Annotated in this window: 57 protein-coding genes and 2 tRNA genes (1 of these 59 cut by a window edge); 22 read left to right on the forward strand and 37 right to left on the reverse strand. The window is 63.4% G+C overall.

Annotation, left to right across the window (positions count from 1 at the left end):
• From AB7F49_RS13690 to AB7F49_RS13710, 5 genes are all read right to left on the reverse strand, one after another.
• Window positions 1-76: NADH dehydrogenase ubiquinone Fe-S protein 4 (locus AB7F49_RS13690; RefSeq protein ID WP_428523316.1), on the reverse strand; the 76-nt coding region annotated here is incomplete at its 3' end.
• 36 nt (window positions 77-112) lie between these two features.
• Window positions 113-189 (reverse strand) — tRNA-Pro (locus AB7F49_RS13695).
• A gap of 119 nt (window positions 190-308) precedes the next feature.
• Window positions 309-776 (reverse strand): DUF192 domain-containing protein, encoded by a 468-nt coding sequence (locus AB7F49_RS13700; protein WP_428523181.1) that lies wholly within the window; start codon window positions 774-776, stop codon window positions 309-311.
• Window positions 777-915: 139 nt separating this feature from the next.
• Window positions 916-1524, reverse strand: coding sequence for a cold-shock protein (locus AB7F49_RS13705; RefSeq protein ID WP_428523183.1), 609 nt, complete (start codon window positions 1522-1524; stop codon window positions 916-918).
• A 154-nt stretch (window positions 1525-1678) separates the two neighbouring features.
• The gene (locus AB7F49_RS13710) at window positions 1679-2440 is read right to left on the reverse strand and encodes an SIR2 family NAD-dependent protein deacylase (protein WP_428523185.1); all 762 of its coding nucleotides are present in this window, start codon (window positions 2438-2440) and stop codon (window positions 1679-1681) included.
• 145 nt (window positions 2441-2585) lie between these two features.
• Between AB7F49_RS13710 and AB7F49_RS13715 the strand changes: the two genes are divergently transcribed.
• The 3 genes from AB7F49_RS13715 to AB7F49_RS13725 all read left to right on the forward strand — a co-directional run bounded on the left by AB7F49_RS13715 (window position 2586) and on the right by AB7F49_RS13725 (window position 4244).
• The gene (locus AB7F49_RS13715) at window positions 2586-3041 is read left to right on the forward strand and encodes a VOC family protein (protein WP_428523187.1); all 456 of its coding nucleotides are present in this window, start codon (window positions 2586-2588) and stop codon (window positions 3039-3041) included.
• An 89-nt stretch (window positions 3042-3130) separates the two neighbouring features.
• Window positions 3131-3206 (forward strand) — tRNA-Glu (locus AB7F49_RS13720).
• A gap of 18 nt (window positions 3207-3224) precedes the next feature.
• Window positions 3225-4244, forward strand: coding sequence for an adenosine deaminase (locus AB7F49_RS13725; protein WP_428523188.1), 1020 nt, complete (start codon window positions 3225-3227; stop codon window positions 4242-4244).
• Window positions 4245-4259: 15 nt separating this feature from the next.
• On the opposite strand, the gene AB7F49_RS13730 is transcribed toward AB7F49_RS13725, so the two are convergent.
• The 8 genes from AB7F49_RS13730 to AB7F49_RS13765 all read right to left on the reverse strand — a co-directional run bounded on the left by AB7F49_RS13730 (window position 4260) and on the right by AB7F49_RS13765 (window position 9843).
• The gene (locus AB7F49_RS13730) at window positions 4260-4445 is read right to left on the reverse strand and encodes a hypothetical protein (RefSeq protein WP_428523189.1); all 186 of its coding nucleotides are present in this window, start codon (window positions 4443-4445) and stop codon (window positions 4260-4262) included.
• 75 nt (window positions 4446-4520) lie between these two features.
• Entirely contained in the window at window positions 4521-5249 is a 729-nt protein-coding gene (locus AB7F49_RS13735; RefSeq protein WP_428523190.1) for a phosphoadenylyl-sulfate reductase, read from the reverse strand.
• Window positions 5249-5776: a DUF934 domain-containing protein gene (locus tag AB7F49_RS13740; RefSeq protein WP_428523191.1), complete on the reverse strand. Its 528-nt coding sequence runs from the start codon at window positions 5774-5776 to the stop codon at window positions 5249-5251. The genes AB7F49_RS13735 and AB7F49_RS13740 overlap by 1 nt, the downstream gene beginning before the upstream one ends.
• The gene (locus AB7F49_RS13745) at window positions 5763-7421 is read right to left on the reverse strand and encodes a nitrite/sulfite reductase (RefSeq protein WP_428523193.1); all 1659 of its coding nucleotides are present in this window, start codon (window positions 7419-7421) and stop codon (window positions 5763-5765) included. Before AB7F49_RS13745 ends, AB7F49_RS13740 begins: the two co-directional genes overlap by 14 nt.
• A gap of 3 nt (window positions 7422-7424) precedes the next feature.
• Window positions 7425-7742, reverse strand: a complete 318-nt coding sequence (locus AB7F49_RS13750; protein ID WP_428523195.1) for a DUF2849 domain-containing protein — start codon at window positions 7740-7742, stop codon at window positions 7425-7427.
• Entirely contained in the window at window positions 7739-9130 is a 1392-nt protein-coding gene (gene cysG, locus AB7F49_RS13755) for a siroheme synthase CysG (protein ID WP_428523197.1), read from the reverse strand. The genes AB7F49_RS13750 and cysG overlap by 4 nt, the downstream gene beginning before the upstream one ends.
• Window positions 9131-9356: 226 nt before the next feature.
• Window positions 9357-9689, reverse strand: coding sequence for a hypothetical protein (locus AB7F49_RS13760; RefSeq protein WP_428523199.1), 333 nt, complete (start codon window positions 9687-9689; stop codon window positions 9357-9359).
• Between the two features lie 28 nt (window positions 9690-9717).
• Complete coding sequence (locus AB7F49_RS13765; protein ID WP_428523201.1) at window positions 9718-9843, reverse strand: hypothetical protein; 126 nt, start codon at window positions 9841-9843, stop codon at window positions 9718-9720.
• A gap of 167 nt (window positions 9844-10010) precedes the next feature.
• On the opposite strand from AB7F49_RS13765, the gene AB7F49_RS13770 reads away from it, so the two are divergent.
• Window positions 10011-10307, forward strand: a complete 297-nt coding sequence (locus AB7F49_RS13770) for a hypothetical protein (RefSeq protein ID WP_428523203.1) — start codon at window positions 10011-10013, stop codon at window positions 10305-10307.
• Window positions 10308-10367: 60 nt separating this feature from the next.
• On the opposite strand, the gene AB7F49_RS13775 is transcribed toward AB7F49_RS13770, so the two are convergent.
• Window positions 10368-11915: a caspase family protein gene (locus AB7F49_RS13775; protein ID WP_428523205.1), complete on the reverse strand. Its 1548-nt coding sequence runs from the start codon at window positions 11913-11915 to the stop codon at window positions 10368-10370.
• A 207-nt stretch (window positions 11916-12122) separates the two neighbouring features.
• On the opposite strand from AB7F49_RS13775, the gene AB7F49_RS13780 reads away from it, so the two are divergent.
• Both AB7F49_RS13780 and AB7F49_RS13785 read left to right on the forward strand, forming a co-directional pair.
• Window positions 12123-12875, forward strand: a complete 753-nt coding sequence (locus AB7F49_RS13780; RefSeq protein ID WP_428523318.1) for a peptidoglycan recognition protein family protein — start codon at window positions 12123-12125, stop codon at window positions 12873-12875.
• Between the two features lie 97 nt (window positions 12876-12972).
• A complete protein-coding gene (locus AB7F49_RS13785) occupies window positions 12973-14205 on the forward strand; it encodes a lytic murein transglycosylase (protein WP_428523207.1) in 1233 nt (410 codons plus the stop codon).
• Here the strand turns inward: AB7F49_RS13785 and AB7F49_RS13790 are convergent.
• Window positions 14171-15139, reverse strand: coding sequence for a LysR family transcriptional regulator (locus tag AB7F49_RS13790; RefSeq protein ID WP_428523208.1), 969 nt, complete (start codon window positions 15137-15139; stop codon window positions 14171-14173). The genes AB7F49_RS13785 and AB7F49_RS13790 overlap by 35 nt on opposite strands.
• A gap of 158 nt (window positions 15140-15297) precedes the next feature.
• Here AB7F49_RS13790 and AB7F49_RS13795 point away from each other — a divergent pair, with 158 nt between their 5' ends.
• Genes AB7F49_RS13795 through AB7F49_RS13810 form a run of 4 tightly spaced genes read left to right on the forward strand, consistent with a single transcriptional unit; the run spans window position 15298 to window position 19527 of the window.
• Window positions 15298-17088, forward strand: coding sequence for a thiamine pyrophosphate-binding protein (locus tag AB7F49_RS13795; protein ID WP_428523210.1), 1791 nt, complete (start codon window positions 15298-15300; stop codon window positions 17086-17088).
• A gap of 26 nt (window positions 17089-17114) precedes the next feature.
• Window positions 17115-17984 (forward strand): ABC transporter ATP-binding protein, encoded by an 870-nt coding sequence (locus AB7F49_RS13800; protein ID WP_428523212.1) that lies wholly within the window; start codon window positions 17115-17117, stop codon window positions 17982-17984.
• On the forward strand, window positions 17981-18751 hold the full coding sequence (locus tag AB7F49_RS13805) for an ABC transporter permease (RefSeq protein WP_428523214.1): 771 nt from the start codon (window positions 17981-17983) through the stop codon (window positions 18749-18751). The genes AB7F49_RS13800 and AB7F49_RS13805 overlap by 4 nt, the downstream gene beginning before the upstream one ends.
• Window positions 18730-19527, forward strand: coding sequence for an ABC transporter permease (locus AB7F49_RS13810; protein WP_428523216.1), 798 nt, complete (start codon window positions 18730-18732; stop codon window positions 19525-19527). The genes AB7F49_RS13805 and AB7F49_RS13810 overlap by 22 nt, the downstream gene beginning before the upstream one ends.
• Before the next feature lie 21 nt (window positions 19528-19548).
• Here the strand turns inward: AB7F49_RS13810 and AB7F49_RS13815 are convergent, their stop codons facing one another.
• From AB7F49_RS13815 to AB7F49_RS13850, 8 genes are all read right to left on the reverse strand, one after another.
• Window positions 19549-20535, reverse strand: a complete 987-nt coding sequence (locus AB7F49_RS13815; RefSeq protein WP_428523218.1) for an ABC transporter substrate-binding protein — start codon at window positions 20533-20535, stop codon at window positions 19549-19551.
• A 171-nt stretch (window positions 20536-20706) separates the two neighbouring features.
• On the reverse strand, window positions 20707-22536 hold the full coding sequence (gene recJ, locus AB7F49_RS13820; protein WP_428523220.1) for a single-stranded-DNA-specific exonuclease RecJ: 1830 nt from the start codon (window positions 22534-22536) through the stop codon (window positions 20707-20709).
• An 18-nt stretch (window positions 22537-22554) separates the two neighbouring features.
• Window positions 22555-23013 carry an N-acetyltransferase family protein gene (locus tag AB7F49_RS13825; RefSeq protein WP_428523222.1) on the reverse strand — a complete coding sequence of 153 codons (459 nt, stop codon included), beginning with the start codon at window positions 23011-23013 and terminating at the stop codon, window positions 22555-22557.
• On the reverse strand, window positions 22994-24028 hold the full coding sequence (locus AB7F49_RS13830) for a hypothetical protein (protein WP_428523224.1): 1035 nt from the start codon (window positions 24026-24028) through the stop codon (window positions 22994-22996). Before AB7F49_RS13830 ends, AB7F49_RS13825 begins: the two co-directional genes overlap by 20 nt.
• Window positions 24029-24038: 10 nt before the next feature.
• On the reverse strand, window positions 24039-25034 hold the full coding sequence (gene glpX, locus AB7F49_RS13835) for a class II fructose-bisphosphatase (RefSeq protein WP_428523226.1): 996 nt from the start codon (window positions 25032-25034) through the stop codon (window positions 24039-24041).
• Window positions 25035-25083: 49 nt separating this feature from the next.
• Window positions 25084-26415, reverse strand: a complete 1332-nt coding sequence (locus AB7F49_RS13840) for a homoserine dehydrogenase (protein ID WP_428523228.1) — start codon at window positions 26413-26415, stop codon at window positions 25084-25086.
• Between the two features lie 31 nt (window positions 26416-26446).
• A complete protein-coding gene (locus AB7F49_RS13845; protein WP_428523230.1) occupies window positions 26447-27664 on the reverse strand; it encodes an LL-diaminopimelate aminotransferase in 1218 nt (405 codons plus the stop codon).
• Between the two features lie 108 nt (window positions 27665-27772).
• Entirely contained in the window at window positions 27773-28264 is a 492-nt protein-coding gene (locus tag AB7F49_RS13850; protein ID WP_428523232.1) for a hypothetical protein, read from the reverse strand.
• 200 nt (window positions 28265-28464) lie between these two features.
• Here AB7F49_RS13850 and AB7F49_RS13855 point away from each other — a divergent pair, with 200 nt between their 5' ends.
• Window positions 28465-30273 (forward strand): PHA/PHB synthase family protein, encoded by a 1809-nt coding sequence (locus tag AB7F49_RS13855; RefSeq protein WP_428523234.1) that lies wholly within the window; start codon window positions 28465-28467, stop codon window positions 30271-30273.
• A 170-nt stretch (window positions 30274-30443) separates the two neighbouring features.
• Complete coding sequence (locus tag AB7F49_RS13860; RefSeq protein WP_428523319.1) at window positions 30444-30854, forward strand: MAPEG family protein; 411 nt, start codon at window positions 30444-30446, stop codon at window positions 30852-30854.
• Window positions 30855-30900: 46 nt separating this feature from the next.
• On the opposite strand, the gene AB7F49_RS13865 is transcribed toward AB7F49_RS13860, so the two are convergent.
• On the reverse strand, window positions 30901-31770 hold the full coding sequence (locus AB7F49_RS13865; protein WP_428523236.1) for an MBL fold metallo-hydrolase: 870 nt from the start codon (window positions 31768-31770) through the stop codon (window positions 30901-30903).
• Window positions 31771-31863: 93 nt separating this feature from the next.
• Here AB7F49_RS13865 and AB7F49_RS13870 point away from each other — a divergent pair, with 93 nt between their 5' ends.
• From AB7F49_RS13870 to AB7F49_RS13880, 3 genes are read left to right on the forward strand one after another with little or no spacing between them, the layout of a single operon-like run.
• Window positions 31864-32181: an ArsR/SmtB family transcription factor gene (locus AB7F49_RS13870; RefSeq protein ID WP_428523237.1), complete on the forward strand. Its 318-nt coding sequence runs from the start codon at window positions 31864-31866 to the stop codon at window positions 32179-32181.
• Between the two features lie 42 nt (window positions 32182-32223).
• Window positions 32224-32766 (forward strand): rhodanese family protein, encoded by a 543-nt coding sequence (locus AB7F49_RS13875; protein WP_428523239.1) that lies wholly within the window; start codon window positions 32224-32226, stop codon window positions 32764-32766.
• A 23-nt stretch (window positions 32767-32789) separates the two neighbouring features.
• Entirely contained in the window at window positions 32790-33566 is a 777-nt protein-coding gene (locus AB7F49_RS13880; protein ID WP_428523241.1) for a TSUP family transporter, read from the forward strand.
• Between the two features lie 7 nt (window positions 33567-33573).
• On the opposite strand, the gene argC is transcribed toward AB7F49_RS13880, so the two are convergent.
• Window positions 33574-34632, reverse strand: a complete 1059-nt coding sequence (gene argC, locus AB7F49_RS13885; protein ID WP_428523243.1) for an N-acetyl-gamma-glutamyl-phosphate reductase — start codon at window positions 34630-34632, stop codon at window positions 33574-33576.
• A gap of 297 nt (window positions 34633-34929) precedes the next feature.
• On the opposite strand from argC, the gene AB7F49_RS13890 reads away from it, so the two are divergent.
• Complete coding sequence (locus AB7F49_RS13890) at window positions 34930-35295, forward strand: hypothetical protein (RefSeq protein WP_428523245.1); 366 nt, start codon at window positions 34930-34932, stop codon at window positions 35293-35295.
• A 65-nt stretch (window positions 35296-35360) separates the two neighbouring features.
• Window positions 35361-35777, forward strand: a complete 417-nt coding sequence (gene copM / locus AB7F49_RS13895; protein WP_428523246.1) for a CopM family metallochaperone — start codon at window positions 35361-35363, stop codon at window positions 35775-35777.
• 54 nt (window positions 35778-35831) lie between these two features.
• Here the strand turns inward: copM and AB7F49_RS13900 are convergent, their stop codons facing one another.
• The 4 genes from AB7F49_RS13900 to AB7F49_RS13915 form a co-directional block, all read right to left on the reverse strand.
• Entirely contained in the window at window positions 35832-36794 is a 963-nt protein-coding gene (locus AB7F49_RS13900; protein ID WP_428523248.1) for an MBL fold metallo-hydrolase, read from the reverse strand.
• A gap of 67 nt (window positions 36795-36861) precedes the next feature.
• On the reverse strand, window positions 36862-37857 hold the full coding sequence (locus AB7F49_RS13905; RefSeq protein ID WP_428523250.1) for an MBL fold metallo-hydrolase: 996 nt from the start codon (window positions 37855-37857) through the stop codon (window positions 36862-36864).
• Between the two features lie 200 nt (window positions 37858-38057).
• Window positions 38058-38831, reverse strand: a complete 774-nt coding sequence (locus AB7F49_RS13910) for an FkbM family methyltransferase (protein WP_428523252.1) — start codon at window positions 38829-38831, stop codon at window positions 38058-38060.
• Window positions 38832-38847: 16 nt separating this feature from the next.
• Window positions 38848-39369 carry a DedA family protein gene (locus AB7F49_RS13915; protein WP_428523254.1) on the reverse strand — a complete coding sequence of 174 codons (522 nt, stop codon included), beginning with the start codon at window positions 39367-39369 and terminating at the stop codon, window positions 38848-38850.
• Window positions 39370-39549: 180 nt separating this feature from the next.
• Here AB7F49_RS13915 and parE point away from each other — a divergent pair, with 180 nt between their 5' ends.
• The gene (gene parE, locus AB7F49_RS13920) at window positions 39550-41637 is read left to right on the forward strand and encodes a DNA topoisomerase IV subunit B (RefSeq protein ID WP_428523256.1); all 2088 of its coding nucleotides are present in this window, start codon (window positions 39550-39552) and stop codon (window positions 41635-41637) included.
• A gap of 15 nt (window positions 41638-41652) precedes the next feature.
• On the opposite strand, the gene AB7F49_RS13925 is transcribed toward parE, so the two are convergent.
• The 5 genes from AB7F49_RS13925 to AB7F49_RS13945 form a co-directional block, all read right to left on the reverse strand.
• Window positions 41653-43194 carry a DUF3825 domain-containing protein gene (locus AB7F49_RS13925; RefSeq protein ID WP_428523258.1) on the reverse strand — a complete coding sequence of 514 codons (1542 nt, stop codon included), beginning with the start codon at window positions 43192-43194 and terminating at the stop codon, window positions 41653-41655.
• A 132-nt stretch (window positions 43195-43326) separates the two neighbouring features.
• Window positions 43327-44619 (reverse strand): TRAP transporter large permease, encoded by a 1293-nt coding sequence (locus tag AB7F49_RS13930; protein ID WP_428523260.1) that lies wholly within the window; start codon window positions 44617-44619, stop codon window positions 43327-43329.
• A gap of 36 nt (window positions 44620-44655) precedes the next feature.
• On the reverse strand, window positions 44656-45183 hold the full coding sequence (locus tag AB7F49_RS13935) for a TRAP transporter small permease (protein ID WP_428523262.1): 528 nt from the start codon (window positions 45181-45183) through the stop codon (window positions 44656-44658).
• 9 nt (window positions 45184-45192) lie between these two features.
• Window positions 45193-46182, reverse strand: coding sequence for a TRAP transporter substrate-binding protein DctP (gene dctP / locus AB7F49_RS13940; RefSeq protein ID WP_428523264.1), 990 nt, complete (start codon window positions 46180-46182; stop codon window positions 45193-45195).
• Between the two features lie 26 nt (window positions 46183-46208).
• Window positions 46209-47114, reverse strand: coding sequence for a fumarylacetoacetate hydrolase family protein (locus AB7F49_RS13945; protein ID WP_428523266.1), 906 nt, complete (start codon window positions 47112-47114; stop codon window positions 46209-46211).
• 99 nt (window positions 47115-47213) lie between these two features.
• On the opposite strand from AB7F49_RS13945, the gene AB7F49_RS13950 reads away from it, so the two are divergent.
• Complete coding sequence (locus AB7F49_RS13950; protein ID WP_428523268.1) at window positions 47214-47948, forward strand: GntR family transcriptional regulator; 735 nt, start codon at window positions 47214-47216, stop codon at window positions 47946-47948.
• A 97-nt stretch (window positions 47949-48045) separates the two neighbouring features.
• Here AB7F49_RS13950 and AB7F49_RS13955 read toward each other — a convergent pair whose 3' ends face one another.
• From AB7F49_RS13955 to AB7F49_RS13965, 3 genes are all read right to left on the reverse strand, one after another.
• Window positions 48046-49029 carry a Bug family tripartite tricarboxylate transporter substrate binding protein gene (locus tag AB7F49_RS13955; protein WP_428523270.1) on the reverse strand — a complete coding sequence of 328 codons (984 nt, stop codon included), beginning with the start codon at window positions 49027-49029 and terminating at the stop codon, window positions 48046-48048.
• 122 nt (window positions 49030-49151) lie between these two features.
• Window positions 49152-50318, reverse strand: coding sequence for a 4-hydroxybenzoate 3-monooxygenase (locus tag AB7F49_RS13960; RefSeq protein ID WP_428523272.1), 1167 nt, complete (start codon window positions 50316-50318; stop codon window positions 49152-49154).
• Between the two features lie 111 nt (window positions 50319-50429).
• Window positions 50430-51944, reverse strand: coding sequence for a caspase family protein (locus AB7F49_RS13965; RefSeq protein ID WP_428523274.1), 1515 nt, complete (start codon window positions 51942-51944; stop codon window positions 50430-50432).
• 351 nt (window positions 51945-52295) lie between these two features.
• Here AB7F49_RS13965 and AB7F49_RS13970 point away from each other — a divergent pair, with 351 nt between their 5' ends.
• The 3 genes in view from AB7F49_RS13970 to AB7F49_RS13980 are tightly spaced (at most 8 nt apart) and all read left to right on the forward strand, a layout consistent with a single transcriptional unit that may run on beyond the window.
• Window positions 52296-53303 carry a Bug family tripartite tricarboxylate transporter substrate binding protein gene (locus tag AB7F49_RS13970; RefSeq protein WP_428523276.1) on the forward strand — a complete coding sequence of 336 codons (1008 nt, stop codon included), beginning with the start codon at window positions 52296-52298 and terminating at the stop codon, window positions 53301-53303.
• A gap of 8 nt (window positions 53304-53311) precedes the next feature.
• The gene (locus AB7F49_RS13975) at window positions 53312-54337 is read left to right on the forward strand and encodes a putative zinc-binding metallopeptidase (protein ID WP_428523278.1); all 1026 of its coding nucleotides are present in this window, start codon (window positions 53312-53314) and stop codon (window positions 54335-54337) included.
• Window positions 54334-55270, forward strand: the 5' portion of a protein-coding gene (locus AB7F49_RS13980) for a D-alanine--D-alanine ligase family protein (RefSeq protein ID WP_428523280.1). 80 nt of this gene lie beyond the right edge of the window; only the first 937 of its 1017 coding nucleotides appear in the window; the start codon lies at window positions 54334-54336; the stop codon falls past the right edge of the window. The genes AB7F49_RS13975 and AB7F49_RS13980 overlap by 4 nt, the downstream gene beginning before the upstream one ends.

The raw sequence follows: 55270 nt of genomic DNA on the forward strand, positions 1-55270 counted from the left end.
CCAGCACCCAGTCCCTGGTCTTCGCGGTTCCGGATTGCATCGCGGTGCGGGCCGGCTTGTAGATGCGTGCGGTCATGCGGCTCGCGGTCCCTCATTTGCCCGGCGGAGCGGATGGTCGGGGCAGCAGGATTCGAACCTGCGACCCTCTGCTCCCAAAGCAGATGCGCTACCAGGCTGCGCTATGCCCCGAACCGGCCGTCATCGCGGCATGAATAGGGATTTTGTGGCACCGCCGCAAGCGGGGTCCGGCGCGCCTGGCGCGATCGCGGTCGGTGGGGACCGGAAGCCGCCGCACCGCCGCCCTGTCGCTATGGGCTGGAGAATAACGGATGGGCGACCTTGTCCCCGGCCCTGATGCCGAGCTTTTTCGTCGTGCCGCCGATCACCTCGAGCACGCCACGGACCGGTCCTCCCGAAGCGATGGTCTTCTCGGACAGCGGCACGGTATTCTCCGCGATGCGCCGGATCGTGCCATCGCCATTGATGAACAGCATGTCCAGCGGAATATAGGTATTGCGCATCCACATCGAGACATCCTGATCGGGCTTGAAGTCGAACAGCATGCCCTTGCCTTCCGGCAGTTCCTTCCGGAACATCAGGCCCTTCTGGCGCTCCTCGTCGGTCCTTGCCATTTCGACGCTGAATACATGGACGCCGTCCTTGGTGACGATCTCAAGCGTGGTCTCTTCGGCCGCCCGGAGCGAGCCACTGGCCAGTACCAGACCGAGCAGCGCCGCCAGCCACCACGCTCCCCAGCCGCGAAAATACGGCCACATCACAGAGCGCAGCGATCTCTGCAGATGAGAAGACCGTCGGGGATGCGGAGATGGTTGAAAAACCGAAGATGTCACACGAACCGCCTTGCTGAGCACCCGATTGCACAAGCCGAGCGCGAACCATGCGCCGCAGCCTGCGTCAATGCGAGGCGGGTCCGTGCGGTCCGCCATCGGGCTGCACTTCGGCAGCCATCAATCCCTTGGGTCCCGGACCGAAACGGACCAGCACGGTCTGGCCGGGGCGCAGCTCGGTCATGCCATAGCGGCGCAGGGTCTCCATATGGACGAAAATGTCCGGAGTTCCGTCGCCGCGTGTTAGAAAGCCGAACCCGCGCAACCGATTGAACCACTTGACCATCGCGCGCTCAAGACCCGAGGTCGCGGTCACGGTGACGTGAGTGCGCGGCGGCGGCATCTGTGCCGGGTGGATGGCGGTGCTCTCGTCCATCGAGAGAATGCGGAAGGCCTGCATGCCCTTCGGACGGCTCAGCGCCTCGCAGACCACGCGCGCACCTTCATAGGCGGTCTGGAAACCGTCCCGGCGCAGGCACGTCACATGCAAGAGGATGTCCGCGGAACCATCATCGGGAATGATGAAGCCGAAGCCCTTCGACACATCGAACCATTTGATCGTACCAGAGATTTCGATCAGGTCCGCAGCGGATTCATCCGCCACACCCGCACTACGATCTGGCACCAGATCGTAACTTGCACCGGACAACTTTGGCCCCATATCGCCGGACGCCATGACCGCCGCGCCGCCGCTTGCTTTAGCGTCTCTTCCGAACGCTTGAAACGAATCTCTTGCAAGCAAGACTAACACTGACGCGGGTCTGGAAAAGCGGAAAATGCAAGCCGCGCACCGTTACTCTCGGGCCTGTGCAAAAGTTTCTTGACACGAATCAGTGAGCAATCAGAAACGCCAGCGCGTCGCCGATATCATTCCGAACCACAAGATCGGCGATTGAATCGAACTCGGTCGGCTCTCTGTTGATGATCACAAGTCGCGCGCCGCTCTTTTTCGCCTGAAGCGGAAAGCCTGCGGCCGGCCATACCACGAGCGAGGAACCGATCGCGATGAACAGGTCACAATCCCGCGACCACGCTTGCGCGCGCTGCATCGCTTCGGCCGGCATCGCCTGGCCGAACGAAATGGTCGCGGTCTTGATATAGCCTCCGCAATCGCAATCGGGCGCGCGACCGCCGGCCGACTCGAACTTCCGCCGCACATCGGACAATTCGTAGGTCCTCGCGCAATCGAGGCAGGTTGCGAATGTTGTATTGCCGTGCAGTTCGACCACATCCTCCTGCCGTATGCCCGCGGCCTGATGTAGATTGTCGATATTCTGCGTGATCACGCCGCGCGCCTTGCCGGCGCGATAGAGCGACGCAAGCGCAAGATGTCCGCGTGTCGGCCTGGCCTTGCCGAAATATTCCTCCATCGCAAAGCGTCGGCGCCAGGCTTCATCGCGCATGTCGCGGCTCGCCAGAAACTGATCGAACGGGATCGGCTGCGTCGTGGTCCACAATCCGCCCGGCGACCGGAAATCGGGGATGCCGCTTTCCGTCGAAATGCCGGCTCCCGTGAATGGCACGACACGGTCGGACGCATCCACCAACGCGCGCAATGCCGCGCTCGCCGTCTGAAGGTCTGGAGCGATCACGCCGGCGGAACTCCCTGTTAGCCTGACGATAACTTCGTCCAGGATTATCGCAGGCGCGCGGCGTGCGGCGCAACGGCCCGATCTCGCCTCGCGCGCGCCGACCTGCTACACCGCTGCCACCAGACTTCGACACGGAACCGGACCCATGCGCTATCTCCACACCATGTTGCGCGTGCGCGACCTCGACGCCGCGCTCGACTTCTACTGCAACAAGCTGGGCTTGAAGGAATCCTTCCGCCGCGAGGACCCGAACGGACGCTATACCTTGGTGTTCCTGATGGCGCCGGGCGATCAGACGGTGATCGAGCAGTCCCGCCGCATGGGGCGTCCCGGTCCGCTGATCGAATTGACCCACAACTGGGACACCGAGGATTACGGCGAGGCCCGCCATTTCGGCCATCTCGCATTTGAGGTCGACAATATCTACGACACCTGCGAGCGGCTGATGAAGGCTGGCGTCACCATCAACCGGCCCCCGCGTGACGGGCAGATGGCGTTCGTGCGTGCCCCCGATCGCCAGTCGGTCGAATTGCTGCAGAAGGGCAATGCCCTGGCCCCGAAGGAACCCTGGGCCTCGATGCCCAATTCCGGGCATTGGTAGCGGGCAGATTTTGCGCATCGGCGCGAAACCGCGCCTTGCCTCGCAGCGCAAGCCTCACTATACAACGCCCGGCCCTTGCCGGCCGGTCAGCGCCCATCGTCTAGCGGTCCAGGACGTCGCCCTTTCACGGCGAAAACAGGGGTTCGATTCCCCTTGGGCGCGCCATTCCCCTCGAGCAGGCTGATGGCTGTGGGAAACGATGCACTCATCAAGAGCCTGCCGAAATGCGAGCTCCACATTCATATCGAAGGCAGCCTCGAGCCGGATATGATGTTCGCGCTGGCGCGCCGCAACGGCGTCGCCTTGCCCTATGCCTCGGTCGAGGAAATCCGCCAGGCCTACCAGTTCCGCAACCTGCAGGATTTCCTCGATGTCTATTACCAGGGCATGTCGGTCCTCATCACCGAGCAGGACTTCCATGATCTCGCCTTCGCCTATCTGCAGCGCGCGCATGCCGACAATGTCCGCCATGTCGAGATGTTCTTCGATCCGCAGGGCCACACCGGCCGCGGCATCGCCTTCGCGACCGTGATCGACGGGCTGTCAAGGGCGATCGCCGAGGCCAAACAGACGCTTGGCGTGTCGGCCAGCCTCATCATGTGCTTCCTGCGCCATCTCGATGAGGACAGCGCCCAGAAGACGCTGGATGCCGCCCTGCCGTTCCGGGAGCGGATCGCCGGCATAGGCCTCGATTCCTCGGAGGCCGGCAATCCGCCCGAAAAATTCGCCCGAGTGTTCGCCCGCGCCCGCGATGCCGGCTTCTTTCTCACCGCGCATGCCGGCGAGGAAGGGCCCGCAAGCTATGTCTGGCAGGCGCTCGACATTCTCGGCGTCAGCCGGATCGATCACGGCAACCACGCGATGGATGACGCGGCGCTGGTGGGGCGGCTGGCACGCGAGAAGATGGCGCTGACCGTCTGCCCGCTCTCCAACCTGCGGCTGCGGGTCATCGACGAAATGCGGCATCACCCGTTACGGCAGATGATGGACAGGGGACTGATGGTCACCGTCAATTCCGACGATCCGGCCTATTTCGGCGGCTATGTGAACCAGAATTATCGTGCCGTGTCGGAGGCGCTTGCGCTCTCGCGCGACGAGATCGCTGCCATCGTACGCAACGGCTTCCACGCCTCGCTCATGAGCGAAGCCGAAAAGGCGAAGGCGCTTGCGGACATCGATCGCGTGCTTGCCGCGACGGAATGAACGCAGTCGCGGGCGTCATCCGGCGCCGAGATACATCGCAATTCCGAAATACAGGGCGCCCAGTCCCAGAACGATTGCCGTCGAAAGCACGGAGGCGCTGATCACATCGATCGTCAGCCAGCGCATCAGAACCATGGCGCCGCCGGCCACGAGCGCGGCCAAGAGCGCATACCCCAGAACGGCCGCAAGGACGGCTTCCATCGCTCTATCTACAGCCTCAGGACAGCGCGCTTCAAGTCGGGCCGCTTGCGGCGGTCCACTCCGCCGGTCAATCGATCAGCACCCGCATCCCGCACCGGCCGGCAAGCCGATCCGATGAATTCCGCATTCGGTGCGGCCGGACTCGCGCCACCGTCCGGCGCGCGGCGCCTCGCCCTCGCGGGTGCGGCTGGTGCAGGGCATGCAGCCGACCGAGGAGAAGCCCAGCTTCTCCAGCGGATGGCGCGGCAGGCCCTCCGCTTCGAACACCTTCTCGATGTCCTTGCGGGTCAGCGACGCCAGCGGATTGAATTTCAGCAGCCGCCCATCGCTCTCGACATGGGCAATACGTGCGCGGGCTTCGCCCTGGAAGCGCTTGCGTCCGTTGATCCAGCCGTCGAAGCCGCCGAGCGCATCCGACAGCGGGCGCACCTTCCGAATGTGGCAGCAACTCTCCGAGTCGCGCAGCCACAGATCGCGCGCAGGGTCGCGCCGCTCCAGCAGTTCGAACTGGGGCGTCAGCGAGCGCACATCGGTGAGCCCGAAGACATCGACCAGCCGGTCGCGATAGTCGAGCGTCTCCTCGAACAGCATGCCGGTATCGAGGAACAGCACCGGCAGTGCCGGATCGACATCGGCGACATATTTCAGCAGCACCGCCGATTCGGTCCCGAACGACGAAACGATGGCGAGCCGGTCCGCCGGCAGTGCCTCGACCGCCTTTTCGATCACCGCAGCCGGCGACGCGGAGGCGAGCGCCGCGTTCAGGCGGGCGACGCGGACGCTCAGCGGATCGAGGGCATTCATCAGGCAAGCTCCGTCACGGCATGACGCAGCCTTGGACCGGCGTTCCGGCGATGGCGCAATGCGCCACGCTCCCCGTCCGCGGCAGGCTGATAGAACACGTCGTATCGCTGCAATGCGTCGCAGAAAGCCTGGGCGTCCTCGGGCTTGCGAACCTCGAAGGCATTGAAGCCCGCGCGGCGCAGAAACAGAAACTGGTCGCGCAGCACATCCCCGGTCGCCCGCAATTCGCCGCCGAAACGATAGCGCTCCCGAAGCGCGCGGGCCTGGCTGTAGGCACGGCCGTCCCGGAAAGTCGGAAAGACCAGCGCGACCAGCGCAAGCCGGCCAAGGTACGGCGCGAGTTCGGCGACATCGCGATCGTTCGGCCAGATCACCCCGGTCGCGCCCGGACGCCCCGCAATACGTTCGGCGCCTGCAAGAAATTGCGCGGCAGGCAACAGCACCGCGCCCTCTTCCGGCACGGACGCGTCGTCGGCGATCCGCCGGTAGCGATCCTCGACCTGCTCGGCATTTCTAATGAGCGGCATAGACGCGTTCCTTGAAGGGCTCGACCCCGATCCGCTTGACCGTCTCGATGAACAATTCGTCGGGCCGCGCCCGCAATTCGACATAGGCCGCCACGATGTCCTCGACCGCGTCGGCGACCTGTTCATAGGGGACCGCGGGACCAAGCAGCATGCCAAGTTCGGCCTTCTCGTCGGCGCGGCCGCCGAGCGTAAGCTGGAAGAATTCCTCGCCGTTCTTCTCCACGCCGAGAATGCCGATATGCCCGACATGGTGATGGCCGCAGGCATTGATGCAGCCGGAAATATTGATGTGGAGACGTCCGATGTTGCGCGCGGACGCGCTGTTGCGGAACCGCTTGCTCAGTTCCTGCGCGACCGGGATCGACCGGGTGTTGGCGAGGCTGCAATAGTCGAGGCCGGGGCAGGCAATGATATCGGACACGAGCCCGACATTGGGAGTAGCAACGCCGAGCGCGTCGAGCGCGATCCAGAGCGTGTGCAGGTCACGCTGGCGCACATGCGGCAACACCAGATTCTGCTCATGCCCGACCCGGATTTCTCCGGATGAATAAAGCTCTGCAAGATCGGCGATCGCATCCATCTGGTCGGCGGTGGCATCGCCGGGCGGCCCGCCGGCCGGCTTGAGCGACAGCGTCACGATCGCATGTCCCGGCACCCTGTGCGGCGCGACCGCGGTCCGGTACCAGGCATCGAAATCGGCGTTGGCGGCGCGCGCCGCCTGCAACGACGCGGTCTCTTCCGGCAACTTCTCGTAGTCGGGATAGACGAAGCGCGAGGCGATATCGGCAATCGCTGCATCCTCGAGCGAAAGCGCGCCGTCCCGCATCGCGCGCCATTCGTCCTCGACCTCGGCCGCGAACTTTTCGGCACCCTGCTCGTGGACCAGGATCTTGATTCGCGCCTTGTAGATGTTGTCGCGCCGTCCGTAGAGATTGTAGACCCGCAGGACCGCCTCGATATAGCTCAGCAGGTCGCGCTTGTGCAGAAACGGCTTGATGGTCTTGCCGATGAACGGCGTGCGCCCGAGGCCGCCACCGACCACGACCTCGAAGCCGACTTCGCCCGCTTCGTTACGGTGCAGCCGCAGGCCGATATCGTGCACACGGATGGCGGCGCGGTCGTTATCGGCCGCCGTGACCGCGATCTTGAACTTGCGCGGCAGGAACGAGAATTCCGGATGCATGGTCGAATGCTGCCGCAGAATCTCGGCATAGACCCGCGGGTCCTCGACCTCGTCGCGCGCAACGCCGGCCCATTGATCGCTGGTGACATTGCGGATGCAATTGCCGCTGGTCTGCATCGCATGCAGATGGGACTCCGCAAGCTCCGCCAGCACGTCCGGCATGTCTTCCAGCTTGATCCAGTTGAACTGGATATTCTGGCGGGTGGTGAAATGTCCGTAGCCGCGGTCGTAGCGGCGCGCGACCCGCGCGAGCGTTCGCATCTGGCCGGACGACAGCGAGCCATAGGGGATCGCGACCCGCAGCATGTAGGCGTGGAGTTGCAGATAGACGCCGTTCATCAGGCGCAGCAGCTTGAACTCGTCCTCGGAAAGCGCACCCGACAGGCGCCGGGCGACCTGATCGCGAAACTCCGCGACACGCTCCGCCACCACTGCGCGATCGAACTCGTCATAGACATACATGGCTCAGGCTGCCTCGCTGCCCGGCAAAGCGAAGGTTGGTCCGGCAACGCGAATCCGTTCGCGCAAATTGCCCGGCCTGATCTCGCCGGCCTCGATGACGACGGGGGCCACGTAGGCGCCGACCGCCTCGATGTCGCTCGCGTTCGCTTCCCTCAGCAGCGCGGTCGCGGTGTCCGCCTGCGTCGTGACAGCGGCATCACGCAGCAAGGTCGACCAGCCGCGTGCAGCGGTGCGGTACACCACGGCGCCGTCGGTCAGCCGGTTGCCGGTGATCACCACCGGACCCTTCACCTTGAGCCTCTGCTGCTGCGGCGCGGTCATGCGGCCATCTCCAGAAGTTCGACCGCTTCCTTCCATGCGCGGGAATGGGCGACCACATCACCAACCACAATCAGCGCCGGTCCCTCGCCCGCTGCGGCCGCGAGCGCCGGCAATCGCGACAGCGTGCCGGTGACGCTGCGCGAATCCGGCCGTGTGCCGCGCGCCAGCACGGCGACGGGTGTCTGCGGATCGCGGCCGGCCGCGACCAGTCCGTCGCGCACGGAGGCAGCCGCCGTGAGGCCCATATAAATGGCGACCGTGGTGCTGCGATCGGCAAGTCCGGACCAGTCGATGTTCTCTGCGCCCGCGGCGGTATTGGCGGTGATGATCGACAGCCGCGTCGATTCCTTGCGGAAGGTCAGCGGCAACCCCGCTTCCGCCGCGCAGCCGAGCGCCGCGGTGATGCCGGGGACGATCGTCACTGTGACACCCGCAGCTTCCAGCGCCTGGCATTCCTCGCCGCCGCGTCCGAAAATGAAGGGATCGCCACCCTTCAGCCGAACGACATTGCGGCCGGCCTTCGCCTCCGCGATCAGGCGGCTGTTGATGGCGTCCTGACCGATGCCGGGCTGGCCCTTGCGCTTTCCGACATGAACGATCTCGGCATCCCGTCTGACACGGGCGAGGATTGCCGACGACACCAGATCGTCTGTCAGAACGATGTCCGCCGATTGCAGGGCATGAAAGGCTTTCAGCGTCAGAAGGTCCGGATCGCCGGGACCCGCGCCGACGATCTGCACGTGGCCCTGCTGCGGAGAACCCAGTCCGGCCCGGTCGACTTCGATGATGAGGGCCGCCTCCGCCTTGGCGCTGCGACCCGACAGAAACAGCGCGCCGATCGGCCCGTCGATCACCCGCTCCCAGAATTGCCGGGTCGAAAAGCCGCGATGGCGCAAGGCGTTGAGCCGTTCGCGATAGCGGCCCATGAGGCCCGCGAATTCGCCGATGCGCTCCGGCAGAACTTCCTCGATCTTTTCACGCAGCCGCCGCGCCAGCACCGGCGAGGTGCCGCCGGTGCCGATCGCGACCACAACATCACCGCGATCCACGATCGAGGGGAATATGAAAGTCGAAAGGTCAGGCCGGTCGACGATGTTGACGGGCAGATTCATCGCTCTCGCCTGCCCGGCCAGGCGTTGGTCGGTCGCGGCGCCCGCCGATGCCACGAGCGCCACCGCACCAAGGAAATCCTCGCTTGTCGGCAACCCGATCCGCAGGTCGACACCCTCTGTTTCGTCAACTTCAACGTCATCGTGCGAAAGCACATGCCAGCGGACCAGCGCACCTGCTGCTTTCAGTATCCGAAGTTTCGCCAGCGCCTGCGGCCCCATCCCGACCAGCATCACAGGCCCGTGCGTGAGGTCGAAGAACAGCGGCAGAAAACGCATCGCGGGCTCCGTTTGCGCTGGCGCGCCAAGGACATGTGACCGCACCCTATATGGCACCGCCCGCACGGAATGTTCTGTCGAAGTTCAACGCGAAGATGGAATAGGTCTCCTTGCAATACGCGCGGCGCAGAAGAGCCGTTCTGTTGTTTCCAGCCGCCGGATGCAAAACCGGAAAAGCGAAAGCCCCGGCCGGAGCCGGGGCTTGCTGACACATTCGATAACGGCGTTATTGCTTCGGATTTGCCGGGCCAGACGGCGCGGTCCGATCGGCCGGTACTGCATTCGGTGTCGAAGGGGCTGGGGCGGTCGAAGACGCCGGCGGAGTCGATGGCGCTGGCGCAGTCGAAGGCGTGGATTGCCCGGTGGTGGCGGCCGGTGGCTGTGCGGTATCCGCCGTCCGGTCATCGCCGCCCATGAAGCTCAAGGCGATGATGAGCACGACAACCACCGCAACGCCGCCAATTACCCAGCTCCAGTTGAACCCGCGATTGGCCGCATAACCGGCTTCGTTCACGGCAGGGCGTTTCGGGTCCATCCGGTTGGGATCGTAGTCGGACATTGATGATCTCCTTCCTGAAAGGTGCCGATCACAGGCACGCCGCGTCAACCGTCGAACCCTTGCGTTGTTCCAGCCAGGGTTTCGCGCTCGGCGCGTCCTGCGCATCACTCGCGATGATCCGATTGCGCAGATGTAGCTGGTCGATTGCGAGCAATGACCCTCGCCGAGGGCGCCAGACGTCCTGGTGAATACCCGGTCGGCAGCTTGTGGAACCTGTTTCGCAGTCGGGAGTTGCCTTGCGGAACACCACCCATGTCCCAGCGGAGATGCCGGCCGGCTGATCGCGGTCGCTGCTATTTTTCGTGAGCCCAGGAGAGACTGATGAATCGGATCGCCCTCACCGCAGCCGCTCTGCTCGTCACTGCAGGCGCGGCTTCCGCGCAGCTTCAGGAACCGGGTAATGCCAACAAGGATCTGACGACGTGCCCCGCGGCTGGCACCGGACAGACCACGGGAGCAGCCTCGGACGACGCCAAGGCGGTTGAGAAGAGCGCGATCCTTCCCTCAGCCGGGGGACATGAACAATCGGCCGCGCCGACGGTACAGCGCAACGGACAGGCGGTCGAAGCACGCACCGACTGCCCACAGGACGCTCAGCAGCCGAAACCGAACGGCTAGGGGATTGCGGTGTTCCCGGCAGCGCGCAACGGCATTGCGCGTGCGTCGGGCCGCACGCGTTCAGTTTACGCGGATATAGTCGAACTGCAGACTGGTGTTGCTGTGGCCGCTGACCTTGCAGGTTGATTCGTTCACATTGGGCCTGCGGCCCGAAATCGTGACCCTGCGATCCCCATTGGAGACCTGACCGGTCACGCCATACGGAAACGAACCGCAGCGGCTGGTATGCACATAAGCCGTGCCCTGGTAGCGGCTTCCGGAGCGGCTTCCGGAAAACACCAGGCTGCCCGGCCTGGCGCGGACCGACCCACCGGACTGACACAGATAGAACTTCCGCGCCGGACTATTCGGCAGACCTTCCAAAAACGCTACGCCCCCCTGGACGCTCCACAGGCTGCCGCGACCCTTGCACACGCTCGGCTCCGCAACATTGTCCTGCCGTCGCTCCTCGCGCCTGGCATCGTCCTGTTCCCGCTGCCGGCGTTGCTCCTCTTCGATTGCCGCTCTGCGGCGACGATCCTCGTTCTCGATCTCCCGTTGCCGCCGCTGCTCGTCTTCAAGCGCCTTGCGCCGGCGCTCGTCGTCCTCGCTCCGTCTCCGTCGCTGTTCTTCCTCACGGTCAAGGGCTGCAATCCTCGCATCGGCAAGCCCGGCGAAATTGCATCGCGAAAACCGGTTACGATGGTCAACGAACGCGCCTCGCGTACCAATTGACTCGGTGCTGCGCCAATGTTCCGACGCGCCGCCACAGGGATCTTGCGGCTGATCCCGCTGCGGTTCGGATATCTGCGGAGCGGACTGTGGCCTTGCCCCCCTCTCGACAAGGTAGAAGTCACCGATGATCTCGTCGTAATAGGCAGGCGTCTGCAGATGCCCGACCTTCTGGGCCAGATCCTTCACTGTCGGCTGCACCTGCTTGGCCAGCGTAACGAGGCTGAGGTCGGGACGCTGGAGCAGCGGAACCAGCGTTCGCGTGAACACCGAATTCGGATTGGGATCGTCGGTCGACAGGCTGTCGAGCGAAAGCTGCTTCGCGCCGGCCGAAAACATGATGAACGTTCCGTGGGCCTTCATCTCGGCAAGGCCGGCTTTCAGGTTCAAGGAGCGCTTGCCTTCGTCGTCGAAAGGTTCGCGGCATGCATCGAATACGGCGATGACGGCACGGGCGCCACGATTCTGAATCGATGACAGAACCTCGGAGGCATTGAACGAGGCATCTTTCAGCGGCCGTTCCGGAAGGCGCCGGCCCTGCTTGTCGACGGGAGTGGGAAAGTCCTTCGGCAGCAGATAATTGGTTCCGCCGAAATCGACGCCGTGGCCCGCGAAGAACAGGAATACCACGTCGCCGGGCGATACCTGCTGCTCAAGCGTGCCGAGCGCGTGGCTCATCTGGAACTTGGTCGCGTTCTCAAGATAGGTAACCGAGAAGTTGATGTTTTCGAGAGCCTTGCCGACAGCCCTCGCATCATTGACAGCGTTCTTGAGTTGCTTCGATTTCGGAAACTCGGAATATTGGTCAATTCCGATCACGAGTGCGATGCGTTTCGAGGCCATTGCCTCCGACGCCTGCAGCAACCAGACAGCCATGGCGCAGGTGACAAGAGCCACGATCCTCCGCAAACAGATCGGCAATCCCATACCCACGCGCTTCCCGCTCAGATCCCAAGATAGCCCAGTTTCTTGACCCACGCCGGAACCCGCCCTTGCCGGCGGCATTGTTCCTTAACACTAAATTTTAATGAATCGGCGCGCAATACTGTTCCGTGCAACCATCGCGTCGCCCACCCCGTATGGCCTGGAGTGAGTCCCGTGAAAATGCTGTCGCTTTCACTGCTGGCGGTTGGCGCGATCACCTGGGCCGGGCTGGCGCAGGCGATTGAAGCCGAACCATCCGACGACACCGCACCGGCCGTCGTTGGCGCGGCTGCCCCGACCTCCCCGCCGATTCTCTCGCGGGAGAAATGGCGTGCCAAGCCGGCGCTGCCGGGGCTCAAGCCGCAGAAGATCGGCGGAATTATCCTGCATCATACCGCGGTGCGCAAAAATCCAAGGGTCTCGATCGAAAACAAGATGCGCAACCTGCAGTCCTTCTCGCAGCAGCCCGGGAAGGTCTCGGCGACCCACTCCAAGCCGGCCTGGCCCGACGTCCCCTATCACTTCTACGTGGATTTCGCCGGCCGCATCGCCGAGGGACGCGACGTCAATTTCGCCGGCGACACCAACACCAACTACAAGCCGGCCGGCTTCGTCCAGGTCGTCGTCGAAGGCGATTTCGAGAAAGAGACGCCGGACCCGGCCCAGCTCGCAGCCCTGCGCGAGCTTCTGGTCTGGCTGTCGCTGAGATTCGACGTTCCGCCGCAGAAAATCACGATGCATCAGAATCACGCGGCGACATCGTGCCCCGGCCGCAATTTCAAGGCAGCCCTGCCTGCGCTGCTGGCGCAGGTGGAAATGCGAAGGCGCAAGGCCGTGAACGAATTCTGCGCGGAATCGCTTGAAAACCGGCGTACCCCGATCTGCGAGGAAACGGCGTCGCTGCCGCGCGATCGCGCCGGTATTGCACGTTAGGCCGGCTTGCGCTTGGTTGCGGCGATCAGCCGGATTGCGTCCGCATGGATTCGCAGGCGTGCATACCGCTGGCCATTGACCGATATGGAATCGACCGATGCAGCAGGAGGGGCGGGAGCCGGATATCGATCCAACGCTGTCACGCCGCGCGCTGATTGCGTTGGCGGCTGCCGCCCTGGTGTGGCCGCAACGCGTTGACGCGCAGAGCGCAGCACAGCCCTTCGAACAATGGATCTTTGATTTTCGCCCCAGGGCACTGGCGCGCGGCGTAACGGGAGCGACCTACGACCGCGTCATGAAGGGGCTCAAGCCCGACATGGGCGTGTTTGCGCTGCAACGCTCGCAGCCCGAATTCAAGGAACAGCTCTGGCAATATCTCAACCGTCGCGTCTCGGAATGGCGCATCGTCACCGGGCGCGAGCGCGCGAAGCAATATGCGCCGCTGTTCGACAAACTCGAAGGCGATTTTGGCGTTTCGCGCGTCACTCTGCTGGGACTCTGGGGCATGGAGACGGCTTACGGCGACCCGATCGTGTTCCAGAATCACATGCGGCCGGTCTTTCCGTGCCTCGCGGCGCTGGCCTGGGGAGAGCCCCGCCGACGCAAATACTGGGAGACCGAACTGATCAACGCCCTGCGGATCGTCGAGCGCGGCTGGGCTGAGCCCGTCGACATGCGAGGCTCCTGGGCCGGCGCCATGGGGCATACCCAATGGATGCCGGAAGTCTGGCTCAATATCGGCGCCGACTATGATGGCGACGGCCGCGCCAATCCGTTCGGCCGCCCGGACGACGCACTTGCCGGTACTTGCCGTTATCTGATCCAGCGCGGCAGATATCGCCGCGGAGAACCCTGGGGCTATGAGGTGAAGGGCGCCACCCCGTCCGGTTCCCGCAGCTATGCGGAATGGCAGCGCGCCGGCATCGTTCGTGCCGACGGCCGGCCCTATGCCGTGCCGAGTGCGCGGGCGCGAGGTTGGGTCCCGGTGGCAGGCGGACCGAAATTCCTGATCGGCGCCAATTTTGACGCGGTGAAAAGTTACAATCCTTCGATGAATTATGCGCTGGCGATCTGCCATCTCGGCGATCGCGTGATGGGCGGCGAACCGTTCGTGCAGGACTTCCCGAACAGCGAACCCGCTCCGACACTGGCCGAGATTCAGGAAATCCAGCAGCGCCTGACGAGGCTCGGCTTCGACACCGGGGGCACCGATGGACGCGTGGGGCTGCAGACCATGCGCGCCGTGGCGAACTTTCAGCGCAAGGTGAACATGCGACCCGATGGCTATGCTGGGGTCAGGTTGCTCGCCCGGTTGAGGCAGGCCGGCTAACGGAAGGCCGACCCCGCGACGATGTCAGATTGTCGCCGCGCGAAGCGATCCATTCCGTCAGGAATGCGACAAAGGCCTTCACCTTGTACGGCGTCTCGGGTGTCCGCGGGTAGACCGCAATCAGTGGCCGCGCCGCGACGCGATAGCGTGGAAACAGCGTCATGAGGTTTCCGGCCGCGAGATCATCGGCCACGACGTAACGCGGCAGCAGCGCTGCCCCGAGTCCGGCGATCGCCGCCTTGCGCAGCGCAAGCGCACTGTTCGAGGAGAACGTGCCGGTAACCTTCACGTTCAGCGGCCCGCGTGGTCCCTCGAAGCGCCAGAGCCGGTCGTTCGGCAGGGCACTTTCATGGAGGAGGCAGGGAAATCGCGAAAGGTCGGCAGGCGTGGCCGGCCGCCCGGCGCGGTTCAGAACCGCAGGGGCGGCACACACCACCCAGTCCATCGGCGCCACCGGCGTCTCTGTCAGAGACGCGTTGCGTGCGGAGGCGAATTGCAATGCCAGATCGAATCCACGCTTGCCGAAATCCGCCGGCTGGAACGACACGTTCTCCAGGATCAGTTGCACGTGCAGCTTCGGCTGCGCACGCGCAAAGGCGATGATCGCATCGGCAAGATGCAGCGCGCCGAACGATTTCGGCGCGGCCAGCCGCAACGTCCCGGACGGCTCGGCAGGCGCCTCCACAAGCGCCCGCTCCTGCCCCTCGATGTCGCGAAACAATTGCTCGCAAAAGGTCAGATAGGACCTGCCTTCGTCCGTCAGATTCAACGACCGCGTGGTGCGGTGCAGAAGCCGGACGCCGAGCCGCTCCTCCAGCGTGCCGACATGGCGCGACACCAGCGCACGCGACAGTCCGAGCTGGCTGGCGGCGACGGTGAAGCTGCCGGAGCGCGCCACCCGCACGAAGGTCTCCATGGAGCGGAGGCGATCCATCGCGATTGTTTACTTCCACGCAACAATGACTTTCGCATTTATCGGCTTCTATGAACGAATGTCAAAGTGCTAGGCTGCAAACAACGACGCCGGCCCTGAAGTCTGGCGCAATCAGGGATGGAAGCGGTGAGCGCGCCGCGCGCCAACTGGAATCCGCGATGAACAAGCATGCGACGCCGGCGACGGGCGCGGCACAGGTCGAAACGCCCGTACCGGCCGGTGTGAACGCGCCGGGCTTCGGCAGCGACGTGGTCGCCGAAACGCTGCGCGACCTCGACATCCCCTATGTCGCGCTCAATCCGGGCGCCAGCTATCGCGGGCTGCACGACTCGCTCGTCAACTATCTGGGCAACGAGTGGCCGCAGATGCTGCTCTGCCTGCACGAGGAAAGCGCGGTCGCAATCGCGCAAGGCTATGCCAAGGTCACCGGCCGGGCGATGGGCGCGATCGTGCATTCCAATGTGGGGCTGATGCACGCAACCATGGCGATATTCAATGCCTGGTGCGACCGCATGCCAGTCGTGGTGCTGGGTGCCACCGGTCCGGTCGACGCCGTGAAGCGCAGGCCCTGGATCGACTGGATCCACACCGCGCGCGACCAGGGCGCGCTGGTCCGCGGCTATGTCAAATGGGACGATCAGCCCGCTTCGCCTGCCGCCGCGCGCGAAGCGCTCATTCGCGCGACCAACATCGCCAATGCGCTTCCGCAGGGTCCGGTCTATGTGAATCTCGACGCCGAGATGCAGGAGGCCAAGCTCGCCGAGCCGCTGCCGCCGATCGATGTGAGGCGCTATCGCCCGCGCATCAAGGCCGCGCCCGATCCGGAAGCCGTGAAGGAAGCGGCCGACTGGCTGCGCCAACGGGCGAAGCGTCCTGTGATCCTCGCCGGCCGCGCCTCGCGCCGCCGCGACGCATGGGAGGCGCGGGTCGCACTCGCCGAGGCATTGAATGCCCGGGTCCTGACCGACCTGAAGATCGGCGCATCCTTCCCGACCGATCATCCGCTGCATCTCGGAGCACCCGGCATGCTGCTCCCCGATGCCGAGGGGCTTACAGCGCTCGCCGAGGCCGACGTGATCCTGAGCCTCGACTGGGTCGATCTCGGCGGCGCACTGAAAGCGGCCAAATCCGATGCCGTCGTGATCTCGGCCTCGCTCGACCAAAACATCCACAACGGCTGGAGCATGGATCATCAGGCGCTGCCGCCGGTCCATTTGCTGATTCCCGCCGATCCGGACGAGGTCGCGATCGCGCTGTCGCGCGCGGTTGGCGCGCCGGCAAAGCCGGTGACACTTCCAGCCGCCCCACGCGCGATGGCAAAGCCCGCACCGGGTGAAGCGCTCACCGTCGAGCATCTCGCCTCTGCGGTGCGGGAAGCGGTCGGCACGCGCGACATAACCCTGACCCATTTGCCGCTTTCCTGGAACGGCGGCTGGTGGCCATTTCGTCATCCGCTCGACTATCTCGGCTCCGACGGCGGCGGTGGCGTCGGCGGTGGCCCGGGCATTTCGGTCGGCGCAGCGCTGGCGCTGAAGGGCTCGGGACGGCTTCCGGTCGCGATCTGCGGCGACGGCGATTATCTCATGGGCGTCACCGCGCTCTGGACAGCGGCGCATTACCGCATTCCGCTGCTGATGGTGATCGCCAACAATCGCTCCTTCTTCAACGACGAACTGCATCAGGAGCGGGTGGCGCGCATGCGCCACCGGCCGGTGGAAAACCGCTGGATCGGCCAGCGCATTTCCGATCCCGATATCGACCTCGCTGCGATGGCGCGCGCGCAGGGTGCGACAGGCTTCGGTCCGGTGCAGACGGAAGGCGATTTGTCCGCGGCGCTGCGGACGGCGATTGCCGCCGTCGAAGGCGGCGCGGTCGCGGTGGTCGATGTCCGGGTCGAACCCGGCTATGCTCCGTCGATGACGGCGGTCATGACAAGAAAATCCGAGTAATCCTCGGGACAAGCCTTGGGGAAGAAATGTCCGCTGCACCAGTATCCGCGATCCGTCCCGCAACCGCGCTCTCAGGCGAGGACGGCATCCTTGTGGTCAAGGACGTCACCAAGCATTTCCGCACGCCCGACGGGGTCGTGACCGCGGTCGACGATGTGTCGCTCAGCGTCAGGCAGGGCGAGTTCCTGGCCGTGATCGGTCCATCCGGTTGCGGAAAGTCGACATTGTTCAATGTCGTCGGCGGGCTGCTCGGCGATTACGAAGGCGAGGTCACGGTCGCAGGCGAACGCATCACCGGACCGCATGCCTCGGTCGGCATGGTGTTCCAGGAGGAATCCACCTTTCCCTGGCGGACGGTGATCGAGAACGTGTCCTTCCCGCTCGAAATCGAGGGGATGGCGAAGGCCAGGCGGCACGACAAGGCGCGTCATTTCATCAACATGGTCGGCCTCGACGGCTTCGAGAACCGTTATCCCAACGAATTGTCCGGCGGCATGCGCCAGCGCGTCTCGCTGGCCCGCACGCTGGCGTCGGAGCCGAAAATCCTGCTGATGGACGAGCCTTTCGCCGCGCTCGACGAGCAGACGAGGCTGCTTCTCGGCGACAAGGTGCTGCAGATCCAGCAGGAGCTGAAGCAGACCACCCTGCTCATCACGCACAACATCACCGAAGCGGTGCAGCTCTCCGACCGCATCTTGGTGATGACCTACCGGCCCGGCAAGATCAAACGCGTGGTCGACATCAATCTGCCGCGCCCGCGCACATCGGAAGTGGTCGGCAGCGATGCGTTTGGACATTACGTCGCGCAGATCTGGAGCGACCTGCGCGAGGAAGCGAGCCGCGGCATGAGCGACGACGAGTCCCGCGCTCGCGCCACCGGGACCCGGCGCAAGTGAACGCCGCCACCCTCGCCCGATCGCGCACGGCACCGGTCCTGCTCGGGATCGGAACGCTTGCAGCCTTCATCGCGCTGATGCAGGTGCTGGTCGAGACCGGCATTCTGAACCGGTTCATCGTGCCGCCGCCGTCCGACGTCTTTCTCGCCTTCGAGCGCGTGATCGTCGAGGAGCACATCCTCGACCGCTTCCTTCTGACGATGCACGAGTGCATTTCCGCGGCGGCGCTGCTTGCGGTGTTCGGCATTTCGATCGGCACGCTGCTCTACAAGGTCAATATCCTTCGGCAGGCGACCGAAACCTGGGTCGCCGCAGCCGCGGCGGCACCGACCGTCCTGATGTATCCGCTATTCATGGTGATTTTCGGCCGCTCCGCCACCACCATCATCATGATGGGATTCGTCGCGGGACTGCCGGCTGTGATCCTGAAGACCATCGAGGGGCTGTCAGGTACCCGGCACGTATTGATGAATGTCGGCCGGAGCTTCAATCTCACGCCGTGGCAGCTATTCTGCAAAATCCAGTTTCCCTCGGCGCTGCCGACGATCTTCACCGGCTTCAAGCTCGGGCTGATCTTTGCGCTCATCAATGTGGTTGGCGTCGAATTCCTGATCAATTTCGGCGGGCTCGGCCAGCTCATCAACGATCTCGCCGAGCGCTATGACCTCGCCGGAACCTATGCAGCGATCTGCTTCGTGATTCTGGTGAGCGTGTGTTTCTTCGTCGTGGTGGAGTGGTTTGAGCGATGGCTGACGCGGGCCGCCTGACGCAAGCGGCGAACGTGCGCTCTCCGGCAATCAGCCCGGTGACGCTCGTTCGTATCTTGATCATCGTCGCAATACTGGTCGGCTGGGAAGCGCTCGCGCAATCCGGCCTGCTCTATCGCGACGTCGTGCCTTCGCTGCTTGCCATCGGCAAGGCGGTCGTCGGACTTCTCACGGACCCGGAATATTACTGGCATCTCGGCGTCACCGCCTACGAGGTCGGTGCGGCGCTCACCATCGGCGGCATCAGCGCGATCGTGGTCGGACTCGTGCTCGGCGGCAACAGATTCCTGAGCCGCGCCTACGAGCCCTATCTCTACTATCTCGGGCCCACCCCGAAGATCATCTTCTTCCCGATCATGATCATGTGGTTCGGGGTCGGACCGCCCTCGAAGATCGCGCTCGGCACCCTGTCCTGCTTTTTCCCGATCGCGCTGTCGGTCGCGGCCGGCATGCGTCAGATCGAGCCTGTGCTGATCCGCGTCGGCAAGAGCTTCCGCGCCAATTCCTGGCAGATGGCCACCAAGGTCTATCTGCCGGCGATGCGCCACCCGATCATCAACGGCGTGCGCCTCGGTCTCGGCGTTGCGCTGATCGGCACCCTGCTCGCCGAGACCAAGCTGTCGAACCGCGGCATCGGCTTTCTGATCATCCAGGCCTACAGCCTGTTCGACATGCCACGCATGTACGCGATGCTGATCGTCTTGTTCGTGCTTGCCATCGGCGCCAACGCGCTGGTCGGGCGGCTCGGTGGGCTCGACCAGATCAAGCGGTTCTGAACGAGGGATGCTGTGCGCGCCTCAAATCTTGGCGCTCTCCAGCGTCGCCGGATGAAACAGATCCTCCGGGGTCACCAGCCTTGACGACAGCCCCTGCGCATGATGGTGCCGGAAGAAAGTTTCCAGCACATGCCGGTTGGCCGGCACGCCATAGGACCAGTAATCGTCGCCCATCAGTGCGCGTGCTTCGATGATGCGTTCCTCGATGAATGGCAGCGTCACCTTCAGCGCCGACACGTCAGCGAGGCGTTCCATGGCGATTGTTTTTGAATGGTCAAAGGCCTTCAGCACCGCCGCCGGCAGCCATGGATGTTTCTCCGCCAGCGTCCTGCGTACGCCGACGATATGCATGATCGGGAAGATTTTCGTGCGCGCGTAATAGTCCTTGGCCGCCGCCTCGGGATCAGGAAACAGCCAGCCGACATTCGGGGTATCTGGCGGCAGCGCGGGCGCGCGCGGCGCCATAAAGGCATCGATTTCTCCGGATGCCAGCATCCCCGAAATCGTCTTGCCCTCGGGGGCATCCTCCAGCCGCACGTCTTTCGGCAGGTTCAGTTTGATCTTCTCCGGCCGGCCGGCATGCGCAATACCGCCGCGTACCCAGGTCACGTCCGACGGCTTCACGCCGAACTCATCTTCCAGCAGCGCCCGCGCCCAGACCACCGCGGTGAGTTGGTATTCCGGCAGGCCGATACGCTTGCCCTTCAGGTCCTGCGGCTTCTTGATGCGATCGGTGCGCACGTAGATCGAGGTGTGACGGAAACAGCGCGACAGGAATGCGGGCACGCCGACATAAGGAAAATTGCCGTCGGCCGTCTTCACCGTGGAGCTCGACAGCGACAATTCGCAGATGTCGAAATCGGTGGTCTTGAAGGCGCGAAAGAAAATCTCCTCCGGCGACAAGGTCATGAATACCGGATCGACGCCGTCAATCAGCACGGCTCCATCGATCAGCGGGCGGTTGCGATCATAATCGCCGATGGCGACGGAGAGATTGAGTTTGGACATTCAGGCTCCAGTTTTCGACGCGCGTGCTTGATTTGATAGCCTGTGTCGATAGATTATGCCGCAGCCGTTGGGAAGGTCGAACCGTGCTGATTATCGAGGTCGAACGCGAGGACGACGGGCGCTGGCTTGCCGAATTGCCCGCGGTTTGTAGCCCGACGATCTCCGAGGTTCTCAGTTGACGCGCGCCACATCGAGCAACCGCATCTGCACGCGCTCTGCGCCCTGCCAGCGGTCGACGGATATCTGCCCCGCGACGTGCATCGCCTGCCCCCGTCCCTCGATCAGTGCCCGGCCGAGATCGGTCTCGGCCGCGCGGAACGCGACCGCGTTGATGAACGCGCCGTCAGGCCCGCGAAGGCGAGTCCGAACATGCTGGCCACCGACCACATCCGCAAACGCGATCGTGTGCGCCGGCAAGGCGAAAACCGGGTCGGGATTGCCGGCGCCGAACGGACCCGCGCGCATCATCGACGCGCAGAAGTCGAGGCTGGCCGCCGCGGCACTCAGCGCCCCGTCGATCAGAAGCGCGTCGTCGCGCCGCGCCAGGTCCACGGCATCCCCCAATGTGGTCTCCAGATAGGCGCGAAACTCGGCCAGCCGGTCGCGCCGGATCGTGATCCCGGCCGCCATGGCGTGCCCGCCGCCCTTGAGCAGAAGCCCGTCCGCCACCGCCTGCCGCACCGCCCGGCCGAGGTGGACGCCCGCGATCGAGCGTCCCGACCCGGTGCCGATGCCGCCGACGCCGAGCGCGATCGCAAAAGCGGGGCGGCCGTATTTCTCCTTCAGCCGCGCGGCGACCAGCCCGACAATTCCGGGATGCCAGCCCTCTGACGCCGTCACGACCACGGCGCCCTTTTCCTCCAGGCCAAGTGCCGCCAGCGCCTCCGCTTCCGCCTCGGCCAGCATGTGCTGTTCCAACGCCTGCCGCTCGCGGTTGAGGCGGTCCAGTTCGGCGGCGATCCGTCCGGCTTCCGTTGCATCCTCTTCAAGGAGCAGATTGGCGCCAAGATCGGCGCGCCCGATGCGGCCGCCGGCATTGATGCGCGGCCCAAGCAGGAAGCCGAGATGATACGGCTCGGGCGGCCCGTCAAGCCTTGCAGCATCCATCAGCGCCGTGAGACCGGTATTCTCTCGCCGCCGCATCGAGATCAGTCCTTTGGACACGAAGGCGCGGTTCAGCCCCTTGAGCGGCACGACATCGGCGATGGTTCCGAGCGCGACGAGATCAAGCGAGGCGAGCAGATCGGGCTCACGCCGCGCGCCGTCGAAAAAGCCGCGCCGCCGCAATTCGCGATTGACCGCAACCAGCGTCATGAACACGAGCCCAACCGCGGCGAGGTGGTTCAGGCCGGACAGATCATCGAGCCGGTTCGGATTGACGATCGCCAGCGCCGGCGGCAGCACCGGGTCGCATTGGTGGTGATCGATGATCACCGTATCGAGCCCGAGCCTCCTGGCTTCGTTCAGCGGTTCAATGGATGTTGTCCCGCAATCGACGGTCACGAGCAGCGTCGCGCCACGCTCGGCCAGTCCTCGCACGGCCTCCACATTCGGGCCATAGCCTTCGAACAGCCGATCCGGAATATGGATCATGGGCGCCAGGCCGACATGCCGCAGATAGCGCGCCAGCAGGGCCGACGAAGTCGCGCCGTCCACATCGTAATCGCCGAAGATCGCAACATTCTCGCCACGCCCGATCGCATCGGCGATGCGTGATGCCGCCTCCCTCATTCCGGACAGCGTGTCGGGATCCGGCATCAGCCGTTTCACGGCAGGATCGAGATAGCTGGCTGCGTCGGCCGCTTCGACGCCGCGGCCGGCGAGAATGCGCGCAAGCATGTCCGGCACGCCGTGGCGCTGGGCGATGGTCAATGCCTGCGCTGTCGCGCGCGCATCCAGCCGGTCGCGCCAGGCGCGGCCGCGCACGGACTTCTCCACACCGAGAAAGAAGCGCGGCTGCGCTTCCGGCATTGCGGCCACAGCTGTCAAGGCAGCGGACATCGGAACCGATTCGGTCTGTCAGAGGATTTTGCGATATTGAATGAAACCGGAACGATCCGCCAGCTTGTCGTACAGAGCGCGAGCCTGACGGTTGTCTTCCTGCGTCAGCCAGTGGACGCGGCTTGCGCCATGCGCGCGCGCCGCCTGCTCCACCGCACGGATCAGCGCACGGCCCGCTCCGAAACCGCGCCGCTCCGGTACAACGAACAGGTCCTGCAGATAGCAATAATCCCCGATGGTCCAGCACGACCTGTGGAAAAGATATTGCGCGATCCCGACCAGTCGTCCGCCCGAACAGGCGCCGAGCACGAACATCGGCTCGTTCGGGTCGTGCAGCCGCCGCCAAAGCATGTCCGTCGTCTCGGGCGAAACCCGTGACTCATAAAATTTCAGATAGCCCTGCCAGAGCGGCTCCCAGTCCGCGCGCTCGTCCGGCTCGAGCGGCCTGATGACCAGCTCAGGCGGCGACTTCGGCATGGATGCGCATAAGCTCCGGGATGGTCGCCGGGTCGCGGCGCCCGAAGCCGCATTCGGTTCCGATCGAGAAATCGCGCACGAATTTCCCGGCGGTGGCGAGCCGCGTCCGCGTACCTTCGACGCCGTCCGTATGATGCACAAGACCCAGGCATAACTCCGTCTCGGGCCTGAGCTTAAGCTGCCGCAACGGCTCGAAATACGCATCATCCGAGCGATCGCGCGGCACCGGCATGTGAATCAGTTCGACGCTGCGCGTTGCTTGCGCGGACAGCCGGTTCGCCAGTTCCACCATGTCGCCCATGTCGGTCGGCTCGACGACGTGCCGGTGGCCTGCATCGCCGTAGCAGAAGTGATAGAGCAGTTCGATGTCGCTCGGCACATGATTGCCAAGATCGAGCAGGATGCGGCTGAAGCTGTCGAACATCTCAGCCTTGGTCGCTCCATAGTTCGATACGTCACCCCGCTCGAGCCGCGCGAAGACCGCGGATGCGACGTCAAGCTGAATCGCGAGGTCGTCATGGGGGATCGCGGCAGCGAGTTTCTCGATCTCGCGCTTCACCGCGGCGTTGTAGACAGGATCAATCGCCTCATGCAGGTCCTCGTCTACGAAAAGCCAGATGACCGAGTGCGCCGGTACGAGGTCAACCTGGAATTTCGTGCCGGGCGCGATCTTCCCCTCGTCCATGACTTCCTTGAAGGTCCGATACGAGCCGATCGCAACGTCGGCATAGAACAGATTTTCGAAATCGACGTCGCGCGCGGTCAGGCCGGGTTTCAGCCGGTAGCGATGCGATTTTCCGCTGGTGGCGTGGAGCTGGAAGTCCTTTTCCGAGCGCTCGAACGCCGGATGATTGGCGAACAGCTCCTCCTGCCAGAACACCCAATTGAGCCGCTCGCCGGTCTCGCCATCGGGAATGCGCTTGATGCGCGGCCCGAACGCGGCGCTCACCGTCTCGAAGACGGTCCGCGCGTTTGCCATCGGCACGCTGCCGACAAGATAGATGTCGCGCGGCATATCGCGCCTCTCAATCGAGATAGAACTTGTCGAGCTGACGGTGCTCGGCGCGGATATAGCGCACGGTGCCGGTAACCGAGCGCATCACCACGGTGTCGGTCTCGATGATGTTCTTGCCGAACTTGACGCCATTCAGCATCGCGCCAGTCGTAACGCCGGTCGCGGCGAACAGGCAGTCGCCCCTCACCATGTCCTCGATCTCGTATTTCTTCCTCGCATCCTTGATCCCCATCTTCAGCGTGCGCTCGCGCAACGCCTCCGAATCGATCACCAGCCGGCATTGCATCTGCCCGCCGATACAGCGCAGCGCCGCGGCCGCAAGCACACCTTCCGGCGCCCCGCCGGTTCCGAGATAGATGTCGATTCCGGTTTTCGCCTCGGCGCAGTGAATGACGCCGGCAACATCGCCGTCCGAAATCAGACTGACCGCAGCGCCGGTCTTGCGGACCGCTGCAATGATGTCCGCATGACGCGACCGATCCAGCAGGATTGCGGTGATCTCGGAGGGCTTCACGCCCTTGGCCTTTGCCAGACTGACAATGTTTTCCTCCGGCGGCGCATCCAGATCGATCGTACCCGCCGGATAGCCCGGGCCGATCGCAATCTTGTCCATGTAGCAATCGGGGGCATGCAGCAATGTGCCGGCGTCGGCCATGGCCAGCGTCGCGATCGCACCCGGCATGTTCTTTGCGCAGAGCGTCGTGCCTTCCAGCGGATCGACCGCGATATCGACCTTGAACCCGCTCTTGGTGCCGACCTGCTCGCCGATGAACAACATCGGCGCCTCATCCATTTCGCCCTCGCCGATGACCACGGTCCCGTCTATCGGCAGCTTGTTGAGTTCCCGGCGCATGGCATCCACTGCCGCCTGATCCGAGGCCTTGTCCTTGCCATGCCCACGCAGCCGCGCCGCGGATACGGCCGCGCGCTCGGTCACACGCACGATTTCGAGCGACAGCACGCGCTCGAGCACCTGATGCGGCTGTACGGTGATCGTCGGCGCCATCTCGTCCCCTTTTCCCGGCAGCCCGATTCCGGCCGCCTCGACAATTGTTCTATCGGTTTTTCTCGATGCGGATCAATTGCGGCGCGCCCGAAATGACATTGTCAGCCTGCACGGCTGCAAGCGCGCGGCGAACCGCGTCTTCGGTCGTCGCATAGGTGATCAGGATAACCGGAACCGGCCCGGTGGCGGTCTTGGCGTCCTTGCCGCCCTGCGGACCCGAGCCGGGCCCAACCAGGTGGCGCTGCACAATTGATTCGAGCGAAATGTGCTGCTCCGCAAGACGCGTGGCGATGGTTGCGGCGGTGCCCGGCTTGTCCACCGCGAGCAGCCGGATGTAATAGCCGCCCTCGTGCAACTGCATGGGCGCCTTGCCGGCGGCGATGAGACCCTTCACCGCGCGGCCAAATGGCGCGACGCGGGCACCTCTTGCGATATCTCCGATATCGGCGACCACCGCGGATGCGGTCGCCAGCCCGCCGGCACCCGGACCGACCAGCGTGATCGGTGCAATGCCTTCGGCGTCGACGGTGACCGCATTGGTGACGCCCATCACCTGTGCGATCGCGGAATCCTTCGGCACCATGGTCGGGTGCACACGCTGCTCGATGCCGCTTTCGGTCTTCACGGCCACACCGAGCAGCTTGATGCGATAGCCGAGTTCGTCGGCCGCGATGAGATCGGCAGGCGCGATCGAGGAAATTCCCTCGACATGGATTGCATCGGAATCGACCCTGGTGCCGAACGCAATCGAGGCCAGAATCGCCAGCTTCTGCGCGGTGTCGAAGCCCTCCACGTCGAATGTCGGGTCGGCCTCTGCATAGCCGAGCCGCTGTGCGTCCTTCAGGCATTCGGCAAATGACAGCTTTTCCTGCTCCATCCGCGTCAGGATATAATTGCAGGTCCCGTTCAGGATGCCATAGATGCGCGCGAAGGAATTTCCGGCGAATCCTTCGCGTAAGGTCTTTATGATCGGGATCGCACCGGCTACTGCGGCTTCGAAGTTCAACGCAACGCCGCTGGTCTCCGCAAGTTGCGCGAGCGTCATCCCGTGTTTCGCCAGCAGCGCCTTGTTGGCGGTGACCACCGATTTCTTCGCCTTGAGCGCGGCCTCGATCGAGGCCTTTGCCGGATCGTCCTCGCCGCCCATCAGTTCCACGAAAACGTCGATGCCCGGATCGCTTGCGAGCGTCAGCGGATTCTCGACCCAGCGAATACCGGTCAGATCGACGCCACGATCCTTGCCCTTTTCACGCGCGGTAACGGCTGCGACCTCGACGCTGCGGCCGCAGCGTGCGGCAAGCTGACCTTCGGCAATCAGCCGGACAACTGAAGCGCCGACCGTGCCTAAGCCGGCAATACCCACCTTGAGGGGCGCGACCATGTTCAATTCCGGGAAAGAGCGAAGCTGAGCGCTAGCGCCGGTTGGCGAGCGGGACGACGTTGTGCAGCTTGTCGATTCCGGTTTCGAGGAAGCGACGGATGTTGCGCGCGGCCTGGCGGATGCGCTGCTCGTTCTCGACCAGCGCGATCCGTACATGATCGTCGCCGTGCTCGCCAAAACCGATTCCAGGCGCGACCGCGACATCGGCCTTCTCGACAAGAAGCTTCGCGAATTCGATCGAGCCCATCCCACGGAACGGCTCCGGCAGTTTCGCCCAGGCGAACATCGAAGCCGCCGGCGATGGAATGGGCCAGCCGGCGCGGCCGAAGCTGTCGACCAGCGCGTCGCGCCGCTTGCGATAAATCTCGCGCATGTCGCGAATGCAGTCGTCGGGTCCGTTCAGCGCCGCGGTCGCCGCCACCTGCACCGGCGTGAACGCGCCGTAATCGAGATAGGACTTCACGCGGCCGAGCGCCGCGATGATGCGCTCATTGCCGACAGCAAAGCCCATGCGCCAGCCGGGCATCGAGAAGGTCTTCGACATCGAGGTGAATTCGACCGTGACATCCACCGCGCCCGGCACCTGCAGTACCGAGGGCGGCGGGTTGTTGTCGAAATAGACCTCGGCATAGGCAAGATCGGACAGGATGAAGATTTCGTGCTTCTTCGCGAACGCAACGAGGTCTCGATAGAAATCAAGGCTGGCGACGCACGCCGTCGGATTCGCCGGATAACAGGCGATCACCGCGATCGGCTTCGGGATCGAATGCTGCAGCGCGCGTTCCAGCGCGGCGAAGAATTCCGGATTGGGTTCGGCTGGCACCGAGCGGATCACGCCACCCGCCATCAGGAAGCCGAAGGCGTGGATCGGATAGCTCGGATTGGGCACGAGCACGACATCGCCCGGCGCGGTAATCGCCTGTGCGACATTGGCGAAGCCTTCCTTTGAGCCGAGCGTCGCCACCACCTGGGTATCGGGATTGAGCTTCACGCCGAAGCGGCGTGCATAATAGGCGGCCTGCGCACGCCGCAACCCGGCGATCCCCTTCGATGCCGAATAGCGGTCGGTGCGCGGCTTGCCGAGCGTCTCCTTGAGCTTCTCGATCACGTGCTGCGGGGCCGGCAAATCCGGGTTACCCATGCCGAGATCAATGATATCGGCGCCCCCATTGCGCGCGGTGGCCTTGGCGCGGTTGACCTGCTCGAACACGTAGGGCGGCAGACGGCGGACGCGGTAAAACTCTTCCATGGGAACGTGTCCTTGGCGCCAGGGGCTTTTCAGGGCCCGCAGGCCGGTCCTGAGCCGGAATTCAGGGCGATGGGGCGATTCAAGTGCCGGCAGGTGCGACGCTTTTTATCACGGGCGCGCGGTTGCGCCAGAGGGCTGGGGCGGCAGCGGCCATGGGGGCGCTCCGGTCGTGGCCTGGCCTCCGGCGCCCGACGGAGGCGACGCACCGCCGGCAGCCTGTTCGCGAGGCTTTCGGACCTTCTTCTTGCCGGACCTGGGCCCCAGCTTGTCCTTGTTTGCCTTGTTCGCCTTTGCTTTCGCCTGCCTTTCGGCCTTCTTCTTTTCCCGTGCGATGTTTTTCTGCTGATTGGGCTGGCGGTTGCGTACCGCGATCAGGTCGGCCTCGAGCTTTTTTTGCTGCTCTGCATCAAGCACGCCGGTGGCGCGCTGTGGCGGCATGTCGTGAACGGCGGGAAAGGCGGGCGCCTCGGCCGGCCGAGCGGGCGCATTTGCCGGGAGCCCGCCCATTTCCTGCGGAATGGAGTCGATCTGACTCGTCGAGCAACCGGACAGCAGCAGTGCCAGTGCCAGCACCCGCAGACCGGAGACAGCACCCGGCACGGGAAATGCACTCAAACGGCAATTTGACATCTGCGGCATTGTTCTGAGGGGCAATTGCGCGGGTAACCGGCTAATATGACCAAAGCAAGGATGAAAGAACGGGCGGTTAACACGGCCGCGGGGGCGGCGTCCGACCAGCGTCACCTTGCGGGAGGACAATAGCAGCGCCATCTCGGCCTGTAACAACATTGAGCGGGGTAATGAACAAACTGCCGGATCAACCGGTCGTGCCTGAGGGTGGCGGCGTCGACATCGAGCGCTTCGCGCACAATGTCGCGCGCCTCGTCGAACAGGGCGGCAAGGCGCTGGCCGCGTATCTGAAGCCCCGTGAGGAAGGGGCGGCCACACTCGACTACCCCGATCAGGTCAGGGATGCGGTCAAGACACTGGGTCAGGTGGCCGGATACTGGCTGTCCGATCCGCAGCGCGCGGTCGAATTGCAGCGCAGGCTCGGCACCGCCTATCTCGAACTCTGGGGCAGCGCGGTCAAGCGGATGGCCGGGGAGGATGCGCCGGCCGTCGTGAAGGCCGATCCGAAGGACAAGCGCTTTGCCGACCCGGAATGGTCGAGCAACCAGTTCTTCGATTTCCTCAAGCAGACCTATCTGCTCTCCACCGAATGGGCCGAGAAGCTGGTTGCCGACGCCCAATCGCTCGATCCCCATACGCGCCAGAAGGCCGAATTCTATATTCGTCAGATCGCAAACGCGATTTCACCCTCGAATTTCGTTCTCACCAATCCGGAATTGCTGCGCGAGACCCTCGCCTCGAACGCGGAAAACCTTGTGCGCGGCATGAAGATGCTGACCGAGGACATCGACGAGAAAGGCAACATCAAGATCCGCCAATCCGTCCCGACGTTGTTCGTGGTAGGCCGCTATCTCGCGATCTCGCCCGGCATGGTGATCTTCCAGAACGATCTGATCCAGCTGATCCAGTATGCCCCGTCGACCGAGACCGTCCTCAAGACGCCGCTCCTGATCGTGCCGCCCTGGATCAACAAGTTCTACGTACTCGATCTGACGCCGGAGAAATCCTACGTCAAATGGTGCGTCGACCAGGGACTCACGGTGTTCGTTATTTCCTGGGTCAATCCGGACGCACGGCTCGCCCAGAAAGGCTTTGCCGAATACATGCGGGAAGGACCGCTTGCCGCTCTCGATGCCATCCAGCAGAGTACCGGTGAAAGCGAGGTGCATGCGGCCGGCTATTGCGTCGGCGGCACGCTGCTCGCGGTGACCCTCGCCTATATGGCCGCGAAGGGCGACTCCCGGATCAAATCGGCAACCTTTTTTGCAACCCAGGTCGACTTTCGCCACGCCGGCGATCTCAAGGTATTCGTCGATGAGGAGCAACTCGAAGCGCTCGAACAACGCATGCGCGAACAGGGCTATCTCGAAGGCACCAAGATGGCGACCGCCTTCAACATGCTTCGCTCCAACGACCTGATCTGGCCCTATGTCGTCAACAATTATCTGCGCGGCAAGGCGCCCTTCCCGTTCGACCTTCTGTACTGGAATTCGGACGCGACGCGGATGCCGGCGGCCAACCATTCCTTCTACCTGCGCAACTGCTACCTCAACAACGCCCTCACCCGAGGCAGGATGACCATCGCCGACGTGACCCTCGATCTGAAGAAGGTGAAAGTGCCGGTCTACAATCTTGCCACCCGCGAGGATCACATTGCGCCGGCCAAGTCGGTGTTCGTCGGCTCGAAATATTTTGGCGGGCCCGTTCGCTTCGTCGTTTCCGGATCAGGGCACATTGCCGGCGTCGTCAATCCGGTTGCAAAGCGCAAATACCAATACTGGACCGGGCCGAAGCCTACCGGTTCCGACATCGAGGCCTGGCTGAAAAAAGCCAAGGAAAATCCCGGCTCGTGGTGGCCCGACTGGCGCAACTGGATCAGATCGCTCGGGGACGAGCAGGTCCCTGCGCGCGAACCCGGGGGCGGCAAGCTCGTGCCGATCGAGGACGCACCGGGAAGTTATGTGAAGGCGAAGTCGTAACGCGAGTCAGGCGAACGCGCCGAACGCCCTCTGAGCGCATGAAACTCAAGCTTCCGGGCCGGGCAGAACCGTATATGCCGCGTGTGGCCCCAGGCTATCGCATTGCGCCCGCCGCGCGATATAGTTGAGACGTTAGGGGAATCGAACGGGAGGCGACGGTGCTGGGCGAAATGACGGGGCAGCTTTCGAAGGAATTGTTCTGGCTGACGATGACCTGCATCCTGACGCTGGTCATCTGGATCCCGTATACGCTGGACCGCATCAAGGTCCGCGGATTGTGGGGCACGCTCGACAATCCGTCGCCGAAGGACAAGCCGCAATCGCCCTGGGCGCACCGGCTGTATTTCGCCCATACCAACGCCGTCGACAATCTCGTGACATTTGCGCCGCTGGTCTTGATTCTCAATACGCTCGATATTTCGACCCGCACCACCGCGATTGCCTGCGCGGTCTATTTCTGGTCGCGACTGGCTCATGCCATCATCTATGGGCTCGGGCTGCCGGTGTTCCGCACGCTTGCCTTCTTCGTCAGCTTTCTCGCGCAGATCGTCCTGGTGCTTGCGATTTTCCGCATCGTGTAGAAGAAAACGAGGGTGGCACCGGGCGTGCCACCTCGCTACTTCGCCCTTACGAAGCGAGCTTCACCGGAACCTTCAGATATCGGACGCCGTTCGATTCCGCAGGCGGAAATTTTCCCGCACGAATATTGACCTGGATCGACGGCAGCAGCAGGACCGGCGCAGCGAGCGTCGCGTCCCGCTTCTCGCGCATCGCAACAAAGTCGTCCTCGCTCACGCCCGCTCCGACATGCACGTTGCGGGCACGCTCTTCACCGACCGTGGTCTCCCAGGCATAGCTGTCACGGCCGGGAGCCTTGTAGTCATGGCACATGAATAGCCGCGTCTCGGGAGGAAGTGACAACAGCCGCTGAATCGAGCGATACAGCGTGCGCGCGTCGCCCCCGGGAAAGTCGGCGCGTGCAGTGCCATAATCCGGCATGAACAAGGTGTCGCCGACAAAGACCGCGTCGCCAATCCTGTAGGACAGACAGGCGGGCGTGTGACCCGGCGTGTAGATGGCCTCGACCTGAAGATTGCCGATTTTGAGCGTTTCACCATCCGCAAGCAGCCTGTCGAACTCGCTGCCGTCGCCCGACACGTCGGTCGCGTTGAAGACCGGCCGGAAAATCCGCTGCACATCGCGGATATGCTCGCCGATCGCAACCTTCGCGCCGGTTTTCGATTTGATATAGGGCGCGCCGGACAGATGGTCGGCATGCGCGTGCGTTTCCAGCACCCAGGCGACGGTGAGCCCGGAATCGAACGCAGATTTCAGGATGGCGTCCGCCGAGCGAATATCGGCCTTGCCGCTGCGGTGATCGTAATCCAGCACCGGGTCGATCACCGCGGCCTGACGCGTTTCCGGATCGGAAACGAGATAGCTCACCGTGTTGGTCGGTTCGTCGAAAAACGCTTTGATTTCAGGCCCTGCGGTCATGTCCAGGTCTCCCTTCGTTCATTCGGGTCGTCTCAGGTCTTGACAAGATATTATCATATTCTAAATTAGCAATATCTAATAGAGGAAAGTGCGATGGCTGTCCCGGCAGCAGTGATGCAGAGACTGGAGCAACGCGCCGGCGAAGCGGCGCAGCTCATGAAGCTGCTCGCGAACGAAACGCGGCTGCTCATTCTTTGCCGTCTGGTGACCGCGCGCGAAATGTCGGCTGGCGCTATCGTTGCGGCAGTCGGAGTCGGACAATCGGCGGTCTCGCAGCATCTGGCGAAGTTGCGCGACGACAATCTGGTCGCCACTCGCCGTGACGGCCAGACGATCTACTACCGTATCGCTGACGAGAACGTCGCCCGTATCATCTCGGTGTTGAAGGACATCTATTGCCGGGATGAATGAACGTCACATTGAGATAACGCAAAACAGCAACGGAAACCGATCATGACCGCGATGACCCCTATCTCCCCGGAACGCGCCGCTACGCTGATGCGCGAAGGCGCCGTCCTCGTCGATATCCGCGAGCGCGACGAATATGCGCGCGAGAGGATTGAAGGCGCTCGCCACCATGCGGTGTCGATTCTCGACCGAAGCCATCCGGCACAGCCCGGCGACGAGGTGCTGATCTTTCACTGCAAGTCCGGCAATCGCACGACGCAGAACGCGCCGCGTCTTGCGGGCGGCATGCCCGCCGATATCGAGACCTACATCCTCGACGGAGGCATCGATGCCTGGAAGAAGGCCGGCCTTCCGGTCGAGATCGACCGTTCGGCGCCGATACCGACCATGCGGCAGGTCCAGATCGTCGCCGGCAGCCTCGTGGTGCTCGGCGCCCTGCTCGGCGCGACCGTCGCGCCCGGCTTTTATCTGCTGTCCGCCTTTGTCGGCGCCGGGCTGATTTTCGCGGGCGTTACCGGCTTCTGCGGCATGGCCCGCGTCCTCGACCTCATGCCCTGGAACCGGCGCAACCCCTCGCCCGCGGCCTGAAGCGCGACAACCCAGCACCGCACATGCAAGCATTTGCCGCAATGGCATCCGGCAGCCTTGTCGGCCTCTCGCTGGGGCTGATCGGGGGCGGCGGTTCGATTCTCGCCGTGCCGCTGCTGATCTATGTGGTCGGCATGCCGTCCGTGCATGCGGCGATCGGCACCAGTGCGGTGGCGGTCGCGGCCAGCGCAGCGGTCAGCCTGATCGGACACGCGCGTGCCCGCAACGTGCGCTGGCCTTGCGCCATCGTGTTCGCAATCGCCGGCATTCTGGGCGCGGCAGGCGGGGCGCAACTCGGCAAGATGATGGACGGATCGCGCCTGCTCGCATTGTTCGGCGCGCTGATGATCATCGTTGGCGTGGTCATGCTGCGGCCGCGACGATCCGGCGACGATGCCGGCGTGAAGCTCGACCGTGCGACCGCGCCGCGGCTCCTCCCGATCCTCGCCGCCACGGGCTTCGGTGTCGGTCTGCTGTCGGGGTTTTTCGGGATCGGAGGCGGCTTCCTGATCGTGCCCGGCCTCATCGGCGCGACCGCGATGCCGATGCTGGACGCGATCGGCTCATCACTGGTGTCGGTCACCCTGTTTGGAGCCACCACGGCCGCAAGCTATGCGGCGTCGGGGCTGGTGGAATGGCGCATCGCCGGCCTGTTCGTGCTCGGCGGCGCGGCCGGCGGCATCATCGGACTCGTGGCCGCCGGCCGGCTCGCGACGCAAAAGCGCGCGCTCACTTACGTGTTCTCTGCGATCGTAATCAGCACCGGCCTTTACGTCGTGGCCACATCCCTGATGCGCTGACCATCGGTCAGGGGAACAGCGCGACCTGATCGATTCCCGTGGTCTCGGGATAACCCATCATCAAATTCATGTTCTGAATCGCCTGACCCGAGGCGCCCTTCACCAGATTGTCGAGTGCCGAAATGATGATCGCGCGTCCCGGGATGCGGTCGTTTGCGACCCCGATGAAGGTCCAGTTGGAGCCGCGCACATGCCGTGTCTGCGGGGTCTCGCCGAATGGCAAGACATGCACGAAGTCGGCCTTCTCGTAGAACTTCAAAAGTATCTCGTGAAGTTCCTCCGGCGTCCGCCCTCTCCGGCCCTGCACGTAGATGGTCGACAGGATCCCCCGGTTCATCGGCACCAGATGCGGGGTGAAACTGACGATCACCTCCTTGCCGGCGGCCAGCGAGAATTCCTGGTCAAGCTCCGCCATGTGCCGGTGACCGCCGACGCCATAGGCGTGAAAGCCTTCCGACACTTCCGAAAACAGCATCGCCTCCTTGGCCGATCGGCCCGCACCGGTCATGCCGGACTTGGCGTCGACGACGATGCCCTCGGTCTCGATCGCCTTGTTCTTGAGAAGCGGAACCAGCGGCAGCTGCGCGCAGGTGGTGTAGCAGCCGGGATTGGCAACGAGGCGCGCCTTTCTGATCTCGCGCTTGTGGATCTCGGCGAGGCCGTACACCGCCTCTTTCTGAAGCTCCGGCGCATGATGCTCATGCCCGTACCAGCGTGCATAGGCCGCGATATCGCTGAGCCGGAAATCCGCCGACAGATCGACGACCTTGGTTTCCGGCGCATCCGCCAGCAATTGCTTCAGCACCTTCTGGGTGGTGGCATGCGGCAGCGCGCAGAACACCAGGTCGAGCGCCTGCGCCCTCCAGTCCAGCCCCTCGATCGAAACCAGCGTCGGCAAATCAAACGGCGAGAATTGCGGAAACACGCTGCGCATCTCCTGCCCGGCCTTCCGGTCGGCGGTCAATAGCGCAAGGTCGGCGCGCGGATGGCGGATGAGCATGCGGACCAGCTCGGAGCCGGTATAGCCCGAAGCGCCCAGAATGCCGATCTTCGCTTTCGTCGCCATATCTTTCTCCGCAAGCCGGGCGGTCTCGCCGCCGGTACTTAAGTCGCCGGATGAACCCTGGGAAGCGCGGATTTGGTGGCAAGCACCGCGGCTTCAAGGCCGGCGGCAAAGAATCGGATCAGCCAAACCGCTCCGCCCGGACCGCGAAAGCGGTGCGACGGCGAAGACACTTCGGGCTGATCGTCATGATGCGGCCATATAGGCTGCTGCATCCTGCTGGTCAATTCCGTGAGGAACCGGTCTTTCGGCAGTCACGGACTTGAAGTATTGGTACGGGCTTGGCTTGGTGCACCTGGCATGAAGCGGATCATCACCATCCTGCGTCTCTTCTTCGTTCTCCTGTTCGGGGCAATGAGCCTGATGCATGGGCCGGTGATGACGTTCTCTGGCGCGTATGCCTCGGCTCAGGCATCGCTTCAGCAGGCCGGACATTCCGGCCACGTTTCGCATCACGCCGTACCCGATTGCCATGACGACCAGACGCCGCCGGCACGACATGTTCCGTGCAATGCCTTTGCATGCTTCATGGCGGTGGAGCCGCTGCCGATAATGGCGCGCCCGCCCCATCCGATCCTGTTCGCGATCATGGCGGCCACCCCCACGCCGTCACTCGACCCAATGCTCACCGCGCCGGCGCTGCCGCCTCCCCGTCTCCAAGGCTGACTTCTTCGGAATCGCAATCCGCGCGCCGCTTCGGCTGCGCGCGTCATTCAGCTTTGGAGATACAGATGAGACAGAAACTGATCGTTGGCCTCACGGCCGGCACGCTGGCGCTCGGCACCGCGATTGCCGTCGCGCAACAGCACCACCACGGCCATGGCTCGCATCAGGCGCCCGCCGCTGCCGCCGACCATTCCGCCCATGGCAGCAGCAAGCCGAAAGGCGACAGCGGGCCCTCGAGCCTCGCCTATCACGCCATCAATGCCAAGATGCACGAGGGCATGGACATCGCCTTCACCGGCAATGCCGATATCGACTTCGTCCGCGGCATGATCCCCCATCATCAGGGAGCCGTTGACATGGCGAAGACGGTAATCGCCTTCGGCAAGGATCCGCAGATCCGCAAACTCGCCGAGGAAATCATCAAGGCGCAGGAGAGCGAAATCGCGCTGATGCAGACCTGGCTCGGGCAGAACGAGAAATAGACGCGAAAACCAGGCCGCCCGGCGCATGCGGGGCGGTCTCATTCTCGCGTGTGCTCACGCCACCGGCACGAATCGGTAGCCGTTGCCGCTTTTCTCGATCTGGCCCAGAGCCGGAAACGGCAGGTGATAGCCGGTCACCGGCATCTTCTCGGCGGCCAGCATGTCGTAGAGCTTGCGCCGCGTTGCGACCGCCATCGGGCCATCCATGTCGCCGCCGCCAAACCAGTCGGGATGGCGTACAAACACCAGCGCGATGCCGGAGGTCACATCGGCCTGCACCAGCAGCCTGCCGGAGCCGGACGCGATCACGAACGAGGTATGCCCCGGCGTATGGCCGGGGGTCGCGAGCGTCGTGATACCGGGCGCGACCTCCTTGCCGCTTTCGAACTTGGTGAGGTTTTTGCCGGGGATCGCGCCGAACACCCGCCGTACATTGCCGTGCGCGTTGCGCAGGTTGGAGCCCTCGGCGGCCTTGTTCATGTTGACGTCGTCGAGCCAGTAATTCCACTCATCGAGCGGCACCTTGACCTCGGCGTTTGGAAAGGCCGGCGCGCCATCGGCGCTCACCAGACCGCCGATATGGTCGCCGTGGAAATGCGAGATGATGACCATATCCACCTGCTTCGGATCGAAGCCGGCGGCGGCAAGATTCGCGGCCATGCGTCCCGTGCCCGCGGCCAGCGAGCGCGGTCCGTTGCCGGTATCAAGCACGACAAGCTTGCCGCCGGTGCGGATCGCGAGCGGGTGGAATACCGACGCGAACTCGTCGCGCGGGAGCCTGTCCGCGGCCAGCGCATCCTGGAACTGCTCAAGCGTCGCGCTGCGCGACGGGCTTGCCGTGAGCTTGCCCGGCCGCGCTCCGTCGGACAGCACGGTCACCTCGATATCGCCGATCTTGGTGCGATGGACGCCGACCGGCGCCGGCGCATTCTGGGCCGGAACCGGTTTGACGGAGGCCGCACCCGAGAGCGCAGCGGCAGCGGCACTCGCAAGGACATGTCGACGGGACAAAATCATCGCCTGTTCTCCCGATCGTTTGAAGCAGAAGGGCCGCCCTTTCGGACGGCCCTTGCAAGTCGATGTGTCAGAGCGTCGGATTCCATGTGGCCGGTATCAGCCGGTATCCGTTGCCGTCCTTCTCGACATAGGCGAGACCGGGGAACGGGAAATGGAAGCCCTGCACCGGGATCTTTTCCGCAATTGCCATGTCGTAGATTTTCTTGCGCGACTGGACCGCCAGCGCCTTGTCCATGTCGAACGCAAGCTGCCAGTCGGGATTTTTCACGAACAGGAAGGCCATGCCTGCGGTGATGTCGGACTGCACGATCATGCTGCGCGGGCCCGACGTGACCAGATAGGACATGTGACCCGGCGTATGGCCGGGCGTCGCGATTGCCTTGATGCCGCCTACAAGCTCCTTGCCATCATCGTATTGCGTCACCTTGTTGCCGAACGCACCGAAGACGCGTCGCGAGTTCTTGTAGTTTCCCTCAACCGGCGTGCCGGCCGCTTTGCTCATGTTGGAATCGTCCATCCACTGCTTCCACTCCGCGGCCGGAACCATGATTTCCGCATTCGGGAAAGCGAGCTTGTTGTCGGCATCGAGCAGCCCGTTGATATGATCGCCGTGGAAATGCGAGATCACGACCGCATCGACCGATTTCGGATCGATGCCGGAGGCCGCCAGATTGGTATGAAACTGGCCGGCGGCCCCCTTGCTCTGCGCGAAGGTGCCGAGACCAAGCCCGGTGTCGATGACGACGAGCTTCGACCCGGTATTGATGACCACCGGGGTGTAAAGGTGTGTGGCTGAATTCGTCGGCAGATAGTTTGCCGCGATCACCTCGTTGACCGCGTCCTTCTTGGCGTTCGCGACATAGGTTTCTGGAAGCGGTATGACCACCTTGCCGTCGGTCACGACGGTGACCTCGAAGTCGCCGACCTTGTGCCGATAATAGCCGGGCGCCTGTTTGCCGGCGGCCGGTGCTGCGGCTTTCGCGGTCGTCGCGGGGGCAAGTGCGACAGCAGCACCCGCGGCGGCAACACCGGACATCAGACCTCGACGTGACAGGTTATTCATCAGAAACCCCTCCTTGTTGGTCGGCGAATGCTGCCCCTCTGGAACGACAGCGCCGTGACATGATCCGCAAGTTGAGACGATATGCGCCTGCCTTGTGTCGGACCCATATTCAACACCGGCGGACCCGCCCTATTCCATGCGACACGGCGACCCTTGCGCGTTGCAGCATTGGCACTTGCGCCGGCCGGACGCGAAACGGCTTACAGATTGGTGAAATAGTGGTCGATATAATTCGTCTTCAGATAGCGATAGCCGAGCCGCTCAAACAGCGATTTCAGATCGTCAAACCGGTCCGAATAAAGCTCGACCTGCAGATAGCACCGGTTGTCACGCAGGGTGCGCTCCATACCGGCAAGCGCGTGGAACTCCGACCCTTCGACATCCATCTTCACCAGAACGGTCCTGCCGGAAAGCGCGAACACGTCGTCGAAGCGGATTTGCCGCACGACATGCGTTGCGACCCCGCGTGCCTCCTCCGCCGGCTTGTCCGGATGCGCGATCCAGGATTCGCCGCGATTGTGGCTGCCCGCTTCCATCAGCACCACCTCGGCTGGCCGGTCTCCGACAGCTTCCTCCACAACACGGATCTTGCCTTGCAAGTTGTTGGCGGCAATGTTGGCGAGAAGCCGCGCACGATTTCCGGGATCGGGCTCGAAAGCGATGATCTCGCCGCCGAGATGCTTGGTGGCCAGCATGATCGAATAGACGCCGGCATTGGCACCGATATCGAGAAAGCAATCGACATGGTGCGTCCGGCAGACCGCGGCGAAGTCTTCAAGCTGTTCCGCCTCCCAGATCGCGTTGAGCGCGATTTCGCGATCGATCAGGTCGGTGGTGTCCACGACGAAGCGCGCACCCTGCGCCTGCGCGATGTAGGGAACGCGGCCGAGGCCGCGCATGAGGCTGTCGTAAAGGCTGCGGACCTTGCGCTCGAACGCTCCGATCGGATGGCGAAAGGTTGGCGCGGCGTTCACGCGCGTCGCCCAACGATCAACGGAACCATTTCATCAGTCCGAAACCGAAATCCCCGAAGGCAAGCAATACGTATGCCCACAGCATTGCCGACAGCACGTTGGCGATCTGGAATTTCCAGTAATCCATCTCGAGGATACCCGCGATCAGCGGAACCGTCGCGCGCAACGGACCGAAAAAACGGCCGACGAAGATGCCCGGAATTCCCCATTTCTCCATGAAGGCGTGGCCGCGCGGCAGCATGTCGGGATGGCGCGACAACGGCCACATATGCGCGATACGGTCCTTGAAATGGAACCCGAACCAGTAGGACACCCAGTCGCCGACGGAGGCTCCGGCGGCAGCGGCGAGCCAGATCGGCCAGAACACGAGGCCGGACGCGTTGATCAGCGCGCCGATCGCCACCAGCAAGGCCCATGCGGGAATGAACAGCGAGAGAAAGGCGAGCGACTCGCCGAACGCCAGCAGGAATACGATCGGCAACGCCCACCAGTGATTCTGGCGCACGAACTCAATGACTATCTGTGAATATTCCTGCATCACTTTTGTGAAGGACCCGGCGGGGCCCTGATCTAGCCCGGCCTTGCCCAATGTTCCAGCGGCCAAGTGCGGCAAGGTGGTAAAATCGTGGAGATTGGTTCGCGGTATCAAGGATTTGCCATGCGCGTGGCATAGTGGGCGCACTCCGAATCACATTTCAGCCCGTGACCCAAGAACCGCATGGCCAAAACCACCCGACTGTCCCGGACCGCGAATGAAAACGCCAGGGCCGAGAAGAAAACCCAGAAGACCGCGGACCTGTTCGAGCTTGGGAAAGCGGCCAAAAAGCCCGGCTCCAGGCGCGCCGATGGCACACGCGGCAGTGGTGGCGACGGCGGGTACACCGCCCGCCATATCGAGGTGCTGGAAGGACTGGAGCCGGTCCGCCGCCGGCCGGGCATGTATATCGGCGGCACCGACGAGAAGGCGCTGCATCACCTGTTTGCCGAGGTGATCGACAACGCCATGGACGAGGCGCTGGCCGGCCACGCCACCTTCATCGAAGTGCATCTGGGCGCCGATGGCTGGCTGTCGGTCACCGATAACGGCCGCGGCATGCCGGTCGACCCGCATCCGAAATTCCCGAAAAAATCCGCCCTCGAAGTCATCATGTGCACGCTGCATGCCGGCGGCAAATTCGACTCGCAGGTCTACGAGACCTCTGGCGGCCTGCACGGCGTGGGCGTGTCGGTGGTCAATGCGCTGTCGGAGAAGACGGAGGTGGAGGTCGCGCGCGGCCAGCAATTGTACAAGATGACCTTCGCGCGCGGCAAGCCGAAGGGCGGACTGGAAAAGCTCGGCAAGGTCAACAATCGCCGCGGCACGACGGTGCGCTTCAAGCCCGACCCGCAGATTTTCGGCGACAAGACGAAGTTCGATCCGACGCGCCTGTTCAAGATGACGCGCGCCAAGGCCTATCTGTTCGGCGGAGTCGAAATCCGCTGGTCGTGCGACGCGGCGCTGATCAAGGATGACACGCCCGCGGAAGCGGTGCTGCATTTTCCCGGCGGCCTGCAGGACTATCTTGCGGCCTCGATCAACGGCGCGACCCGCGTGCATCCCGATATTTTCGCAGGCGGCTCCGAAAAGAAGGCCGGTCACGGCTCGGCGGAATGGGCGATCGCCTTCGTCGCGGACATCGATCCGTTCGTCTCCTCCTACTGCAACACAATCCCGACACGCGACGGCGGCACCCATGAGAGCGGTTTGCGTACCGCGCTGTTCAAGGGGCTGCGCGACCACGCCGCCCGCACCAACCAGGAAAAGCGCGCTGCAGTGATCACCAGCGACGACGTGATGGCGGGCGCTTGCGCGATGATCTCGGTATTCATCCGCGAGCCGGAATTCCAGGGCCAGACCAAGGACCGGTTGGCAACGCCGGAGGCTGCGCGCGTGGTCGAGCAGGCGATCCGCGATCCGTTTGACCATTGGCTCGCCGGAAATCCGGTGCAGGCCAACAAGCTGCTCGACTTCGTCATCGAGCGCGCCGAGGAGCGTCTGCGCCGCCGGCAGGAGAAGGATGTCGCGCGCAAGAGTGCGGTGCGAAAATTGCGGCTGCCCGGCAAGCTGGCCGATTGCAGCAATACCGCGGCGCAGGGTTCGGAAATCTTCATCGTCGAGGGCGACAGCGCCGGAGGCTCGGCCAAGCAGGCGCGCGACCGTGCCTCGCAGGCGGTGCTGCCCCTGCGCGGAAAAATTCTCAACGTCGCGTCCGCCGGCAAGGACAAGCTCGCGCAAAACCAGCAGCTCGCGGATCTGATCCAGGCGCTCGGCTGCGGCTATGGCAGCCATTACCGGGAGCAGGAATTGCGCTACGACAAGGTCATCGTCATGACCGACGCCGACGTCGACGGCGCGCATATCGCATCATTGCTGATCACGTTCTTCTACCGGCAGATGCCCAAGCTGATCGAGGACGGGCACCTGTATCTCGCCGTGCCCCCGCTCTACCGGCTCTCGCATAGCGGCAAGACCTTCTACGCGCGCGACGAGAAGCACCGGGACGAATTGATCAAGAAGGAGTTTCACGCCAACGCCAAGGTCGAGATCGGCCGCTTCAAGGGCCTCGGCGAAATGATGGCCGCCCAGCTCAAGGAAACCACCATGGACCCGAAGAAGCGCACGCTGCTGCGGGTCACGCTGGCGGATGCCGCACGCGCCGCCACCTCGAAATCGGTCGATCAGCTCATGGGCACCAAGCCCGAAGCACGCTTCGCCTTCATCCAGGAGCGGGCGGAATTTGCCAGTGAGGATTTGTTGGACGTGTAGACCGCCCCGTCAAAATCAATCTGACGCGTCATCTCCGCCGCGCGTTTCGATTCGATCTGGGACCAGCCAATCGCTGTCGGGTCTGCAAACGACCCTCGCGCGTTCATAGGCCCATTCCAGCGGATAGACCGTCCAGGCGCGATACACACCCGACTCCCGCTTCGATACGACCAATGCAACCGTCGCCGCGTTTTCGTCCCTGTCGTCGAGGCACAATGGAAGCAGCAAACTCAGTTCGTCGAATTTCGGATAATAGGACGGGATCGCAGTTTTATAGTTCCAGAAGGTCCGCTTGCTCGCGACCGCAATTGCATCCCGCACCCTGTTGATGATCGCCCGATAGCGGGCGGCATTCTTTTCATCATGACAGAGCCGATTGCTGTAGCGCTTGAGAAATTCGAGCTTCCGGTCGCGGTCTCCAAATTGTGCATAGTCCTCCCATTTGAAATCGAGCGGAGTGAACTGCTCAAGGAATTGTGCCGGATAGCGATCATCCTCGATAGCGTCGAAAATGACGTGCTTTGCGTCAAACTTGATCTCTTCACCCGGCGGGATGATGAGTTCCGATGCATCTTTCAAATATTGCGCAGCGGGCGGGATTTCCTTGAAGATATCATCAAGGCGCTTGCCTTCCATGACTTGGCTCGGAACGCAAATGTGGACCAGCTTCCACGGTGGATACGCGTCATGGCGCAGAAACGCGGGATTTTCGGAGAACAACATGCAGATTGGATCATACATCTTGTTGACCAGACCGGTGTTGAACACCGCCCATTGGACACCGCCCTTCTTAGCATAATAGATCTTGTCGACAGCATCCCGCCGCAAGCGGTCAAAAGTATGCGACAGATATCGCTGAAGCAGCGGCCAGCGTTTGTCTGCCTTTCCCTTTCCAATTGACCATTGCTCGCGAAGAGCGAGGCTTCTCAGGGCATCATACACATTCGGATATTGGTGCTTGTCATACACGTGCGGGAGCGATGACGGGATAAGCGCCCACTGGAGAAGATTGCGATGTCTGTGCGAGTAGTCATCGTCCGTCCGGGTTGGGAGTTCCACAGACGACTCAACGGATTGATCGCTGATCGCGTCCGGTGCCGCCTGCGGCGTTCGTTCAGGCAACGTCGCCGCAACGGCACTGCTTGCGGCACGGCCTTGCGTCGCGGCTGTCGATGAAGCCAAGCGACTCTGACTGGTCTGTTCCTGGTTCGTGATACCCGCTCCATTGGGCGACGTCGCGCTCGACCCAGTTTGTTCTTCCCCGGCAACACTAGCGAGCTTTGAAGCGTGCGGATTTTCGGTGGACGGAGTTTCGCGGGTGTGCAGCGCCGTCTCAGCAAGCGATCCGTTCGCCTTGCCAAGAACCGCTAGCAGGTTGGTTACCTCGGCTACGCTTTTCCAAACATCGGGCCCGGGCAACCAAATGAGATCGGTCGAAGCAAGCGTGCCGTTGCGCATCAACTCGACAATGATACGGCGGCCATGAGGGCCATGGCTCCGGTTGTTGCGGTGCAGATACCATCCCTCGTCAAGGATTTCCGGCTGCCGAACGGTCATAAACGACCCAGTCTACCTGTGATTGCATCTATTAGCTATTCTCCAAATGCGTGCTAAAAGCGCAAGGGCTTCGTCAGCATTCTGAAAAAGTTGTTTGTTTTCAGTGCGCTATCCCATTTCTGGCAAAGTCCACTATTTCAGACCGAACAGCTGCGGCACGAACAGCGTGACCTGCGGAAATGCGATCAGGATCAGCAGCACGATCGCCAGCGGCAGGATGAACAGCCAGATCTCGCGGTTGATGTCGCGCATCGGCACCTTCGACAGCGACGACAGCACGAACAGGATCAGCCCGTAGGGCGGCGAGATGATCGCAATCATGAAATTGACGATCACCACCACGCCGAAATGAACAAGATCGATGCCAAGCGCCTTCACCGTGGGCAGCAGCACCGGGACGAACACAAGAAGCATCACCGCCGCGTCGAGCACCGTGCCGAGCACGAGAAACATCACGTTCACGAGCAGCAGGAAGGCAAGCGGAGGGAGATCGAGCGAGGCGATCCAGCGCGAGAGCGCATCCCCGAGTCCCTCATTGGTGATTGCGTAATTGACGATGAAGGAAGAGATGAGGAGCAGCATCACCACCGAGGATTGCCGCGTCGACTCGCGGAACGCCTCCGCGATCCCGGCAAACGACAGGCTGCGGTACCAGACCGCGCCGATCAGGATCGCCCAGAAGGCGGCGACCGCCGCGGCCTCGGTCGGCGTGAACACACCGCCCCAGATGCCCCCAAGCAGGACCGCCGGCAGCGTCAGCGGCACGAAGGCCTGGCCGAAGGCCCGTGGCATCTGACGGACCGGCACCGGCTCGCCGCGCGGCAGATTGCGGCGCCGGGCAATCAGCAGGATCAGGATCGATATCGACAACGCCATCAACAGGCCAGGCACGATGCCGGCGAGGAACAGCGCGCCGATCGAGGCGCCGGAGATCAGCGCGTAAAGCACCATCGGGATCGACGGCGGGATCAGCGGACCGAGCAGCGATGCCGAGGCCGCGACCGCGACCGCCAGTCCGCCGGGATAATGCCCCTGCTTGCGCATCATCTTGATCGCCACCATGCCGGCACCCGCGGCGTCGGACGCAGCGGATCCCGACATCGATGACATGATCAGATTGGTCAGCACCGTGACGTGACCGTGTCCGCCCGGCAGCCGGCCGACAACCGCATTTGCGAATGTCCACAGCCGCTCCGAGATGGTGGACGCATTCATGATGTTCGCGGTCAGGATGAACAGCGGGATCGCCAGCAGGATGTTGAGCGTGATCGTCGAGTTGAGGGTCTGGTCGACCAGAAGCCCGATATCCTGCCTGCTCGCCCACAGATAGACGATGCCGGCCGCAAACATCGACAGCACGATCGACAGCCGCAGCGCCGCCGCGACCACGAACACCGACAGAAGCGCGATGAAGGGCCAGCTCATGGCCCGGTGACCGTGACGCTGCCGCGGGCCGTCATGTCAACCGACCACGTCCGGCGCTGCGGGGCTTTCGTCCGTGACCGCTTCACGCCAGCCCGAGCCGGCAAGGGTCACGAATTTCGCCGCGAGCCGGACGATCACCATCGCGAAATAGATGATGAAGCAGATGTAGACGAGATCGAGCCGCCATTGCAGGGCCGAGGTCTGCTCCCGCCACAGGAACATCACGTAATCGACGATGACCGGAAACGCGGCGGCGAACAGAATTCCGAACAATCCGGTCTGCAGCAGACCGGCAACCCGGCGCCCGGACGGTTGCAGCCGCTCCCACAGGATATCGAATCCGACATGGTCGGCGTCGCGGTTGACGAACGCATCGGTGAGGAACATGCACCAGAGGAACACGATCATCGCGAGTTCGTCCGACCACGCGATCGGCGACGCGAACAAATATCGGGCTGCGATGCCGACGAGGTAGATCAGGAAGACCGCAAACAGCATCGCCGTCGTCACCCATTCCGCAATGGTGCGAAACCGGGCGACGATGGCGGCGAGACGAGCCGGCACGGCCGCGCCCTATTTGGTGTTGGCGATGCGCTCGGCGAGACCCTTCTGCCATTTCTGCGACAGGCCGGCATCGGCGTATTGCTTGTCGACCGAAGCCTTGAACGCCGCCAGATCAGGCTTGGTGACCTTCAGCCCCGCCTTCTCGAAGAAGGCCACCAGTTCCTTCTCGTCCTTGAGACGGCCCTGATCGTTGAATTGCGCAGCCGTCCGCGCGTGTTTGCGCATCGCGGCCTGCTGGGCCGGCGTCAGCTTGTCCCAGACCGGCTTGGCGATCGCAAACGCAACCGGCTGCACCAGATGGTCGGTCAGAACGAATTGCTGCGAGACTTCCTGGAGATTGTTGTAGCGCGCGAGCGCCAGCGGATTCTCCTGCCCGTCGATGGCCCCGCTCTTCATCGCAAGATAGACTTCGGGCATTGCCATCGGCGTCGGCGTGACGCCAAGACCGCGGCCGAGCGCGGTCCAGCCGGCGCCGGGCGGCATGCGCAGCTTCACGCCGGCAAGATCGGCCGGCGTCTTCACGTCGCGGTACTGCCGCAGGTTCACCTGGCGCGTGCCGAGATAGATAAAGTCGATGATCTCGATGCCCATCTTCGAGGCGACTGCGGCGATGTATTCCTTGCCGATCGGGCCATCCATCACCTTGCGCATGTGGTCGTAGTCGCGAAACACATAGCCGGCCGAGAAGATGCCGTATTCCGGCAATTGCTGCTCGATCTCGAACGTCGTCATCGTGCTCATCTCGAGATTGCCGCGCTGGATCGCGGGCAGCTCGGTGCCCTGGCGAAACAGCGAGGAATTCGGATGGACCGAGATCGCGATCTGCCCGGGCAAATCCTTCTCGACATTCTCCTTGAACTGATAGAGCGAGCGCGCGAGCCAGTCCTGTTCGGCGCCTGCGGTCGAAATCCGGAACTGGATCGGCGCCTGCGCGACAGCGGCAGGTGCGGATAGAGCAAACGCGGCCGCGGCCGCAATCACGGTTCGTCTGGTGATCATGTCGACACTCCCCTCTGTTGCGCCGTTCACCCGATCAGCGGCTCCTGAATCGTCACCGACAGCTTGCCGATCCCTTCGATCTCGGCATCCACACGGTCTCCGACCGAAAGGAACGTCTGTTTCGGCGCACCGACGCCTGCCGGCGTGCCGGTGAGCACGACATCGCCCGGATCGAGCGTCATGATGTTTGACAGGATTTCGATCTGCTCGGCGATCGAGAAGATCATGTCGGTGGTGCGGCCGTCCTGCCTGACGCCGCCATTCACTGACAGTTTCAGCCCGATATTCTGCGGATCGGGAATGGCCGATGCCGGAACGAAACGCGGCCCCATCGGGCAGCAGGTGTCGTGCGCCTTACCCGCCACCCAGTCGAGCTTGTAGAAGGTCTCCGGCGCGCGGTTATGGTCGCGGGCGGAGAAATCGATGCTGACGGTGTAGCCCGCAACGTGCGCCATCGCGTCGGCCGCCTTCACCGCGCGCGCCCTGCGGCCGATCACGGCGGCAAGCTCGATCTCCCAGTCGAAAGCCTTCGTGCCGATCGGCATGTGCACGGTCGCACCCTCGCCAACCACCGCATTGCGCGGCGGCTTGAAGAAGAAGAACAGCCGCTGCGCCTCCTTGCGAGTATCGGGAACCCCCATCTCCTTGATGTGGTCGTAATAGTTCGCGCCCGCGCACAGCACCTTGCCGGGATAAAGCAGCGGCGCCAGCCGCGGCGAACCGGCGGGCACGCGGTCTTCGGCATCGACCAGCGCCGCCGCCTTGTCGAGTGCCGCCTGATGCCGCTCCCAGTCCGAGAACAACTCGACAACCGTCGCGATGCCGGTCGATCCCGCGCGGGCCAGCGACGGGCCGAGCCGGTACAGCTGGCCCCCGACCTCAAGACAGGCGGTCGGTCCGTTCAGCGCCACGGTTGCGAGCGACCAGCTCATGCGTCTCGAACTCCTATTGTCAGCGGAGCCAATAATTTATAAATTGCAGTGAATCAAAATTTATAAAATATGTCAAACGGCTTTCCGAGCGATTCCCGGATGCAGGACCCTGCCCTCACTTTCGGCCTCGAACCGCGTTCCGAAGCCGAGCGCGCCTATCAATTGCTACGCCGCGAACTTCTGAACGGCGAATGGCTGCCGCATGAGCGGTTGCGCCCGCAGGCGTTGCAGCAGCGTTTCGCGCTCGGACTGACGCCGATCCGGGAAGCGCTGATGCGGCTTGCCGTAGACGGCCTCGTGCAGGGCGAGTCGCAGCGCGGCTTCCGCGCCTGCGGCGTTTCCTCCGGCGAATGGCACGATCTGATGTCGGCGCGGCGCGAACTGGAACGCAGCTGCCTTGCGCTCGCGATCAGCCGCGGCGGCACCGACTGGGAAACGCGTATCGGCGACGCCATGGAACAGCTCGCACGCACGCCGCTGCCGAGAAGCGCCAGCGACCGCAACGCCGCCGAACTCTGGGAGGTGCGCCATCGCACATTTCACCTTGCGCTCGTTTCGGCCTGCGGGTCGCCATGGAGGCTGCGCTTCTGGAATACGCTGACCGACCATTCCGAACGCTATCGCAAGCTGCGCCTGCTGCGCCGCAAGGAAACCGCAGCCAAGGTGCGCGACGCGGTGGGCGACCATCGGGCGATCATGGACGCCGTGCTTTCGCGCAACACCACGCGCGCGGCACAACTGATGGACGCGCATCTTGCGACCACCGAGCAGGCAATCGCGGAATTGTTGCAGCTCGCCGCCGCCGGCGACGCGTTTTCAACGCCGGTCAAATAAAAAACGCGAAGCGATCTCTCGCCCCGCGTCAGTCGAAAGCGGCACATCTTGTCTTGTTATCCCGGCACCGCCCTTTCCTGTGGCCTGTGGTCCGCGGCTATTTGCCGAATTTCAGATTGCCGGCCTTGATCACGTCGGCCCACAATTTCTGTTCGTCGGCGATGATCTTGGAAAACTCTTCCGTGCCGGAGCCTTTCGGCCGCACCGCCATGCCGCGCAGCTTGCCGGTCACGTCAGTCTCGGTAATGACGGCACTCAACTCCTTGTGCAGCTTGTCGACGATCGGCTTCGGCGTCCCGGCCGGCACGAAAAAGCCGCTGAACAGGCTGACATTCACATCGGGAAAGCCGGACTCGGTCATGGTCGGAACGTCGGGCAGATCAGGGAAGCGATCCTTCGAAAGAACCGCAAGCGCGCGCATCTTGCCGCCCTTCACCTGCGGGACAAGCGGCGGCGGATCGACCACGGTCATGGCGGCATTGCCGGAAATCACGCCAAGGATCGACTCCGCGGAGCTCTTGTAGGGGATCGCCGTGCCATTCGCGCCGGACTTCATCTTGAACAGCTCGGACGGCAGGGTGAAGGCCGGCGACGAGGTCGCGTAATTCGCCTTGTCGGCATTCGCCTTGGTCCAGGCGACGAGGTCCTTCACTGACTTCGCGGGATTGTCGGCACCGACCGCAAGGAACAGCGGAAAATCGCCGATCATGGTGACCGGCGTGAAGCTCTTCAGCGTGTCGTATTCGGTCTTGAAGATCAGCGGTCCGATCACCATCGCACCGCTGGCGCCGACCAGGATGGTGTAGCCATCCGCCGGCTCGCGCGCGACCTGTTCGGCCGACAGCCGGCCGCCGGCACCCGGCTTGTTCTCGACCACCACGGTCCAGCCGGTCCGCTTCTGCAACTCGCTCGAAATCAGCCGAGCGAAAATGTCGTTGCCGCCGCCGGCAGCGAATCCGACCACCATGCGGATCGGCTTGTTTGGAAACGATGCTGCAGGATCCTGAGCGGACGCGATCCCCGCGGACAATGCCAGCGCCACAAGCCCGAGCGACGCCCGAAGGCCCCACCTGTTTGCCATGCGAACCTCCCGTTGCGGCCTTGTCTCCGGCAGAGGCTGCCGTGCGGCCTTCGACTCGCACCATAGCGGTGCGGCGATATGCGGCGCAAGTTCCGCCGCACTGCGGAAGTTTCAGCGCACGCTCATATGATGGGCAGGCCGGTATATTGCTCGGCCAGCGAGGTCTGTGCCGCGGTCGAGTGCGCAAGATAGTCGAGCTCGGCCAGTTGCCGCCGGCGGTCGAACGGCACTTCGTCCGGGAAGACATGGAAAATCTGCGTCATCCACCACGAGAATCGCTGCGCCTTCCAGACCCGATCGAGACAGGTCTTCGAATAGCCTTCCAGCAGATCGGTCCTGCCCTTCTTGTAGAAGCCGTCGAGCGCGCGCGCGAGCATACGCACATCGGCGAGGGCGAGGTTCATGCCCTTGGCGCCCGTCGGCGGCACGATATGCGCGGCATCCCCGGCCAGGAACAACCGGCCGGTCTGCATCGGCTCGCACACGAAACTGCGCATCGAGGTCACGCCCTTCTGCAGGATCGGACCTTCCTGCAGCTTGCGGGTGCCGCCAAGCCTGACGTGAAGTTCCTCCCAGACGCGGTCATCGGGCCATTTGTCCGGGTCTTCGTCGGGCTCGACCTGGATATACAGCCGCGACAGCGTCGGCGAACGCATCGTGTAAAGCGCAAAGCCGCGATCGTGATAGGCGTACATCAGTTCGTCGTCCGGCGGCGGCGATTCCGAAAGGATTCCGAGCCAGCCGAACGGATATTCGCGGTCATAGAAGGTCAAGACGCCGGGCGGAAAGCTTCCGCGGCAGATGCCGTGAAAGCCATCGCAACCGGCAATGACATCGCAATCGATGCGCTTGTCCCGGCCCTCGTGGCGGAAGGTCACGAAAGGCCTGTCGGTCCCGATATCGTGGACACGGGTTTCATCGACCTCGAACAACACCTGTCCACCGTCGGCGAGACGCCGGTCGACCAGGTCCTTCACCACCTCCTGCTGTCCGTAGATGGTGACGCCCTTGCCGACCAGCGCGCGGAAATTCACGTGGTGTGCCTCGCCGTTGAAGCAGATGTAGTTGCCCTCATGGAACATCGCCTCGCGCGCCATGCGCTCGCCGACCCCCGTCTCGGTCAGCATGTCGGTCGCCCATTGCTCGATCAGGCCGGCGCGGATGCGCTGCTCGATATAGTCGCGGCTGCGGCTTTCGATGATGATCGACTCGATCCCCGCAAGATGCAGGAGATGCGACAGCATCAGCCCGGCTGGGCCCGCTCCGATGATTCCGACCTGTGTCCGCATGGAGGTCCTGTTCCCCGAAGACATGATGCGCGGGTGTTAGCGATGTTCGCACAGCCAGCAAAGGCACTTTTGCCGGAAGCGATGGCACTGATCGCGTCGACTGTCCCGGCGTCACCGATTGCCGCGCGGATCGGCGCGGAAGGTCTTGACCTCGGAAGTGGTGCCGTCGCGATAGGTCAGTTCCACCGACATCAACTTGGTATTGGGCGGCAGCTTCATATAGGGCTGCGCGCTCGAGGGGATCGAGGAGGGATCGCGCGGGTCGCAGGGCGGCAGCGCGAGCTTCTTGTCCGGCACCGTCGAATCGATTCCGACCTTCACCTCCCGGATCGCACAGCGATAAGACATCAGATGGGAGTAATAGACGAGCAGCCCGTTGAACTGCCGAAACGACAGCCAGTTGCTTGAGGTCATTTCGAGGATGTCACGCTGGCCGCGCTCCAGCGCGCCCGCCGGATCGAACTTGATCGGAAAGGGTTCGGCCCAGTCGCCGCGCGCATCGGCATAGCGGATATAGATCGTGCCTTCCGGCGTGTCGGCGTCGAGCTGGATCGACGGATTGGGCATGCGCTTTCGGGTGCGCGGATCGAGCGTGTTGAGATGCCCGGTCTCCCTGAAATTGCCGCTCTCCCCGAAACGCCACGAAATCGCCGTCACCGGGTCGGCGAAGGATAGGGTCACCGACCAGCCGCCATTGTGGCGCATGAAATTGGCGAGCGGCGCGTTGAGCTGTTCCGGCTGGCTCTGGCGGTTCGGGAGCGGCTGCGGCTGCACCGGCGCCACCACGGCGACCTGTTGGGGGATGGTTTCCTTCGCCTTGGCCGGATCGAGCGTGCCGTTCAGCACCACATCGCCCACGATCTCGTCATAATAGGCCGGGCGTTGATTGTGCTTCACCTTGCGCGCCAGCGCGGTAACGCTCGCCTGCGTGCGCTTGGCGACCTGCACGAGCGACAAGCCGGGCGTTTCCAGCTCCTTGACGAACAACCGCGTGAATACCGAATTCGGGTCTTTGTCGTCGTTCGATACATAGTCGAGGGCGGTCTGGTTTTCGGACGCCGAATAGATGACGAAGGCGCCCTCCTCGCTCATGGCCGCCAGTCCCCCGGCACCGCCGACGCTGCGGGTGCCGGCCCGCTCGAACGGATTGTTGCGGCAGGCATCGAGCACCACGACGGTGGTGCGCACGCCCTTGTTCCTGATGCGCTCCATGATCCGGCGCGCGAGGAAGGAATTCTCGTGGACCTTCTCCTCCTCGCCAGCGAGCGCCAGCGGCACGTCGGTCGGCAGCAGGTAGTTTTCTCCCTTGATCTGGAAGCCATGCCCGGCGAAGAAAAAGAAGGCTGTGTCGCCCTCGCCAAGCGTGCGCTCGAACGCCGTGAGGCTATCGCTCATCCCGCGCCGGTCCTGGTTGGTCGCGGCGATCACCTGGAAGCCGAGGCCCTTCAGCGTCTTCGCCACCCGATCGGCATCGTTCGCCGCCTTTCGCAGCGGAGCGACATGCCGATAGCTATCGTTGCCGATGACAAGCGCCACGCGCTTCTGGGCCATCGCCGGTGACAGCGAGAGCCCGACGCAGAGCGCGACGAGACAACAGGCCGCAAGGAACAATCTTGGACTGGTCATCGAAGCATTCCCCGTGCGGACAGGCAGAATCTTGGTCCGGCCGTCCCGGTCGGCCATCGTCGCATGAACCGGCGTGACTGTTCAATTTCGAGCCAACCGCCCAACGCAATCGTGACGAATTGCGGCGCCTTTGGGTCCTGACCTCCGTTCGGAAGCCGGACGCTGTGGGCGGCATCGTCAAAGCAAGGCGCGCGATCGCGGCGTGCGCCGCGAGCCGGCGCTGTTCCACATGCGGCGATGCACCTCCGTCTGCCCCGACACAACCCCGCGAATTGTGACAGAGCGGAATCGCAGCTATCAATGGCCATGCAGCGCAGGCGCGGAGCGCGGACCAAGGCGGGAGGAATTGGAATGCTGGCGGGATGCGGGGTTACCGGGCGGCGTGCCGGCGCAGTTCTGACCGCAGCGCTGCTGCTGCTTGCGCCGGCCTTTGCGATCCCGGCGGCCGCGCAGACGGAGGCGCCGGCATGGCCGCAGCGGTCGGTGCGGTTCATCCTGCCCTTCGGCGCCGGCAGCGCCACCGACGTCGCCGCGCGACTGATGGCGGAGAAGCTGCAGGTCGGGTGGGGCAAGCCGGTGGTGATCGAGAACAGGCCCGGCGCCGACGGACTGCTGGCGATCAACGCCTTCCTGCAGGCCGATGACGACCACACCCTGCTCTACGCGTCGAGCGCCTCGTTCATGGCGCATCCTTACACACTCGACAAAATGACCTACGACTTTGCGCGCGATCTTGCGCCGATCGCGCGGGTCACCGATACCGTGCTGTGCGTCAGCGTGCCGGCCTCATCCCCGATCCGCACGCTCGGACAATTCGTCGCCGAAGCGCTGGCGCGCCCGGGCAAACTCAACGTGACCGGGGCGCCCGGCGTGCCGGATTTCGCGCTCGATTATTTCATCCGCTCGCGCGGGCTGAAGGTCCAGAAAATCCCGTTCAAGAATATCGTGGAAGCGGCAACCGCACTTGCCGGCAATCAGATCGACTTCCTCCTGACCTCGGCTGCGATCGTGCAGCCGCTGGCCGGTGCCGGGAAGATCCGTATCCTTGCGGTCACCAGCCGCGAGCGCGCAGCGTTCGCACCCGACATTCCGACGGTGCATGAACTCGGCTGGGGCGGGCTGGCGGTGGAAACGACCGCCGGGCTGTACGGCCCGAAATCCATGCCGCTCGACCTGCGGGAACGGATTGCGCGCGACGTTGCAGAGGTCGTGTCCGACAAGGTGATCGCCGACCGGCTGCTTGCAACCGGTCAGGTGGTAAATCCGGGGGATCCGGCCGCCCTGGCCGCGACCATCAGGGAGCAGTCGCTCCTGACAGCGCGGATCGCCAGAGTGCTGGAACTCAAACCGAAGAACTAGTCCACAGGATGCGCCGCAAGTTTCCATGGGCCTCGTTGCCGGATGACAAGCTCCTGAAGCTCAGGCTCAAGGACCTGAAGCTGACCCTCGAAAATACCTGGCTTGAAGACTGCCTTGACGATCTGCAGGCAGAGCTCGAAGAGCGCGATCTGCGCATCCGTCCGCATGCCTGGCTGTCGGACGAGTGGTTCAGCCCCGACACCACGCCGGGGATCGCCATTCCATTCTACCTCGCGCATCCGCGTCTGATGCGGCTCGAGCGCAAGATGATCATCGACGTCGAAGGCGGAACGCGGCACGAATGCATGCGCATCCTGCGACACGAGACCGGACACGTCGTGCAGAATGCCTTCCGGCTGCAGCGCCGCCGCCGCTGGCAGGAATTGTTCGGCCGCTCCTCGACCCATTATCCGCGCTTCTATCGTCCCAATCCGGCGAGCAAGAACTACGTCCAGCATCTGCGGCTCTGGTATGCGCAAAGCCATCCCGACGAAGACTTCGCGGAGACATTCGCGGTCTGGCTGAAGCCCCGTTCGGACTGGAGGAAGCGCTATGCAGGATGGCCGGCGCTCCGCAAGCTGGAATATGTCGACGAAGTGATGGAAGAGATCGCGGGCCAGCGTTCGCAATTGCCGCGCAGCGCGACGGTGCATCCACTCAACCAGATCGAAACAACGCTTGCGGCGCACTACCGCAGGAAGCAGGCCCTGTATGCGGTGAATACCCCGCGCACCTATGACCGCGAGTTGCATCTGATCTTCTCTGCCGATCCGAAGCATCGGCATGCGCCGACCGCGGCCTCCTTCATCCGCAGTCACCGCTCGCATTTCCGGCAGATTGTGGCGCGCTGGACCGGCGAATACCAGCTGACGCTTGACTCCGTTCTCGATGATATGATCGATCGTTGCCGCGAATTGAAGTTGCGTGCGGTCGGCCCGGAACGTCAATTGCTCGCGGATTTCACTGTGTTGTTAACGGCAAAGACGGTGCATTCGCTCTATAGTCCGTCGCGCCGACAATGGTTCGCCCTATGAAAAGAACCCGCGTTCTGGTGCTGTTGCATCCGGAACAAGCGCCGCCCGACTCCATCAAGGGCTACAGCGAGCAGGACATCCTCGCCTTCAAGACCGGCTATGACATCGTTCACACGCTGCGCAAGGCCCGTCATGAGGTGCGTGTTCTGGGCGTGCAATACGAGTTGCGGCCGATCCGCGCGGAGATCGACAGCTTCCAGCCTGACATCGTATTCAATCTGCTGGAGGAATTTCACGGCGAGCCGGCCTACGACCAGAATGTCGCGAGCTATCTCGAACTGATCCGCATCCCCTATACCGGCTGCAATCCGCGCGGGCTGATGCTGTCGCGCGGCAAGGATCTGTCAAAGAAGCTCCTGCATTACCACCGCATTCCGGTGCCGGCCTTCGCGGTCTTTCCGATGCGCAAGAAGATTCAGCGGCCACCGCGCCTGCCGTTTCCGCTGATCGTGAAGAGCCTGAGCGAAGACGCCTCGCTCGGCATCGCGCAGAAATCGATCGTCGATTCCGACGAGAAGCTCGAAGAACGCGTCGCCTTCGTGCACGAGAAGATCGGAACCGCCGCGATCGCCGAGCAGTATATCGACGGTCGCGAACTCTATGTCGGCGTGATCGGCAATGACCGCATGCGGGTGCTGCCGATCTGGGAACTGGAATTCGGCGATTCCGCGAGCAAGATCGCAACCGCGAAAGTCAAGTTCGACGTCAAGTATCAGGAGGAACGCGGCATCCTGCAGGGACCGGCCACCGATCTGCCGCCCGAAATCTATAAACGCATCCAGAATCTGACACGCCGCATCTGCCGCACGCTGGAGCTTGACGGCTATGCGCGCATCGACTTCCGTCTGTCGGCGGATGGCGTGCCCTACTTCCTGGAGGCGAACCCGAATCCGGAAATCGCACGCCACGAGGTTTTCGCGGAAGCGGCGGCAT

It is taken from the genome of Pseudorhodoplanes sp. (assembly GCF_050250235.1).
GTDB lineage: Bacteria > Pseudomonadota > Alphaproteobacteria > Rhizobiales > Xanthobacteraceae > Pseudorhodoplanes.

Coding starts and splice junctions, on each gene's coding strand:
- AB7F49_RS13700 (WP_428523181.1), bottom strand. CDS start 776: ATGTGGCCGTATTTTCGCGGCTGGGGAGCGTGGTGGCTGGCGGCGCTG.
- AB7F49_RS13705 (WP_428523183.1), bottom strand. CDS start 1,524: ATGGCGTCCGGCGATATGGGGCCAAAGTTGTCCGGTGCAAGTTACGAT.
- AB7F49_RS13715 (WP_428523187.1), top strand. CDS start 2,586: ATGCGCTATCTCCACACCATGTTGCGCGTGCGCGACCTCGACGCCGCG.
- AB7F49_RS13725 (WP_428523188.1), top strand. CDS start 3,225: ATGGCTGTGGGAAACGATGCACTCATCAAGAGCCTGCCGAAATGCGAG.
- AB7F49_RS13730 (WP_428523189.1), bottom strand. CDS start 4,445: ATGGAAGCCGTCCTTGCGGCCGTTCTGGGGTATGCGCTCTTGGCCGCG.
- AB7F49_RS13735 (WP_428523190.1), bottom strand. CDS start 5,249: ATGAATGCCCTCGATCCGCTGAGCGTCCGCGTCGCCCGCCTGAACGCG.
- AB7F49_RS13740 (WP_428523191.1), bottom strand. CDS start 5,776: ATGCCGCTCATTAGAAATGCCGAGCAGGTCGAGGATCGCTACCGGCGG.
- AB7F49_RS13745 (WP_428523193.1), bottom strand. CDS start 7,421: ATGTATGTCTATGACGAGTTCGATCGCGCAGTGGTGGCGGAGCGTGTC.
- AB7F49_RS13750 (WP_428523195.1), bottom strand. CDS start 7,742: ATGACCGCGCCGCAGCAGCAGAGGCTCAAGGTGAAGGGTCCGGTGGTG.
- cysG (WP_428523197.1), bottom strand. CDS start 9,130: ATGCGTTTTCTGCCGCTGTTCTTCGACCTCACGCACGGGCCTGTGATG.
- AB7F49_RS13760 (WP_428523199.1), bottom strand. CDS start 9,689: ATGTCCGACTACGATCCCAACCGGATGGACCCGAAACGCCCTGCCGTG.
- AB7F49_RS13770 (WP_428523203.1), top strand. CDS start 10,011: ATGAATCGGATCGCCCTCACCGCAGCCGCTCTGCTCGTCACTGCAGGC.
- AB7F49_RS13780 (WP_428523318.1), top strand. CDS start 12,123: ATGCTGTCGCTTTCACTGCTGGCGGTTGGCGCGATCACCTGGGCCGGG.
- AB7F49_RS13785 (WP_428523207.1), top strand. CDS start 12,973: ATGCAGCAGGAGGGGCGGGAGCCGGATATCGATCCAACGCTGTCACGC.
- AB7F49_RS13790 (WP_428523208.1), bottom strand. CDS start 15,139: ATGGATCGCCTCCGCTCCATGGAGACCTTCGTGCGGGTGGCGCGCTCC.
- AB7F49_RS13795 (WP_428523210.1), top strand. CDS start 15,298: ATGAACAAGCATGCGACGCCGGCGACGGGCGCGGCACAGGTCGAAACG.
- AB7F49_RS13800 (WP_428523212.1), top strand. CDS start 17,115: ATGTCCGCTGCACCAGTATCCGCGATCCGTCCCGCAACCGCGCTCTCA.
- AB7F49_RS13810 (WP_428523216.1), top strand. CDS start 18,730: ATGGCTGACGCGGGCCGCCTGACGCAAGCGGCGAACGTGCGCTCTCCG.
- AB7F49_RS13815 (WP_428523218.1), bottom strand. CDS start 20,535: ATGTCCAAACTCAATCTCTCCGTCGCCATCGGCGATTATGATCGCAAC.
- recJ (WP_428523220.1), bottom strand. CDS start 22,536: ATGTCCGCTGCCTTGACAGCTGTGGCCGCAATGCCGGAAGCGCAGCCG.
- AB7F49_RS13825 (WP_428523222.1), bottom strand. CDS start 23,013: ATGCCGAAGTCGCCGCCTGAGCTGGTCATCAGGCCGCTCGAGCCGGAC.
- AB7F49_RS13830 (WP_428523224.1), bottom strand. CDS start 24,028: ATGCCGCGCGACATCTATCTTGTCGGCAGCGTGCCGATGGCAAACGCG.
- glpX (WP_428523226.1), bottom strand. CDS start 25,034: ATGGCGCCGACGATCACCGTACAGCCGCATCAGGTGCTCGAGCGCGTG.
- AB7F49_RS13840 (WP_428523228.1), bottom strand. CDS start 26,415: ATGGTCGCGCCCCTCAAGGTGGGTATTGCCGGCTTAGGCACGGTCGGC.
- AB7F49_RS13845 (WP_428523230.1), bottom strand. CDS start 27,664: ATGGAAGAGTTTTACCGCGTCCGCCGTCTGCCGCCCTACGTGTTCGAG.
- AB7F49_RS13855 (WP_428523234.1), top strand. CDS start 28,465: ATGAACAAACTGCCGGATCAACCGGTCGTGCCTGAGGGTGGCGGCGTC.
- AB7F49_RS13860 (WP_428523319.1), top strand. CDS start 30,444: ATGACGGGGCAGCTTTCGAAGGAATTGTTCTGGCTGACGATGACCTGC.
- AB7F49_RS13865 (WP_428523236.1), bottom strand. CDS start 31,770: ATGACCGCAGGGCCTGAAATCAAAGCGTTTTTCGACGAACCGACCAAC.
- AB7F49_RS13870 (WP_428523237.1), top strand. CDS start 31,864: ATGGCTGTCCCGGCAGCAGTGATGCAGAGACTGGAGCAACGCGCCGGC.
- AB7F49_RS13875 (WP_428523239.1), top strand. CDS start 32,224: ATGACCGCGATGACCCCTATCTCCCCGGAACGCGCCGCTACGCTGATG.
- AB7F49_RS13880 (WP_428523241.1), top strand. CDS start 32,790: ATGCAAGCATTTGCCGCAATGGCATCCGGCAGCCTTGTCGGCCTCTCG.
- argC (WP_428523243.1), bottom strand. CDS start 34,632: ATGGCGACGAAAGCGAAGATCGGCATTCTGGGCGCTTCGGGCTATACC.
- AB7F49_RS13890 (WP_428523245.1), top strand. CDS start 34,930: ATGAAGCGGATCATCACCATCCTGCGTCTCTTCTTCGTTCTCCTGTTC.
- copM (WP_428523246.1), top strand. CDS start 35,361: ATGAGACAGAAACTGATCGTTGGCCTCACGGCCGGCACGCTGGCGCTC.
- AB7F49_RS13900 (WP_428523248.1), bottom strand. CDS start 36,794: ATGATTTTGTCCCGTCGACATGTCCTTGCGAGTGCCGCTGCCGCTGCG.
- AB7F49_RS13905 (WP_428523250.1), bottom strand. CDS start 37,857: ATGAATAACCTGTCACGTCGAGGTCTGATGTCCGGTGTTGCCGCCGCG.
- AB7F49_RS13915 (WP_428523254.1), bottom strand. CDS start 39,369: ATGCAGGAATATTCACAGATAGTCATTGAGTTCGTGCGCCAGAATCAC.
- parE (WP_428523256.1), top strand. CDS start 39,550: ATGGCCAAAACCACCCGACTGTCCCGGACCGCGAATGAAAACGCCAGG.
- AB7F49_RS13925 (WP_428523258.1), bottom strand. CDS start 43,194: ATGACCGTTCGGCAGCCGGAAATCCTTGACGAGGGATGGTATCTGCAC.
- AB7F49_RS13930 (WP_428523260.1), bottom strand. CDS start 44,619: ATGAGCTGGCCCTTCATCGCGCTTCTGTCGGTGTTCGTGGTCGCGGCG.
- dctP (WP_428523264.1), bottom strand. CDS start 46,182: ATGATCACCAGACGAACCGTGATTGCGGCCGCGGCCGCGTTTGCTCTA.
- AB7F49_RS13945 (WP_428523266.1), bottom strand. CDS start 47,114: ATGAGCTGGTCGCTCGCAACCGTGGCGCTGAACGGACCGACCGCCTGT.
- AB7F49_RS13950 (WP_428523268.1), top strand. CDS start 47,214: ATGCAGGACCCTGCCCTCACTTTCGGCCTCGAACCGCGTTCCGAAGCC.
- AB7F49_RS13955 (WP_428523270.1), bottom strand. CDS start 49,029: ATGGCAAACAGGTGGGGCCTTCGGGCGTCGCTCGGGCTTGTGGCGCTG.
- AB7F49_RS13960 (WP_428523272.1), bottom strand. CDS start 50,318: ATGCGGACACAGGTCGGAATCATCGGAGCGGGCCCAGCCGGGCTGATG.
- AB7F49_RS13965 (WP_428523274.1), bottom strand. CDS start 51,944: ATGACCAGTCCAAGATTGTTCCTTGCGGCCTGTTGTCTCGTCGCGCTC.
- AB7F49_RS13970 (WP_428523276.1), top strand. CDS start 52,296: ATGCTGGCGGGATGCGGGGTTACCGGGCGGCGTGCCGGCGCAGTTCTG.
- AB7F49_RS13975 (WP_428523278.1), top strand. CDS start 53,312: ATGCGCCGCAAGTTTCCATGGGCCTCGTTGCCGGATGACAAGCTCCTG.